General features: G+C 38.8%; 61 protein-coding genes. 17 read left to right on the top strand and 44 right to left on the bottom strand.

All coding sequences use genetic code 11. The features are described 5' to 3' along the window. Nucleotides 1–17: 17 nt before the first annotated feature. The 3 genes from V4T18_RS05500 to V4T18_RS05490 are packed head-to-tail and all read right to left on the bottom strand — an operon-like array spanning nucleotide 18 to nucleotide 2,189. Nucleotides 18–803: an enoyl-CoA hydratase/isomerase family protein gene (locus V4T18_RS05500; RefSeq protein WP_332647381.1), complete on the bottom strand. Its 786-nt coding sequence runs from the start codon at nucleotides 801–803 to the stop codon at nucleotides 18–20. Nucleotides 804–818: 15 nt separating this feature from the next. Then, a complete protein-coding gene (locus V4T18_RS05495; protein WP_332647378.1) occupies nucleotides 819–1,589 on the bottom strand; it encodes a 3-hydroxyacyl-CoA dehydrogenase in 771 nt (256 codons plus the stop codon). A gap of 15 nt (nucleotides 1,590–1,604) precedes the next feature. Further along, on the bottom strand, nucleotides 1,605–2,189 hold the full coding sequence (locus tag V4T18_RS05490; RefSeq protein WP_332647375.1) for a TetR/AcrR family transcriptional regulator: 585 nt from the start codon (nucleotides 2,187–2,189) through the stop codon (nucleotides 1,605–1,607). A gap of 513 nt (nucleotides 2,190–2,702) precedes the next feature. On the opposite strand from V4T18_RS05490, the gene V4T18_RS05485 reads away from it, so the two are divergent. Further along, the gene (locus V4T18_RS05485) at nucleotides 2,703–2,861 is read left to right on the top strand and encodes a hypothetical protein (protein WP_332647373.1); all 159 of its coding nucleotides are present in this window, start codon (nucleotides 2,703–2,705) and stop codon (nucleotides 2,859–2,861) included. Between the two features lie 64 nt (nucleotides 2,862–2,925). On the opposite strand, the gene holA is transcribed toward V4T18_RS05485, so the two are convergent. Beyond that, entirely contained in the window at nucleotides 2,926–3,936 is a 1,011-nt protein-coding gene (gene holA / locus V4T18_RS05480) for a DNA polymerase III subunit delta (protein ID WP_332647371.1), read from the bottom strand. A gap of 174 nt (nucleotides 3,937–4,110) precedes the next feature. On the opposite strand from holA, the gene V4T18_RS05475 reads away from it, so the two are divergent. Then, entirely contained in the window at nucleotides 4,111–4,281 is a 171-nt protein-coding gene (locus V4T18_RS05475; protein ID WP_332647367.1) for a YqzM family protein, read from the top strand. A 312-nt stretch (nucleotides 4,282–4,593) separates the two neighbouring features. Here the strand turns inward: V4T18_RS05475 and V4T18_RS05470 are convergent, their stop codons facing one another. The 3 genes from V4T18_RS05470 to V4T18_RS05460 all read right to left on the bottom strand — a co-directional run bounded on the left by V4T18_RS05470 (nucleotide 4,594) and on the right by V4T18_RS05460 (nucleotide 7,515). Then, nucleotides 4,594–5,127, bottom strand: coding sequence for a hypothetical protein (locus V4T18_RS05470; protein ID WP_442916906.1), 534 nt, complete (start codon nucleotides 5,125–5,127; stop codon nucleotides 4,594–4,596). Nucleotides 5,128–5,470: 343 nt separating this feature from the next. After that, nucleotides 5,471–5,860: a hypothetical protein gene (locus tag V4T18_RS05465; protein ID WP_332647362.1), complete on the bottom strand. Its 390-nt coding sequence runs from the start codon at nucleotides 5,858–5,860 to the stop codon at nucleotides 5,471–5,473. A 746-nt stretch (nucleotides 5,861–6,606) separates the two neighbouring features. Beyond that, nucleotides 6,607–7,515 carry a DNA/RNA non-specific endonuclease gene (locus V4T18_RS05460; protein ID WP_332647360.1) on the bottom strand — a complete coding sequence of 303 codons (909 nt, stop codon included), beginning with the start codon at nucleotides 7,513–7,515 and terminating at the stop codon, nucleotides 6,607–6,609. Nucleotides 7,516–7,867: 352 nt separating this feature from the next. On the opposite strand from V4T18_RS05460, the gene V4T18_RS05455 reads away from it, so the two are divergent. The 7 genes from V4T18_RS05455 to V4T18_RS05425 all read left to right on the top strand — a co-directional run bounded on the left by V4T18_RS05455 (nucleotide 7,868) and on the right by V4T18_RS05425 (nucleotide 12,322). Then, complete coding sequence (locus V4T18_RS05455; RefSeq protein WP_332647357.1) at nucleotides 7,868–8,464, top strand: TetR/AcrR family transcriptional regulator; 597 nt, start codon at nucleotides 7,868–7,870, stop codon at nucleotides 8,462–8,464. Between the two features lie 64 nt (nucleotides 8,465–8,528). After that, on the top strand, nucleotides 8,529–9,671 hold the full coding sequence (locus tag V4T18_RS05450) for an MFS transporter (protein ID WP_332647355.1): 1,143 nt from the start codon (nucleotides 8,529–8,531) through the stop codon (nucleotides 9,669–9,671). A 507-nt stretch (nucleotides 9,672–10,178) separates the two neighbouring features. Further along, a complete protein-coding gene (locus V4T18_RS05445) occupies nucleotides 10,179–10,628 on the top strand; it encodes a LytTR family DNA-binding domain-containing protein (RefSeq protein ID WP_332647353.1) in 450 nt (149 codons plus the stop codon). Between the two features lies 1 nt (nucleotide 10,629). After that, nucleotides 10,630–11,049, top strand: a complete 420-nt coding sequence (locus V4T18_RS05440; protein ID WP_332647351.1) for a DUF3021 domain-containing protein — start codon at nucleotides 10,630–10,632, stop codon at nucleotides 11,047–11,049. A gap of 21 nt (nucleotides 11,050–11,070) precedes the next feature. Next, a complete protein-coding gene (locus tag V4T18_RS05435; protein WP_332647350.1) occupies nucleotides 11,071–11,709 on the top strand; it encodes a DUF2306 domain-containing protein in 639 nt (212 codons plus the stop codon). Nucleotides 11,710–11,769: 60 nt separating this feature from the next. Then, nucleotides 11,770–12,168 carry a hypothetical protein gene (locus V4T18_RS05430; protein WP_332647348.1) on the top strand — a complete coding sequence of 133 codons (399 nt, stop codon included), beginning with the start codon at nucleotides 11,770–11,772 and terminating at the stop codon, nucleotides 12,166–12,168. A 10-nt stretch (nucleotides 12,169–12,178) separates the two neighbouring features. Then, the gene (locus tag V4T18_RS05425) at nucleotides 12,179–12,322 is read left to right on the top strand and encodes a hypothetical protein (RefSeq protein WP_332647346.1); all 144 of its coding nucleotides are present in this window, start codon (nucleotides 12,179–12,181) and stop codon (nucleotides 12,320–12,322) included. A gap of 1,033 nt (nucleotides 12,323–13,355) precedes the next feature. Here the strand turns inward: V4T18_RS05425 and V4T18_RS05420 are convergent. The 12 genes from V4T18_RS05420 to V4T18_RS05365 form a co-directional block, all read right to left on the bottom strand. After that, complete coding sequence (locus V4T18_RS05420; RefSeq protein ID WP_332647344.1) at nucleotides 13,356–15,653, bottom strand: DNA internalization-related competence protein ComEC/Rec2; 2,298 nt, start codon at nucleotides 15,651–15,653, stop codon at nucleotides 13,356–13,358. Continuing rightward, entirely contained in the window at nucleotides 15,622–16,197 is a 576-nt protein-coding gene (locus V4T18_RS05415; protein WP_332647343.1) for a ComE operon protein 2, read from the bottom strand. The genes V4T18_RS05420 and V4T18_RS05415 overlap by 32 nt, the downstream gene beginning before the upstream one ends. Nucleotides 16,198–16,267: 70 nt before the next feature. Continuing rightward, nucleotides 16,268–16,903, bottom strand: coding sequence for a helix-hairpin-helix domain-containing protein (locus V4T18_RS05410; RefSeq protein ID WP_332647341.1), 636 nt, complete (start codon nucleotides 16,901–16,903; stop codon nucleotides 16,268–16,270). 96 nt (nucleotides 16,904–16,999) lie between these two features. Next, a complete protein-coding gene (locus V4T18_RS05405) occupies nucleotides 17,000–17,737 on the bottom strand; it encodes a class I SAM-dependent DNA methyltransferase (RefSeq protein ID WP_332647339.1) in 738 nt (245 codons plus the stop codon). A gap of 1 nt (nucleotide 17,738) precedes the next feature. Next, nucleotides 17,739–18,083, bottom strand: coding sequence for a ribosome silencing factor (gene rsfS / locus V4T18_RS05400; RefSeq protein ID WP_332647336.1), 345 nt, complete (start codon nucleotides 18,081–18,083; stop codon nucleotides 17,739–17,741). Nucleotides 18,084–18,086: 3 nt separating this feature from the next. Next, on the bottom strand, nucleotides 18,087–18,650 hold the full coding sequence (gene yqeK, locus V4T18_RS05395; protein WP_332647334.1) for a bis(5'-nucleosyl)-tetraphosphatase (symmetrical) YqeK: 564 nt from the start codon (nucleotides 18,648–18,650) through the stop codon (nucleotides 18,087–18,089). Next, a complete protein-coding gene (locus tag V4T18_RS05390; RefSeq protein WP_332647332.1) occupies nucleotides 18,619–19,206 on the bottom strand; it encodes a nicotinate-nucleotide adenylyltransferase in 588 nt (195 codons plus the stop codon). The genes yqeK and V4T18_RS05390 overlap by 32 nt, the downstream gene beginning before the upstream one ends. An 11-nt stretch (nucleotides 19,207–19,217) precedes the next feature. Further along, a complete protein-coding gene (yhbY, locus tag V4T18_RS05385) occupies nucleotides 19,218–19,523 on the bottom strand; it encodes a ribosome assembly RNA-binding protein YhbY (RefSeq protein WP_332647330.1) in 306 nt (101 codons plus the stop codon). Between the two features lie 5 nt (nucleotides 19,524–19,528). Then, nucleotides 19,529–20,359 (bottom strand): shikimate dehydrogenase, encoded by an 831-nt coding sequence (gene aroE, locus V4T18_RS05380; protein WP_332647328.1) that lies wholly within the window; start codon nucleotides 20,357–20,359, stop codon nucleotides 19,529–19,531. A 281-nt stretch (nucleotides 20,360–20,640) separates the two neighbouring features. Then, nucleotides 20,641–21,744 carry a ribosome biogenesis GTPase YqeH gene (yqeH, locus tag V4T18_RS05375; protein ID WP_332647327.1) on the bottom strand — a complete coding sequence of 368 codons (1,104 nt, stop codon included), beginning with the start codon at nucleotides 21,742–21,744 and terminating at the stop codon, nucleotides 20,641–20,643. After that, nucleotides 21,744–22,265, bottom strand: coding sequence for a YqeG family HAD IIIA-type phosphatase (locus V4T18_RS05370; protein ID WP_332647410.1), 522 nt, complete (start codon nucleotides 22,263–22,265; stop codon nucleotides 21,744–21,746). Before V4T18_RS05370 ends, yqeH begins: the two co-directional genes overlap by 1 nt. Nucleotides 22,266–22,294: 29 nt before the next feature. Continuing rightward, complete coding sequence (locus V4T18_RS05365; protein WP_332647325.1) at nucleotides 22,295–23,077, bottom strand: phosphatidylserine decarboxylase; 783 nt, start codon at nucleotides 23,075–23,077, stop codon at nucleotides 22,295–22,297. Between the two features lie 155 nt (nucleotides 23,078–23,232). Here V4T18_RS05365 and pssA point away from each other — a divergent pair, with 155 nt between their 5' ends. The 3 genes from pssA to V4T18_RS05350 all read left to right on the top strand — a co-directional run bounded on the left by pssA (nucleotide 23,233) and on the right by V4T18_RS05350 (nucleotide 25,818). Then, a complete protein-coding gene (pssA, locus tag V4T18_RS05360; RefSeq protein WP_332647322.1) occupies nucleotides 23,233–23,772 on the top strand; it encodes a CDP-diacylglycerol--serine O-phosphatidyltransferase in 540 nt (179 codons plus the stop codon). A 114-nt stretch (nucleotides 23,773–23,886) separates the two neighbouring features. After that, nucleotides 23,887–24,576: an RNA polymerase sporulation sigma factor SigK gene (gene sigK, locus V4T18_RS05355; RefSeq protein ID WP_442916904.1), complete on the top strand. Its 690-nt coding sequence runs from the start codon at nucleotides 23,887–23,889 to the stop codon at nucleotides 24,574–24,576. 372 nt (nucleotides 24,577–24,948) lie between these two features. Continuing rightward, complete coding sequence (locus V4T18_RS05350; RefSeq protein ID WP_332647319.1) at nucleotides 24,949–25,818, top strand: hypothetical protein; 870 nt, start codon at nucleotides 24,949–24,951, stop codon at nucleotides 25,816–25,818. Nucleotides 25,819–26,079: 261 nt separating this feature from the next. Here the strand turns inward: V4T18_RS05350 and mtnN are convergent, their stop codons facing one another. The 16 genes from mtnN to V4T18_RS05270 form a co-directional block, all read right to left on the bottom strand. Next, a complete protein-coding gene (mtnN, locus tag V4T18_RS05345; protein ID WP_332647317.1) occupies nucleotides 26,080–26,772 on the bottom strand; it encodes a 5'-methylthioadenosine/S-adenosylhomocysteine nucleosidase in 693 nt (230 codons plus the stop codon). Nucleotides 26,773–26,836: 64 nt separating this feature from the next. Next, nucleotides 26,837–27,526, bottom strand: coding sequence for a YrrS family protein (locus V4T18_RS05340; RefSeq protein WP_332647314.1), 690 nt, complete (start codon nucleotides 27,524–27,526; stop codon nucleotides 26,837–26,839). A gap of 139 nt (nucleotides 27,527–27,665) precedes the next feature. Then, nucleotides 27,666–28,160, bottom strand: coding sequence for a transcription elongation factor GreA (gene greA / locus V4T18_RS05335; RefSeq protein ID WP_332647311.1), 495 nt, complete (start codon nucleotides 28,158–28,160; stop codon nucleotides 27,666–27,668). 262 nt (nucleotides 28,161–28,422) lie between these two features. Further along, nucleotides 28,423–29,058 carry a uridine kinase gene (udk, locus tag V4T18_RS05330; RefSeq protein ID WP_332647310.1) on the bottom strand — a complete coding sequence of 212 codons (636 nt, stop codon included), beginning with the start codon at nucleotides 29,056–29,058 and terminating at the stop codon, nucleotides 28,423–28,425. After that, complete coding sequence (locus V4T18_RS05325; protein WP_332647308.1) at nucleotides 29,059–30,336, bottom strand: peptidase U32 family protein; 1,278 nt, start codon at nucleotides 30,334–30,336, stop codon at nucleotides 29,059–29,061. A gap of 15 nt (nucleotides 30,337–30,351) precedes the next feature. After that, entirely contained in the window at nucleotides 30,352–31,284 is a 933-nt protein-coding gene (locus V4T18_RS05320) for a peptidase U32 family protein (protein WP_332647305.1), read from the bottom strand. Nucleotides 31,285–31,289: 5 nt separating this feature from the next. Then, nucleotides 31,290–31,922: an O-methyltransferase gene (locus V4T18_RS05315; RefSeq protein ID WP_332647302.1), complete on the bottom strand. Its 633-nt coding sequence runs from the start codon at nucleotides 31,920–31,922 to the stop codon at nucleotides 31,290–31,292. 341 nt (nucleotides 31,923–32,263) lie between these two features. After that, entirely contained in the window at nucleotides 32,264–33,382 is a 1,119-nt protein-coding gene (mltG, locus tag V4T18_RS05310) for an endolytic transglycosylase MltG (RefSeq protein WP_442916903.1), read from the bottom strand. 393 nt (nucleotides 33,383–33,775) lie between these two features. Further along, nucleotides 33,776–34,288: a DUF1292 domain-containing protein gene (locus V4T18_RS05305; RefSeq protein WP_332647299.1), complete on the bottom strand. Its 513-nt coding sequence runs from the start codon at nucleotides 34,286–34,288 to the stop codon at nucleotides 33,776–33,778. A 120-nt stretch (nucleotides 34,289–34,408) separates the two neighbouring features. Further along, the gene (locus V4T18_RS05300) at nucleotides 34,409–34,705 is read right to left on the bottom strand and encodes a DUF1292 domain-containing protein (protein ID WP_332647296.1); all 297 of its coding nucleotides are present in this window, start codon (nucleotides 34,703–34,705) and stop codon (nucleotides 34,409–34,411) included. A 141-nt stretch (nucleotides 34,706–34,846) separates the two neighbouring features. After that, complete coding sequence (gene ruvX / locus V4T18_RS05295; protein ID WP_332647293.1) at nucleotides 34,847–35,263, bottom strand: Holliday junction resolvase RuvX; 417 nt, start codon at nucleotides 35,261–35,263, stop codon at nucleotides 34,847–34,849. Then, nucleotides 35,260–35,532, bottom strand: a complete 273-nt coding sequence (locus V4T18_RS05290; RefSeq protein WP_332647291.1) for an IreB family regulatory phosphoprotein — start codon at nucleotides 35,530–35,532, stop codon at nucleotides 35,260–35,262. Before V4T18_RS05290 ends, ruvX begins: the two co-directional genes overlap by 4 nt. Nucleotides 35,533–35,617: 85 nt before the next feature. Next, entirely contained in the window at nucleotides 35,618–38,275 is a 2,658-nt protein-coding gene (alaS, locus tag V4T18_RS05285; protein ID WP_332647288.1) for an alanine--tRNA ligase, read from the bottom strand. A gap of 563 nt (nucleotides 38,276–38,838) precedes the next feature. Continuing rightward, a complete protein-coding gene (locus V4T18_RS05280; RefSeq protein WP_332647285.1) occupies nucleotides 38,839–39,027 on the bottom strand; it encodes a hypothetical protein in 189 nt (62 codons plus the stop codon). After that, nucleotides 39,028–39,561, bottom strand: coding sequence for a hypothetical protein (locus tag V4T18_RS05275; RefSeq protein ID WP_332647284.1), 534 nt, complete (start codon nucleotides 39,559–39,561; stop codon nucleotides 39,028–39,030). 51 nt (nucleotides 39,562–39,612) lie between these two features. Further along, entirely contained in the window at nucleotides 39,613–39,795 is a 183-nt protein-coding gene (locus V4T18_RS05270) for a hypothetical protein (RefSeq protein ID WP_442916902.1), read from the bottom strand. 447 nt (nucleotides 39,796–40,242) lie between these two features. On the opposite strand from V4T18_RS05270, the gene V4T18_RS05265 reads away from it, so the two are divergent. Both V4T18_RS05265 and V4T18_RS05260 read left to right on the top strand, forming a co-directional pair. After that, nucleotides 40,243–41,532 carry a helix-turn-helix transcriptional regulator gene (locus tag V4T18_RS05265; protein ID WP_332647279.1) on the top strand — a complete coding sequence of 430 codons (1,290 nt, stop codon included), beginning with the start codon at nucleotides 40,243–40,245 and terminating at the stop codon, nucleotides 41,530–41,532. Then, nucleotides 41,532–41,678 carry a hypothetical protein gene (locus tag V4T18_RS05260; protein WP_332647278.1) on the top strand — a complete coding sequence of 49 codons (147 nt, stop codon included), beginning with the start codon at nucleotides 41,532–41,534 and terminating at the stop codon, nucleotides 41,676–41,678. Before V4T18_RS05265 ends, V4T18_RS05260 begins: the two co-directional genes overlap by 1 nt. A gap of 199 nt (nucleotides 41,679–41,877) precedes the next feature. On the opposite strand, the gene V4T18_RS05255 is transcribed toward V4T18_RS05260, so the two are convergent. The 3 genes from V4T18_RS05255 to V4T18_RS05245 all read right to left on the bottom strand — a co-directional run bounded on the left by V4T18_RS05255 (nucleotide 41,878) and on the right by V4T18_RS05245 (nucleotide 46,461). Beyond that, complete coding sequence (locus V4T18_RS05255) at nucleotides 41,878–43,896, bottom strand: bifunctional diguanylate cyclase/phosphodiesterase (protein WP_332647276.1); 2,019 nt, start codon at nucleotides 43,894–43,896, stop codon at nucleotides 41,878–41,880. A 706-nt stretch (nucleotides 43,897–44,602) separates the two neighbouring features. Further along, nucleotides 44,603–45,505, bottom strand: a complete 903-nt coding sequence (locus V4T18_RS05250) for a DMT family transporter (protein ID WP_332647275.1) — start codon at nucleotides 45,503–45,505, stop codon at nucleotides 44,603–44,605. Next, nucleotides 45,502–46,461 (bottom strand): proline dehydrogenase family protein, encoded by a 960-nt coding sequence (locus V4T18_RS05245; protein ID WP_332647273.1) that lies wholly within the window; start codon nucleotides 46,459–46,461, stop codon nucleotides 45,502–45,504. The genes V4T18_RS05250 and V4T18_RS05245 overlap by 4 nt, the downstream gene beginning before the upstream one ends. A 115-nt stretch (nucleotides 46,462–46,576) precedes the next feature. On the opposite strand from V4T18_RS05245, the gene pdxR reads away from it, so the two are divergent. Further along, nucleotides 46,577–47,980, top strand: a complete 1,404-nt coding sequence (gene pdxR / locus V4T18_RS05240; protein WP_332647272.1) for a MocR-like pyridoxine biosynthesis transcription factor PdxR — start codon at nucleotides 46,577–46,579, stop codon at nucleotides 47,978–47,980. Between the two features lie 72 nt (nucleotides 47,981–48,052). Here the strand turns inward: pdxR and recD2 are convergent, their stop codons facing one another. Beyond that, the gene (gene recD2 / locus V4T18_RS05235) at nucleotides 48,053–50,548 is read right to left on the bottom strand and encodes an SF1B family DNA helicase RecD2 (RefSeq protein WP_332647270.1); all 2,496 of its coding nucleotides are present in this window, start codon (nucleotides 50,546–50,548) and stop codon (nucleotides 48,053–48,055) included. 166 nt (nucleotides 50,549–50,714) lie between these two features. Between recD2 and hisA the strand changes: the two genes are divergently transcribed. Beyond that, nucleotides 50,715–51,467, top strand: coding sequence for a phosphoribosylformimino-5-aminoimidazole carboxamide ribotide isomerase (gene hisA, locus V4T18_RS05230; RefSeq protein ID WP_332647267.1), 753 nt, complete (start codon nucleotides 50,715–50,717; stop codon nucleotides 51,465–51,467). Between the two features lie 43 nt (nucleotides 51,468–51,510). Here the strand turns inward: hisA and V4T18_RS05225 are convergent, their stop codons facing one another. The 4 genes from V4T18_RS05225 to cymR form a co-directional block, all read right to left on the bottom strand. Next, nucleotides 51,511–52,176, bottom strand: coding sequence for a tetratricopeptide repeat protein (locus V4T18_RS05225; RefSeq protein WP_332647264.1), 666 nt, complete (start codon nucleotides 52,174–52,176; stop codon nucleotides 51,511–51,513). Between the two features lie 39 nt (nucleotides 52,177–52,215). Then, complete coding sequence (gene mnmA / locus V4T18_RS05220; protein WP_332647262.1) at nucleotides 52,216–53,337, bottom strand: tRNA 2-thiouridine(34) synthase MnmA; 1,122 nt, start codon at nucleotides 53,335–53,337, stop codon at nucleotides 52,216–52,218. Between the two features lie 357 nt (nucleotides 53,338–53,694). Beyond that, nucleotides 53,695–54,837 (bottom strand): cysteine desulfurase family protein, encoded by a 1,143-nt coding sequence (locus V4T18_RS05215; protein ID WP_332647259.1) that lies wholly within the window; start codon nucleotides 54,835–54,837, stop codon nucleotides 53,695–53,697. 30 nt (nucleotides 54,838–54,867) lie between these two features. Then, entirely contained in the window at nucleotides 54,868–55,287 is a 420-nt protein-coding gene (gene cymR, locus V4T18_RS05210; protein ID WP_332647257.1) for a cysteine metabolism transcriptional regulator CymR, read from the bottom strand. Nucleotides 55,288–55,416: 129 nt separating this feature from the next. On the opposite strand from cymR, the gene V4T18_RS05205 reads away from it, so the two are divergent. Next, entirely contained in the window at nucleotides 55,417–56,721 is a 1,305-nt protein-coding gene (locus V4T18_RS05205) for a replication-associated recombination protein A (protein ID WP_332647255.1), read from the top strand. A gap of 42 nt (nucleotides 56,722–56,763) precedes the next feature. On the opposite strand, the gene V4T18_RS05200 is transcribed toward V4T18_RS05205, so the two are convergent. Then, nucleotides 56,764–57,642 carry a radical SAM/SPASM domain-containing protein gene (locus tag V4T18_RS05200; protein ID WP_332647253.1) on the bottom strand — a complete coding sequence of 293 codons (879 nt, stop codon included), beginning with the start codon at nucleotides 57,640–57,642 and terminating at the stop codon, nucleotides 56,764–56,766. Between the last annotated feature and the right edge of the window lie 29 nt (nucleotides 57,643–57,671).

Below are 57,671 nucleotides of genomic sequence, written 5' to 3'. Positions count from 1 at the left end.
TGTAATTTTGTGATGTGTTATTTATTCGAAAAACTAGGCTTTCGTTTTTCTAAAAATGCTTGTATGCCTTCTTTCGCATCTTCTGTTGCAAATATGTCGGCAAATAAGTTGGCTTCTAGCTCCAAGCCTTTTGTTAATGGCAAATCTACTCCATCATTCACACTTTGTTTAATACGACTGAGTGCCTCTAATGAATAACTAGCGATTTTTGTTGCTAGTTTCATCGTTGCATTTAGTCCCTCACCGTTTGGTACAACTCCATTCACTAAACCAAGCTTTAATGCCTCCTCCGCTAAAATAGGATCGCCTACAAACATTAGCTCCTTCGCCTTTGCTGGGCCTATTAAGCGTGGTAATCGCTGTGTACCTCCTCCGCCAGGAAACAAGCCTAGTTTGACTTCTGGTAAGCCAATTTGAGTGAGCTCTTCAGCAATACGCATATCACAAGCTAGTGATAACTCGCAGCCGCCGCCAAACGTATAGCCATTTAAAAGGGCGATCGTTGGCTTTGGTATATTGGAAATGTACGTTAAGACTGCGTTTGTTTTTAAATTGGTCGCTATAATTTCCTCCCGTGTCTTAGTAATGAGCTCCGGGAATTCTTTAATATCAGCGCCTGCCATAAATGCTTTTTCTCCAGCCCCTGTTAAAATAATGACATTGACGCTTTCATTATGAGCAAGCTCTGTAAACACCTCTTCAAGTTCCGCTACTACCTGATTACTCAGCACATTCATTGGCGGATTATCAATTGTTACGACTGCCACACTATTTTCATGCGTATAGTGAATGAATTGTGTCATTTTCCTACCTCCCTTTTATTTTGGTTGCATACGAATGGCGCCATCTAAACGAATAGTTTCGCCATTTAAATATGCGTTTTCTACAATACTCGTTACTAAATGTGCATACTCCTCAGGGCGACCAAGACGTGATGGGAACGGTACTTGAGCCTCTAATGCTCTTTTTGCTTCATCTGATAGTGAATCAAATAAAGGAGTTTCTATTAAGCCTGGTGCAATCGTATTTACCCGAATTCCTTGTTTGGCAAATTCTCGTGCAATCGGTAAAGTCATACCTACGACTCCACCTTTTGACGCACTATAGGCTGCTTGCCCAATTTGCCCATCAAATGCGGCTACAGAGGCGGTATTAATAATGACACCTCGCTCACCCTTTTCATTCGGCTCGTTTGTAAACATTTTTTCTGCTGCTAATCGGATGACATTAAATGTGCCGATAAGATTTACTTCAATTGTTTTTACGAAATGTGCAAGATTTTGCGCACCCTCTCGTCCAATAACGCGTTGCGGTTGTCCAATGCCCGCACAATTTACAACAATATCAATCTTGCCAAATTTATCGATTGCCTTATTAATAATATTTTGCACTTCTTCCTCATTCACAACATTTGTTTTGACAAACAACACATTGTCTGCACCAAGCCTGTCAACTACTGCATGACTACGTTCCTCTTGTAAATCTAAAATAACTGCTTTCCCGCCATTTTCTACAATGCGCGTTACGGTCGCTTCACCTAAACCAGAGCCTCCACCTGTTACTAAAGCCACTTTATTACGTAATTCCATTTCATCTCGCTCCTTTTACTTTAAAATTTTTAATAAATCCTTTTGATAATGACTAATAATTTCCTCTTTTGATAAACGTCCATTAGGCTGATACCATTGTTGAATCCAATTTAGTGCCCCCAATATAAGCATCGTGAGTAAATATGAATCCGCCTGTCTAAACTTTTTCTCTTCAATCCCCTTTAATATAAGGTTATTAAATAGGGAAGAATATCGCTTTCTTAATTCGATCACTTCAGCTAGCTGTTCTTGCGAAAAAATATTCTTTGGTTCAAAAATCATATTAAAGGTTTCCTTTTCCTCGATAGCATAATCGATATGCAGCGCTACCATTTGAAAAAACTTCTCTTCTACACTAAGTGGCTGTGCCAACAGTTCTTCGATGTCTGCAATTGCTTGATTTAATACAAGGCTATGACATTGGTACAGTAGATCCTCTTTATTGCGAAAATAATAATAAAGGGAGGCTTTGGTCATTAATAGCTCTGCAGCAATTTCTTCCATCGTCGCACCTTCATATCCACGTCGATTAACAATTTTGACAGCGGATAAAATGATTTGCTTTTTTTTCTCTATACTTCTTTTCTCACTGAGCTTCATATTGCCTCCTCCTCTCACAGAGAGTTACCTAATTGACTGCCGTGACCTAATCAAAAATGGTTATTTTAAACATTCTTTCATCCATTTTTAAAATGTGTAGCTATTCATCAGCAGCAGGTAATTACTCACCGGTAAAAATTTGAACCTTAGGTTAATTATTAAAGGCACTAAATATATTTGTCAATTTATTTTTCTGAATTTTCTAAATAGATAATCCAGAAAATCATCTTTTTACTTTTTTAAGATATAATTTAATTTTACGACAATTTTTAATACACTAAGCAGAATTAATCACCACTTAAAACTCTCTGTAATTTTAGTTATCTATTTACTTTACTAGAATACGAAAAAATTTTTTCATTTCTTTCCGTTGACATTCTTGATTAGAAAAGGGTGGATTCAAATAGTACATAAAGCGAAGAGTTTTATATGTTTGCGGAAGAGACCTTAATAACCAAATATTCCAATAATAAGCACCCGTTTGATATACTATTGCAAAAGGGAGTTGGAAATATGGAAACATTTATTTTTATGGGGATCATTGTCGTTTGTGCAACTGTTTTGTTCTGTGTTGTTCGGGGTTATTTATTAATCGTTGATATTCATAGAGTGCTAGTGAAGGATAAAAAGCAATCGGTTTTAGAGGAGTATTTGCAGCAACGAGATAGCTAACAGGGGTTACGTGAGGGTGCTTGTGAAAAACGCAAAAAACACCGCCAGATGACGGTGTCGTAGTTTAAAGTGCCTTTAATAAAAACATTTCTAAAAAACGTTCTCGGTTGCCGCTGACGGATTTTAATTGTAGGTCCACATCAGCAAGGCTGTATAGGGCCTGTAGCAGGCGCTGCTGGGTCGGCTTGTTCGGCTGCTCAAGCATTAGCTTTACCCGGTAAGGATGGATTTTTAATCGCTTAGCAATTTGATGCTGTGGGTACCCTGTTTGCTGCAAATAGAAAACATTGCTCATCGTTCGAATATTCGATGCTAATAGCCCAACAAGCATGATGGGCTCTTCCTTTTGACGAAGTAAATCATGATAAATTTCGAGCGCCTCTGCCTGATTATGGCTTAAGTATGCATTTAACATTTTAAACGCATCATGCTCGAGCGTTTTTGCTACTAAATCCTCCACGAGCCCAACTGTTATTTCAAGCTCCTCGCCTAAATAGAGGGCAAGCTTTTCCATCTCCATTTGTAGCTGCAGCATATTCTCTCCAACCATTTCAACAAGCTTCCCTGCTGCTTCATCGGAAATGGCCTTTCCTAGCGCTCCTACCTCTGTTTGAACCCACACGAATAAATCGGCGTCCTGCGGGGTTTTCGCCTCTAATACAAGTGCCTTTTCTTTTATAAGCTTCGTCACCTTTTTACGTTCATCTAATTTTTCATATGGCGCAATAAAAACGGTAATCGATAGATCACTCGGGTGATTCAGCCATGCTTCTAAACGCTTTAAATCATGGTCGATTTTTTCCTTACCCTTTTCAGTTGCTTTTAAAAATGATGCGTTTTTCGCGATGATTAATTTTTTCTCAGAAAAAAACGGAATCGTATCTGCTTCATCGATTACAGCATCAACGGGACGCTCCTCTAAATCAAATAGCATCACTTCCGCCTCTTCACCGTCTTCAAGAGCGGATTTTAATTTTTTGATTGTTTCATCTATAAAATAAGATTCCTCTCCGACTAGTAAATAGACCGGAGCGAATCTACCTTTCTTTATATCATTCCAAGCTTTTGTAAACATTGTGGGAATCCCCCTCTTACTTCATTCTATACTAGTATACACGTTTTTTTCTTCGATGCGAATGTGAATAAATTAAGGCGGAAATGCGCACCCTAACCTTTGTAAAATCTTACATTGTATATAGCTTTTTAAAATCGATTCACTTATAATTGATGAAGAGTAGGAGGGATATATATGGCAGGTCATCAAGATCCAAACTATGTAGCAGAAAACCCATTCGAGGGCCGTGGACGAGCTTCACAACGTAATGATGCAATTGATGCGGGTGTAGGCTTTGCAGTATCATTCGGTTTCTTCGCTACAATGTTCATTATTGCAATGATCGTAGAAGTGGCTACTCGCTAATTTTAGAGTGTAAGAAAAAGGCTTTGTCTATAAGTGACAAAGTCTTTTTCTTATGGATTTATTTAGTAATAATCTTAGTGTTCGGTTCATCACCATAAGTCGAGCTTGCTATATAAGCGCCGCGCACTACACTACGAGCGGACGTGCATCCAGGGCATGGATTCCGTCCGTCCTTCGTGTCTTAATTAATTTTCCGTATTCCACCAAATCATCCGTGAGTAGATTGGCAACGATAGGTTTTCAATTTTTATATACGAAAGAACTTTTGCTCTAAAATTTAACTAGAAAATTAATGATATTTATTGTAGTATTCTATTTTACTCGTGGCCAAATGAAATATGAAATAGATATGATAAAATCAATTCCCAGTACTAAAGACCATACTTTTAGTGTTTCAAAAAATATAGAGCTACGATCCGGATCATTTACTAGGTATATCAATATTGATAAAAATCCTGCTCCGATGATATATGCAAATAAATGCTGAAAAGACCCCTTCAAGGAATTACGAGCAAATGCGAAACCAGTCTTTTTTTCAGGCTTTGTTCCCTCTTTTTTTATGTAGTATAAGAACCTCTCATCAGCCCAACGAATGATACTTTTTCCAAAAGCAACCGACACACCTAAATAGATAGCAGCAATTGCGTGAGCCATAGTTGCAGTTCCACCCTTTAATAGATCCGTAGCAGTTATGATTAGCAGAAACAAATCAATCACTGGTGTTAGAAATAGAAAGAACGTTCCCACTTTTTTGTAGTTAAATACATAACGCAAAGTTAGACCGAGTATTATAACAATCCAAAATCCAATTTCTGCTGCAACAATTGACATAGTAATATAATTCAATTAACCACCCCACATTTATACTTATTAAGACTTACGCTTTTATAATGTCTATTACATGCATACGAACGAAACAATTATAAGTTGCAGTTTTATTGAAATTTGGAAATATATATACTTTATCGCCATTCAGAACAAGTGAATCGAACAGTCTTCTTTAAAATTATTTTTAGCAGCGTCTCAAAGTGTTATTTTCTATAAAAAACAGCGATAAACACTGATTTAACAGTATTTGTCGCTATTTGAAATGTTATCATGCTTTTATTTGGGAACGTTACTAAGGTTTATTTATGTATACGTTATAAATCCTTGTTACACTAAATCCCTCCGTTAAATAACTTAGGTTTTATTGTGCTAATTGAAGAAAGTAATCCCTTATATCTTTTGGCAATTCATCAACTGCAAGCACTTCTAACTTTTTTGTACCTGGTGTAGTCATAATAAAAAAAGTTTTTTCATCATATTCAAAAAAAGTGAATTGACCTACACGATTTGGAGACGTATCCAGACTATTTATAAATTCAAAATCCTCTTCCTTAAAATTATCTTCATACCCATCTAACATTAACTTCTTTGCATCTTCAAAGTCATCAGCAAATGAAATCGCTTGATATAGTTCTAACGAATTTTTAGGTGTATAGAAAACAGCATAATACATTGCTCCACCAAGTATTACTAAAACTAATATTAAGAAAGCAATCCGATTTTTTAGTATCTTTTTCTTAGAAATCTCCACAATATTACCCCCTTCTAATCCCAACTGTACAACAAAAGTTAACACTCTTATTTCACTAACCTGCACCGTTAGTTGAAGTATAACCTGCCCAAATCAGTGTTTGGGCACATTATTTTTAAAAAATTCAGGTTATTTTATCATCCAAAATGTAGTAGATAAATCGACAGGAGAATGGCACCAACTAAGGCACTACTCAAAATTGAGCCAAATATTGTCGGCAACTTTATATTTTTATTGTGTTTTAAATTTTCTAGTAGCCATACTAAATTTCTAAACCATAAAAATGAAAGTAGTAAAGGTAAAAAGTAATAAAATATAAATAAATCCAATGTAAAACTCTCCTCTATGAAAAATTATAAGCTTCTATTGAATTTAATTCTTCTTTGACCAAAGATAATCCTTTCACCTGCATAAACTCTTGTAAGGTAACATTAAGTGCCTAACATTGTAAATCTTTTAAATGGTGTAACTAACGTAATATAGATTATCCTCATTTCACTATTCTGCCATATTAGCGAAGTATATTTCTTCTCAATCATTCCAAGGGTCGTAACATAAAAATCCAACAATAAATCATCTCACCTATAAGGGTATAATGCGACAATAAAGTTATTTAATCTCAAAGTCTCCAACAGACATAACCCCGTTCTAAGTAAGACGGGGTTAAAATTTTGTTGTTTAATTTTTGCAGTCAGATGCTCTTTGAGTTGAAAAATATAATAATAGAGTTGTTTAAATCTAGGGGCTTATTCACCTACCATACCGTCGTTATCACGATCTTGCATGTATTTGTACAACCAGTGTTCTCTAGTTATTGGCATACTGAAACCAGCTGCTTTTGCTTCTGCGATTGTCACGATACCATTGCCATTCTTATCAACACTAGAAAGCTCGCCTTCATTTGATGAAGAATTTGCTGATCCGGTCTCGGTCTTATTATTTCCAGTTAACCCAAGAGATTCATTTACTTCATCTGGATTCACGTTTTCAAATGAATCCGTAATGACATTCCCATTTATCGTATACGTATACTGATAACTTGAAGGAATCTGCGTTTCTGTATTCGGATATGTGATAATTGCTTCAAAATTAGTAGCTCCACCCGCTTTACGGATCGCATCTTCCATATACGCTTGATCACCATGTCGGTTGAGTGTACTATTTTGCGGGGTAATATTATAAGCATTCGAAACCCCTCCTAGAGAATCAGCAATGATATGGCCTTCATCTAGAAACTTACTTTCAACGCCAGGAACCTTAGCCTCATCGGCATAATATCTACCAGACGATAATACAGGTTCGTTACGATCATCTTGTAGAATGATTTCGTCAGCAACGACACGGACTAACTGACCGTATTCATTCGTAAATGCCCAATATTCACGATCCCCATAGCCAATGTTAACAACGACGTTCGGTTCACGATATCCAGACAAGTCACCACCATCAACCTCAATCCGTTTATAACCTGCGAAAAGTTCACCATGTGATTGGGTTGGATTTTCCTCTACTACTGGTTCATCAACGACCGTAGCGATAGTTTCTTCTTGTGAATCCTTTTCTCCATCTATTTTGGCTACATCCTCTACATTCGTACAGCCAACCATAAAGATGGTTGTTAAAAATAAGACTAAAAAATACAGATTCTTTTTCATTGGGCAAAGCATTCCTTTCATTAATGTCAAACTAATTAACATTCTGAGTATAGTATTTAATTATTTTACAATCACAATTATTATTCTACAAGAATAATTGAAAACTCCCTCAATAATATGACCCGTTTGTTGATTAAAATAACTAATATTGTAGGTTTATAAAAAAGATTGATCATTTATAATAAAGTTTGATTAAAAATAACACTTGCATTTGATAAGGAAGTATTTTAATCATTCGAAATCTAAAATAATCAAATTTTATTTTAGAGTTGTAATAAAATACCTTTATTGACCGATTGGTACAAAAAGTGTATTCTACTAATGTTATCTTTAAAATGAGAGGAGAATAAGATTGAATAATCGTGGCAGACCCAGAGAGTTTAATTATTCATCAATTATAGATGTTGCAATGAAAACATTCTGGATAAGAGGATATGAGGGGTGTTCTACGCAAGATTTATGCAATGATACAGGACTTGGAAAAGGAAGTTTATACAATACTTTCGGCAGTAAACATGAACTGTTTAAACACGTATTAGAACGGTACCATGAAATTGGGATTAGGGAACAAAAGAAATTGTTAGATACTCCAATTCCGGTTAAAGAACGATTAAGTAATTTTTTTGAATGGGCGTTGAAAGAAGACTTTGAGAATATTGATCAAAAAGGATGTTTATTGATTAATGCCAGTGTAGAACGTGCTAAAAGCGATATAATGGTGCAAGAAATTTTCTCAAAGCATGTTGAGCTTCTTAAACAAGCTATCGAAACAGTGATGGAGGAAGGATTGCAAACAGGTGAAATTTCAAAAAATCAATCTGCTGAAGAATTGGCAAGTCTGCTTTTAAGCAGTTATTATGGATTCCGTGTTCTTAATGTATCGATGCAAAATCGGATGTTAGCTGAACAAGTTATCAAAGGAACATTGGAGTCTATTTTTGGCGCTTAGTGCGCTCTTTTTTAGCACTATTTTTGTACCGAACATTACAGTAATATTTTAGGAGTGGTTTTTTGTGCCATCGATTATTTATTTATTAGCTTTAGCAATCTTTTGTATGACTACATCAGAATTTATGGTTGCAGGTATGATGAACGAACTTGCTCTTGCATTCCAGGTTTCTGTATCATCTATTGGGTATTTAATTACAGCTTATGCAGGAGCAATGGTGGTAGGAGGCCCCATTTTAACTGCAATTCTCTTACGAATGCGCAGCAAACAAGCACTATTGTTTTTAATGTTTATATTTTTAATTGGTCAATCACTAGGTGCTATTGCATGGAACTATGATATTATGATGATTTCACGTATTATAACTGGTATTGCTTCAGCTTCTGCTTTTGGAGTTGCGATTTCCTTTTCTACAACATTGGTTCACTCTGATTCAAGGGGAAAAGCTGCATCAATTGTACTTGCAGGTTTAATGGTTGCAACTGTATTAGGTTTACCTATAACAACCGTTATTTCACAATATTTTGGGTGGCGTATTAGTTTTTGGGCTGTTTCTGTTCTTGTGCTAGTATCAGGGATTATGATTCAATGGTTGCTACCATCATTATCAAACAAAGAGCAACTGAACTGGAAAGACGAACTTATGCATTTTAAAAACAGACATCTTTGGGCAGCATACACAACAAGTATGTTTATTATTGGTGGTACGTTTGCAGCATTTAGTTATTTCACTCCTATCTTTACAAATGTCACAGGCTTTACAAGTGCAAGTATTCCGTATTTACTTGCTCTCTATGGTAGCGCGACGGTAGTTGGGAATATAGTGATTGGCAAGTTTGCTGATAAATATACAATGAAAATACTGATGAGCGGATTGATTATATTAATAGTAGCATTGTCTTTATTTGCTTTAGGTGCAGAGAATAAATACATTGCGGTTATTTCGATGATTTTTATTGGTTTAACTGGTGTAGCATTGAATCCTGCAATGGTTGCGAGAGTAATGAAAACAGCTAGTAATGGAACAATGATAAATACCGTTCATAGTTCTTTTATTACTCTGGGTGTTGTTATTGGTTCATCACTGGGTGGTCTTGGAATTAGTAAAGGATATGGATTTGTATCTCCGTTATGGATTGGATCTTGTTTAGCTATCCTTGGGGCAATTTCGTTATTACCATATTTTTACTACAGAAAGACGAATTAAGTGGTTTAAAGTTTCTTTATACCTTTTCGCAATTTACTTTTTGATTATGCATTGATAATGATAGTTTTTTGCTAGGTATCTAGTCGACAATCCCGTAGCTATATTATTCTTATAAAGAAAGTATCTTTCTTGTTAGCTTATATAACAAAAAAGATGTAGTATTTATAAAAAATTGTAATGAAACTTTGTTATAAAAATGAATTAAATCAACGTTTGTGACACTTTCTTAATCAAACTTTATTTTAAACTAACACATATCATTAAATACCTTTGTTAGTATTCAAACGACTTTATTATCCGTATACAGGAGGTGAGATGATTTTAATCATACTATTTTAGAATGCTACATTAACTCTAAGTCCTGGTGGAAGAACCCTAGTTTTTCAATATTTCTAAATTCATCTAGCTTATTTCACCTCTTATGTCCTCTTTCTAACCACTTAACCCCAAAATGGAAAACTACGGAAAATAATATGATACATTATGAATAGTGGTAAGGAGGCATGTATGAAAATTCAACTAATTATTGATGAAAATATTCAAGAAACCGAAATCCAAATACGTGCAAGTCAGTATAACGAGCAGATTGAACGACTCATGAAAAGGCTACAAGATTTGCAGACAACAGTTGCGATCGATGGCTACTTACAGCAGGAAATTCATATGCTCAAAATTAAAGATATTTATTATATTTATGGGGAAGGTGCAAAGGTTTTCTTGCAGACAGTTAATCAAGAATTTGAATCGAAACGAAAACTTTACGAATTAGAGTTGATGCTATCCCATGATTTTGTCCGAGTGAGTAAATCTACATTAGTTAATATTGATAAAATTTCCTCTATCCAAATGAGCCGTATTGGATCGACAGAAATCATTTTAGACGATGAATCATCGGTCCATGTAAGTAGAAAATATTTTAAAGAATTGAAAATGCGTCTTGGCATAGGGAGGGATTAATATGTTTGAAATTATACGATTTTCTACAATTGGATTACTCATTGGCCTTAGTTCTTCTTATACATTTCAGGCTTTATTCTCTTTAAATGAAACAGTAACAGGGAAGGAGCTGCTCAAGGAATATATCATTGCTGGGGTATTAGGAATCGTGATTGGATGGATTTCACTAATTTTTAGATCGGAGCGTTTAGGTTTTACAGCACAGCTGAGCATTCATTTTGCTTTCGTGACAATTTGTGTAGGAGTTGCAGGGTATATCGGAGAATGGTATGACATTACAAATATCAACACGATGATAGGTGTATTAGTTTGGCTCATTATTATTTACACGGTAAGCTGGGGAATCAGTTTAGTGTTAATTAAAAAAGATATAAAGCAATTGAACCGTACTATTCAAAATAGACGAAAGAGTTTGGAATAGGATTTTTTATTAGGAGGTAGAATGATGAATAAAACGAAGCTTCTGTTACTTATTTCAGCTATTTTAATATCCGGTTATTCGATAGTTCAGTATTTTATTATGGATGCTCGTCAAGCGGGATTTGTCCAAATGAAGCTTTTATTTACTTCTACATTGAATTCTCTTTGGTACATCATGCTTTTTATACATATCATTTTTAGTATCGTAGCGTTAGTTATTGGGCCGTTTACACTCCTTGATAGATTTAGAGAAAAAAATATAAAACGTCATAGAATATTAGGCCGGATTTATATTATCGGAATTGTCTTCGGGGGTATATCAGGACTGTATTTAGCCTTTTATGCAACAGGGGGTTGGATCGCCCAATTCGGGTTTGGATTTTTATCCTTATTTTGGCTACTAACAGCCTATCAAGCAATTGTTAAAGTAAAAATCAATAACATTCTAGAGCATCAAAGGTGGATGATTCGAAATTATTCACTAACCTTTGCCGCTGTTACTTTAAGAATTTGGTTACTGTTGTTCACGTTACTATTTGGTTTTGAGAACTTTAATATAGGCTATGGGATTATTTCATGGTTATGCTGGGTGCCAAATCTAATCTTTGCAGAAATGATTATTCAACGGAAACTTAAAGGGTATCCAAACAATAGTTTGTAACTTTTTAACAATCCCATACGTTTAATTAGTATAAACGATTCCTGATTGGAGATGAACCTTATGAGAAAATCGTTAGTTGTCGTTTTATTAGCATGCATATGTTTGATGTACGCTTGTTCTAACGGGAAAACTCAATCCCTAGAAGAGTTTTATAAGGATGCCGACATAGAAAACATCGATAAAATCACAATACAAGACGGTTCGACTGGTGCTTCAAAAACGTTAACAGGTTCAGAGCAAATCGATGAATTTATTGCCCTCATTAAGGACATAGAGTTCAGCCCTCAAGATAATCAGGAGAAACGGAATGGTTGGAGGTACGGAATTACAATGTTTGATGGCGAAAAAACATTCCAATTCACATTAGGTGAAATTAACGACACTTATTATGACACATCACCAGACATTCAGCCGATTGTAGATAAGTATTACAAGGGACTAGATATCAAGGAGGAGTAGGTTCGTTGATGTGATAAGTTTCCAGCGTCGTGTCACAAAGTACAATCCTGATTTTAGGGATGAAAATGGCTATTATACTTTGATTGAGGAATGGACTCTTCCTTCTGAAATAGGAAGAACAATTAACGGGAATGTATTTACTTTAGATGAATAGCTTCGAGTTGATGCAGCTTATATTAATTCCATAATTAAATTCTTAGAGGCAAGCAGCATTATTTATTCAAGAATTTTACATTCGAAACAATTTCATAATTCAACAGTGCAACAATATGCTAAAACAGTTTTTATACAATAAATAATAAACGTTCGTCCAAGCATAAAAATAAAAAAATTTCCGCATCTTAATTTGGGGGCGTGATAAGTTTTTCTAATGGGGTCCAAGGTTACTAGCCACATTTTTTAAAATACTAGCCAAAATTCCGAAAATACTAGCCACATTTTTCAAAATACTAGCCGAAATTTTAAATTTACTAGCCAATGTGCAAAGGATCAAAAATATTACTAGCCTTTCTAGGTAAATACTTGTCATTTCCTGATTCTATTAGCCATTCTCAATCCCGTCACTATTGCTTATTATGTTTTTTGGCTCTTCACCTAAAAATATACTATACCGCATATTCCATTACGTGCGGGGATACATATGGCGACGTACATTGTTCAACAAACAGTCCATTATTTATAGCCAATTCAATTGGGGATAGACAAAAGTTCAATGAAATAGAATTGGCGATGAAACAAAAGTAATTGTGGGTGAAGAGGACCTTAGAAGCGCTCCACTAAATGAGTTTTTGAAGCATAAGATGAATTTTGATAAATATGAGTATCGTTTTCGGGCGATATTAAAGTCTTTAGAAAAGAGACTGTGACATAAGTAAAGATTTTATAGAAATCGTGGAACACCTATAGTAAGAATTCGCTACTTCATAAATTGATTGTAGAGAAGGGGCGACTCCTAGGGGAACAGCAATTTTTATTGCGACGAAAGCATAGCGACAGTCGCACGACGCCTGAGACTACAGGCTCAGGCCGTGCCCCTGGAAAGCGTCCCCGGAACGGAAATCAATTTTCTCCATACTAAGAAAACACCATTTTTCTCAACGAGAAAAATGGTGTTTTCGGGTTTTGTCCCAGCCTCTTTCGGAAAAATCTTTAGGATTCCCCTTATTCTTTTTTCTAGGAATCCGTATTTACTTTACCGTATGAACGGTCATCCTCCCCTTTGCTACCTTTACTTCGATGGTGCCGACTTCTCCTGTTGTTAAATAAGGGAGTCCCCTCTCGTCAAATCGCTCGACGACTTCCGCGTGTGGATGGCCATAGCGATTATCCTTTCCTGCCATAAAGACGCTGAGTGCTGGTTGAACCGTATCAACAAAAGCTTCCGTGCTTGATGTTTTACTGCCATGATGCCCTGCTTTTAATAGATAGACTTGATGTAATCGTCCCTCTTGGATAAGCCGCTTCTCTCCTTCTGCCTCTAAATCACCTGTAAATAGCGCTTGAAACGATCCAAATTGTAAAAGCAATACAAGTGAATCATTATTGCCCTCGTAGTCGGTTTCCGTCGGCCAAAGATAATGAAAGCTTGCGTCCCCTTGCTGCCAGCCATCACCTGCCATTTGCTCTTTTAGTTGAATTTTTTGCTTTGATGCCTCTGTTAAAATATCCTTCATTACATCCTTTGTAGACGACGCCGGTGTAACATGAATGGTGTCCACACGAATTTCACGTAAGATTTCCTCTGCTCCCTCAACATGATCGGCGTCTGCATGAGTCAAAATCATCATATCCAGCTCGCTTATTCCCTTCCCTTTTAGGAACGGCACAACGACTCGCTTGCCAACCTCATACTGTCCGTCTCGTCTCTTCCATTTTTCCTGCTCGAACCGAAGCAGACCGCCCGAATCGATCATATATACCCCTCTCCGATGCGGGAGCTCAATAACGATGCAATCTCCTTGCCCGACATCAACAAACGTAATGGTCAGTGCTCGCTCCGTATAATGACTCGCCTGAAACAGCAAGGCTGGAATAAGAATAACACATGCGATTTTCCAAATGGCTCGCCGCATATCTAGCCATAGGAACGCGGTAAAAACGCTAACATACAGCGTGATCATCCAAAGGCGTGAAGGCTTCCCTGGTACCCACATTTGATATGGCAGGCCCTGTACGTATAGGATAAAGTCTGTTACCCCAGTTCGTAACGGCTCGTACCCTATAAATAAAAGGTTCGCTAACGGACCGGGTATAAATGTTGCGAGTAGCAGTACAAAATTAACCGGTAAAATGACAAATGAAAATAGTGGTACAAACACAATATTCGCTAGTAACGATGAAAGGCTTAGCTCATAAAAATGAAATAATAGTATCGGATACACGAGTAGCTGACAAACAAACGTGATCATAAAGCCTTGCATCCACCACGTCTTCATACGCGCTAAAATCGGTGCTGAATAAATTAAGCTAAGCGTTGCTAAATACGACAATTGGAAGCCTACTTGATATACGGCACCAGGCTCTAGCAGCACAAACCCTATAAAGCTAATGGCGAGCGCATCCTCGATTGGCAGCCGCCAGTTAAAATATTTGGCAAGGAGCACAAATTCGACAACAGAAACCGCTCGCCAAACGGATGGTGCGCCTCCTGCTAGTAAAGCATAAATCGGTAGTATAAGGATTAAAATGATCGTTGCCAGCTCACGGCGAACGCGCAAACGAAGAAGCCCTTGGAAAAACAATAGAGAAACAAGTGCCACATGTAAGCCAGAAATCGCAAATAAATGAGTAATGCCTAATTTTTGATATGCTCGGTTCAGCTCCTCATCTACATTTTCCTGTACGCCGATTAGTAGTGCCTGCGCCTCCGCAGACAGAGAAGGTGGGAAACTCTCCTCGATATGCTGTTTCAGTTTAAAGCGCTGCTTATAAATGGCTTGCAGCAGCTTTCCTTGCTGTCCAGCCGGCTCCCACGTTGACACGTTGACGATTCCGATAGCCGACTTACTTTTTAAATAATTCTCCATCGAAAAGCTATAAGCATGTGGAGGCCTATCTGGCGGTTCTAACTCGCCTTCTACAGTAAAGGTTATCCCTGCAAGCGGCATAGCTTCATACGCTGTTTTTTCCTCCTCGGACCGAAACGTATATACAATATAATTGTTTCGCCCATCCTGATCTTGCATAAAGCCGCGCAGCGTTTGTCCGTTGATTTTGTAAGTATCTGTAAAAGTTAACGAAGCGGGTAACTGAAGCGGTTTTTCTAGCTTGCTGAGCTGCCAAGAAAAATAGCCGAATGCGATGACACCTGCCCCAATAATTGTAGCGATTTGCCACACTGAAAAACGTTTATAAAAACACCCAAAACCTAGTAGTGCGAGCAAAAATAAAAGCCTTATCGATTCATGTGCTGCAAAGAGAGCAACTAAAATCGATAAGGCGTAAAAAATCCATTTATGCTTTAATAAATCTACCAAATAATTCATTCACCTTCTCTTCAAAGGGCAACAATTCCTCTGAGGAAGCACCTAAGCCTCGAAGCTTTTCTAGCATATTGACGGCAAGGGTTAGTTTTTCATCCTTTAAAAAATCTATTTTCACCCCGTCAAACGGTACATGTACAACATTGACATTTGCCTTTGCAAAAAGCTCTAGGGCATATGGATTATTTTTATAATCCTTTGCATAGAACACATTTTTAATCCCTGCTTGAATGATTGTTTTTGTACATGGCAAGCAGGGGAAATGTGTTACATAAAGATCTGCTCCGTTTGCCTGTGTCCCGTACTTGGCACATTGCAATAGCGCGTTCGTCTCGGCATGAATGGTCCGGACACAATGATTATCGACTACGTAGCAGCCTTTTTCGGTGCAATGCTCATCACCCGAAATAGAGCCGTTATAGCCTCCTGCAATAATACGCTTTTCCCTTACAATTGTGGCGCCAACCGCAAGTCTTGTACAAGTGCTTCGTAATGCTAATAAATGGCTTTGTGCCATGAAAAATTGATCCCAAGTAATACGCTCCATATGACTACCTCCAGTATTGTCCTAGTGCTAGTTTAGTAAAAAATAAAGATTGTGGCAATATTAGAGTAATTCATTTTATATCTATTGAATCTTTTAATTTTTCGAATGTTTTATCGCCGATGCCGGTTACCTCTTTTAAATCCTCAATCGTTTTGAAGCCTCCATTTTCTTGGCGATAGGCGAGTATAGCCTGTGCCTTTGCTGGACCGATGCCAGGTAAGGTAGTTAACTCTGCTTCTTCCGCTTTGTTTAAGTTTACCTTGCCAGATGAAGTCTCTTGTGAGGAAGGAGTTCCCGTGGCAGTAATCATAGTTTCTAACGCCTCGGTGTCCTCACCAACTAGCGGAATATAGATGACCATTTCGTCCTGTAGCTTTTGTGCATGATTAATGGCGTTTGGATTGGCCTTGTCCACATAGCCACCCGCCTGCTCGATGGCATCGACTACACGATGCTCTGTTGTTAGCTCATACACGCCAGGATACTTTACGGCACCCTTTACATCGACAAGCGCTTTCAATGGCTCGGCTGTTACAGGCTCGTCAGGCTTTTTTTCATTCGTTTCAATAATTTGTTGTTCTGGAATTGATGAGACAGGCTCAAAAGTAGTTTGTGCAGGCTCATCCTGCGAAAGAAGAAAAATGATTAGACCGATGACACAAAGAATGCTGGGGAATAGCACCCTTTTTCCATATTTTTGTAACAACTCTCGGATAATAAAAAAACACCCTTTCCGTTGAGAAGGCAAATCATATGGAGTCCTCTCCAATATACATAATTTGCCTCCCTTTGAAAAGGTGTTTTATTTAATTGCTCGAATAAAAATTCGTTCGCTTTCTTCTTGTGGCGATTCGTGCGACCAATCTGCCGTCACAAAAACGCTCTTAAAGCCAATTTCCTCTAGCCAGGCAACGTATTGCTGGGGGGCGAATGTACGCTGGAAATGCTCCTCATCAAAGCGCTCATACAACCCGTTTTCAGTCCCTACGAAAAAGCTCATGCTATGATAAACAGAGTGCTCGTATTCGCCTGGCTCTGTATGCCAAATATACGTCACTCCTCCATCATCATATGTAAAAGGGCTCGATAGGAAAATTTCATCCATTTTAAATAACGAATGAACGTCAAAAAATAACTGCCCGCCCTCACGAAGGCTAGCGTAAATTCGTTGAAGCGTTTCCTTTATTGCCTTCTCTTCTGTCACATAATTGATAGAATCGATTGGAATGATCGCGACATCTAACTCTGAAAAGCCTTCTAGCTCGTCCATAGAACCAGCAAACAACGGAATTTTAGCTCCTTTGCTTGCAATTCTTGAACTAGCGACAGCAAGCATTTCCTCTGATAGGTCGATACCGCTTACGTTATACCCCGCCTCGTCAAGCATTAATGCCATTGTGCCAGTACCACAGCCGATATCTAATAAATTCGGATAGTTTTCGCTCGGTGCATGGAGCATGACCCACTCAACATACTCATCGTACGGAATGTCCGTCATCAGCTCGTCATACACCTCTGCAAATCGTGCGTAGCTTTCCATATTACACTTCTGGCGCGTCTAGCTGAGGAGCATCTCCCCATAGGCGCTCTAGGTTATAAAATGCTCGCTCATCCTTATGGAAGACGTGAGCGACAACATCGCCAAGGTCAACTAGGATCCAGCGTGCTGAATCAAAGCCTTCTAAACGCTTTACTTCGAATCCATTTTCTTCTGCTTTTTCCTTTAGTTCACGTGCAATCGCCTGTACTTGACGGTCAGAATTTCCGTGGCAAATCATAAAATAGTCAGCAAGAAGTGAAATGCCTTGCATATTTAACACAACGATATCCTCTGCATGTTTATCGTCTGCTGCTTTGTAAGCAATTTGTAATAGTGTTTCGTTCATTAATTATAATTCCTCTCTCATATAATCGTTATAGCATTGGATAGATTGTGGATAGATCGGTTGCTTCGTATCGACTAGAAATGCAAGTGAATGACGAATGCAAGCTCGCATCGCCTTCGTTAAATCTACCTCTGCTTTTTTTCGTAGTTTTTCGACTCCATCAAACTTGCGATTTGGCTCAAGCATATCGGCAACAAAGACGATTTTCTCTAATCGACTCATACCCGCTCGACCTGTCGTATGATAACGCATAGCATTTAAGATATCTTCATCTTCAATACCTAGCTCATCCTGTGCACGCCAAGCGGCAATAGGACCATGCAATATTTCTGCTCCCCACGGTATTAAGCGTTCGTCTAAGCCGTTTTCACGAACGATTTGGCGCATTGCCTCCTCATCCTCAAACTTCGACATATCATGCAAAATAGCGGCAATCTCCGCCTTCTTTGCATCCTCTCCGTAAAGGTTTGCTAAATGAATCGCCATCTCCATCACGCCTAGTGTATGAATATATCGCTTTTCCGGCATTCGTGGCTTAATAATCGCCAGTAGCTGCTGTCGCTCCATATATACCTTCCTTTCGAATGTACCGCTCAACCGTTTCAGGTATTAAATATTGTACGGTCTTATTTTGTGCAAAACGTGCCCGAAGTAGACTAGATGATAAATCGATTTGAGGTGCATCCACCATCATCACCGGATAATCTGTACTAGCTTTCGTTCCTGGGCGGCGAATGCCTACAAACGTTACAAGCTCTACTAAATCATCGATGTGGTACCACGTATGAAGAGAATCTATGCTATCGCCACCTATTATAAAGTAAAACGTAGCGTCCTTTTCACGCTTGGTTAATGTATAAATGGTATCGAATGTATAGGACACCCCACCACGCTCAAGCTCAAAAGGCTCGAGCTTAAAATAAGGTATCCCTTCAATGGCAAGCTCCACCATTTTAGCACGTTGTTCATCTGTAGCGCCTAGTGCTTTTTTATGAGGCGGTATCGCATTTGGCATAAAGCGTACCTCGTCAAGCGCAAGTGAGTGCAGCGCCTCATTCGCCATCATAAGATGTCCCATATGTGGTGGATTAAATGTACCACCTAAAATACCGATTTTTTTCATCCTACGTCACCTTACTTTTTAGCCACTTTCGGTAACACAATCTTTTTATTGTTGCGTGACTCTTTATATAAAACAACTGTTAAGCCAATTAATTGAACAAGTTCCGCACGTGTACCTTTTGCAAGTGCTACTGCTACTTCCTGCTTGTCTTCTTCACAGTTATCTAAAATACGTACTTTAATCAATTCACGTGCTTCAAGTACATCGCGTAATTGACGTAGCATTGGATCATTTACGCCGCCTTTCCCAACTTGGAAAATTGGGTCTAAATGATGTGCCTCTGCACGTAAAAAACGTTTTTGTTTACCAGTTAACATAAAAATTATTTTCCTCCTAATTGTGCGGTTAGCCGCGCAATCATTGAATTTGTATTTGGATAGTCTTCTAGCCAAAGCTCGTAGGCAATAGCCCCTTGATGAACGAACATTCCAAGTCCATTCACAATCTTTGCACCTTTTTTCTCAGCCGCAAGTAAAAAAGGCGTCATCAGTGGATTATACACAATATCAGCAGCAATTGCGCCTGTCGGAAACTTGTCTAGTGAAAATGGCAGCTCGAACTCGCCTGTTGACATGCCTGCTGGTGTTGTTTGAATAAAAATTTTAAACTCGTCCAGCGTGCTTTCCGCTTCTGCAAGTGTAATAGCCCGTCCTATACCAAGCTCATTAATTATAGCCTGCGCATTTTTTTCAGTGCGATTAGCAATCGTGATATTCGTATATCCTTCTTGCTGTAGCGCAAAGGAGATTCCACGTGCCGCTCCGCCTGCGCCAATTAATAATAATGGAGCATTTCTATAGTCTGTCCCAATGGCATCTTCTAATGAGCGAACAAAGCCCGCTCCGTCAGTGTTATAGCCTTTTAGTTTGCCGTCCTTTGTTCGGACGACTGTATTAACAGCACCCATTTTTTCCGCTAAGTCATCTAGCTCATCTAAATAAGGGATGATTGCTTGCTTATGCGGGATTGTCACATTCCAGCCGCTTGTGCCTAAAAGCTTAAATGCTGCAACTGCCTCCTCTAAATTTTCAGGCTTCACATGGACTGGGATGTACGCTGCATCTACTTGTCCCTCTTCATACCAAGCATTATGCATTTCGGGAGATTTTGACTGTGCAATCGGATCTCCAATAACAGCAAACCATTTTTTCATCTCAAACTCATCCTTCTCTCTTGTCAGTGAAAGCATACAAAACTGTTGATTTCCGCTACGGGCGGACGCTTTCCGCGGGCACGGCTTCAACTATTTTTTTCGGGAATTTCCCGAAAAAATGGATTTTCAGCTCGTGCGTTCCCGCTGAAGTCCCCGCCCTTCGCTACAATCAACTGATTTTCTAAATCAATATCTTAATTACAAAATAGACTTTAACTGAATCGAACCAGTAATTATGAAAGTTAAAATAGCTTTTTTTAAAAATACATTTAAAATATCTATTATATTAACGATGGTCGGATGAATACTTGGACGCCTTTTGGAGCGTATGCGGCAACTACTACGTTTGGATGCTGCACTGTGATCCAGCCTAGTCCTGAGAATACAACGTCCGTTTTTCCCTCTTTTATCGAAAATTCATGACGAACAAGTTCTGGCAGCTGCTCAATATACTTCGCTGTTGGTGGCGCTAATAGCTCACCTTTATGGTCCCTATACAATTGATCTGCCTTTTCAAGCTTTGTACGGTGAATTGGTAAATCATTCGCCACATGCACTGTAAATGCCGAACGTTCGCCTTTTACGAAATCAAACCGAGCTAGTGCACCGATAAATAGCGTTTGTCCTTCATTTTGCTGGAATACTTTCGGCTTAATTTCCTTTTTCGGCATAATATATTTCAATTCACTACCATCCAAATAATGCGCCATTTGATGATGGTTAATAATTCCCGGTGTGTCATAAAGAGCGGCACCATCATCTAGTGGAATTTCAATCGTATCAAGCGTTGTCCCTGGGAAATGAGAAGTCGTAATAACTTCCCCTTCACCTGTTGCCTGCTTAATAATTCGGTTAATAAAGGTTGATTTCCCAACGTTCGTACAGCCCACGACATAGACATCCTTGCCACGACGGTATTCCTCGATCGCAGCGACAACATCCTGCATCCCCATCCCTTTATGAGCTGATACAAGCATCACATCAATCGGCTGCAGGCCAAGTGCCTTTGCCTCACGCTTTAACCAATTGATCACCTTATTCGCTTTTACAGACTTCGGTAAAAGATCCGCCTTGTTTGCTACAAGTAGCACCGGATTTTTGCCAACAAAGCGATGCAGCCCCGGTAACCAGCTGCCATTAAAGTCAAATATGTCGACGATTTTTACAATTAAGCCCTGCTGCTCGCCAAGACCGTTTAAAATCCGTAGAAAATCATCATCCGTTAAGCTGACAGGTTGAATTTCATTATAGTTTTTTAATCGGAAGCAGCGCTGACAAATAACCGTTTCCTTTTCTAATGATGAAGGAGGTGCGTACCCTAGCTTGTCTTTGTCTTCTGTTTGAATTACTGCTCCACAGCCAATACAATTTGGCATTTCGTTCATTACTGTTCCTCCCAAGTTTTAATACCTTTACGTTTTAAATCGTTAAATACACGGCGCTCGACAAATCGATTGAAGCGCGTAACAAAGCCATCCGATTCCGCTACCGGACGGACTAAAAATGTATACAGCTTTTGACGCTTTGCTCCAAACACATCCGTTAACAGCTGATCACCTAGCATTGCGACCTCATCTCGTTTTAGACGAAGCTGCACTAGCGCTGCATAATATGCCCCACCTAGTGGCTTTTTAGCACGGTGAATAAACGGGATACCTAAAGGCTCAGCAAATTGCTTTACACGTGCTTCATTATTATTTGATGCAATAATAATGCGTATACCTGCCTCATGCATGATAGCAAACCATTGTGCTAGCTCCTCTGTTGCATCTGCACGGTCCCATTCAACTAGCGTATTATCAAGATCCGTAATAATACCTCGAATGCCCAGTGCCTGTAATTTTTCTGGTGTTATTTCGTAAACGCTCGTTACGAATTCATCTGGTAATAAGAAATTATACAAAATAGTGTCCCCTCACGTTCTTAATGTCATTATTATAGCATATTTGCAAAGGCTTCTCCCATACGAATAGCACAACCTTGTACGACATTTTCAGTGAACTCGACTGCATTTTCCTCAAATAACATGACAACCGTCGAGCCAAATGAAAAGTACCCCACCTCTTCGCCCTTCTTCCAGTTCCTCGTTCGATTTGTTAACTCAATGGAATTGACAAACGTTGCACCAACTTTTATAAGGGCAAGCTGGCGTTGTGACGCATATAATACCTCATTAATCATACGATAATTTAAGCTAATCGGTTTCTTTCCATAAGTTAAGCCAAGTTGATTAACAGGATAGGATTTTTGCCCGAGTATATATTGACGTACTACCTCTCCATCAATTGGGCTATGAATTCTGTGATAATCAGCAGGACTTAAATAAAAGACGATAAATTGCCCATTCTGATACTGCTGCGCTCGCTCCTTGCTGCCTAATAAATCAACAAGGGAATACGGTTTATTTTTCACAATAATTTCTGTATCAATTGAAATGTTGCCGAATGCCTCAATTTTTGCATCAACTGGGCTTGCTAACACATGTGCGTGCTGGATAACCGGGCGAGCCTCATCCTTTAATGTTCGTGTAAAAAAATCATGAAGACTCGTAAAACTATTTAAATTTCTTGAAACCTCATCTATGTTAATATCGTATACTTTACTATAACTTCGAATAAACTTTTTACTAATCGGTGAAGTTGTCATTTTTTTCAGCAGCATCGAACTATTTTTGCCGTTTGTTAGTTCAATTAACATCTGATAAATTTTTTCTTTCATCAAATAACCTCCAAGAGATAATAAAAGGTAATTATATAGTGAAATTACGTTGATGAAAAGTAGTTTCCTAATAAAGTATCGAGTATAGGCTTTCATACGCCTCTATTTCGGAGTATAATAAAACAATATTATAAAGTGCAAAGGAGTGTTTTCCAATGTTTCTTCTACATAAAGTCGACTCGACGTTGAAGAAAATCAAATCGCACGCTGCTAACTTAATTACAATTTGTAACTTATCGTTTGGTGGTGCCGCAATAATGGCGACATTAAATGAATCATATAGCTATAGTGTATTATTTATTTTTATTGCCGCGTTTTTAGATCGCTACGACGGAAAAGTAGCCCGCAAGTATAACCAAGAATCCGAGCTAGGAAAGCAGCTCGATTCGATGGGAGATATTATTTCATTTGGTGTTGCACCAGCCTTGTTAATGTACGAATTTGTTTTAACTGATTTCGGGTTTGCCGGCATGTTTATGGCTATTCTATACATTGCATGTGGCGCCCTTCGTTTAGCCCGCTTTAACGTTACTGAATCGACAGGCTATTTCGTAGGTCTACCCATTACTGCTGCAGGGACATTACTAACATTTTCATTTTTCTTCACACATGCAGTTTCACCAGTATTTTATATGTTCCTATTCCCTATTTTAGCCATCCTTATGGTGAGCACATTTACGCTTAAAAAAGTATAATAACAAGCTGTTTAATGAAGGACTTTCCACCTTAATTAAACAGCTTTTTTCATTTCTCAACAAAATTCGACATATACTGAAAAAAAGGAAAGGATGACATCGCTGAGTAGCATCATGACTCTAATCCAGCTTTGGCTCGATTTCCCAGCACTTCTTGGATACCTAAAAGGGCAGGCATTTTCAAAACCATTCTCGCGTGAGGAAGAACATCTTGTACTAGAAAGATTTTTAGGGGGAGATGAACAGGCACGACTGGATTTAATCGAACGTAATATGCGACTCGTTGCCCATGTTGTGAAAAAGTTTCATCCCCCACATGAGCAATTGGATGATTATATTTCAATCGGCACAATCGGCTTAATGAAAGCGGTGGGCAGCTACACACCGAATAAAAAAACAAGGCTAGCAACGTACGCCGCGCGCTGTATTGAAAACGAAATCCTTATGCATTTACGTGCACAAAAAAAGGTACAGAAGGATGTTTCTCTGTTCGAGCCAATCGGAGTCGATAAAGACGGGCAATCCCTACAAATACGCGATTTATTGCAGCTCGATGAAAAGCCCACTGTTGAACAAATTGAGGAACGGGAACGCTTTAAGCAGCTTTATGATTATTTATCCACACTCGATGCACGAGAGCTTGAAATTATCACGCTGCGCTACGGGCTCGCGAATGTGAAGCCTTTAACACAAAAGGAAATCGCAACGCAACTAAACATTTCACGAAGCTATGTATCACGAATTGAAAAAAGAGCCCTTATCAAACTGTATCAGCAATTTAAGCATAATCAGCCTGATGACTAGAAGAATCTCCTTCTTGTTTTACGTAAGAAGCAGTACCTCTTCAATTTGGGGTGCTGTTTTTCTATGAAAAAATTAAGTAAAGGCAGCTATAGAGAAATCGGAAAATTCATTTTGTTTACGAGGTATATCTCGACATTCTAATAGAACTAAATTACGATTGATACAGTGAAAGTCTAATCCTTTTATTGTCATCTCGGTTTATCCACCGAATAAAATACCAAAAAAATCGTTGAATCTAACTTTTATCGGTGTTATCTAAAGAACAAGTCGACCACTGCTCCCATACAGGATTCCAAGACGATTAATAGAATTGTAATATTAATAGTTCATAATGGTTTAAAGGGTATTTGGAATCTGAAAGGAAGAAACAGCATGAAAAAATGTAAAAAATGTGGGGAAACCCGGCAAGACAAATTTTATACGAATTTGAATACGATTTGTTCGGCATGTCAGCGAGCAAAACAACTTGAATTCAACCGCAATAACCCAGAGTACTTAAAAGCGAAGAATCAACGCAGGCGTGCCCGTAAATTAGCGTTGCAGAATGACTTGAGGCCACAGCAATGGAAAGTAATTCTTGAGCGGTTTGGTGAAAAATGTGCATTGACGGACTCGTCAGATGTCGTTCTTGAACATGTAATCCCATTGGAGAATATGCATGGTGGAACAACGGTCGGAAACGTCATTCCAATGGACGCAACTTTGAATCTTGCGAAGCGGGACAAGAATTTTGTTGATTGGGTATCTCAACCAGAAGTTAAAGCAATTGTTAACCAAGACAAACTAAACAACCTCATTGAATATCTTGCGGAAGTAAACGGAATGACCGTCAAACAGTACTTAGATTTCGTGTATTGGTGTGAAAATAATAAACGTACAATCGAAGAAGCTGAAGCTGATTCCCGCCCAAGCGTTGCAATCTTCAAATCGGAAATTGAAAAGAAAAAGGAGTTATTAATAATGAATAAAAAGACAATTGAAAATGGACGCTTCAAAGCTACATATCATAATGAAAAGACTGCTTACTTGGACGGTGTAAAAATATTTCGCCATAGGGACGGTATTGCATTCGAATTTAATGGTCAATTAACGTCGATCAATGACAGGGGCAAAAATTCCGTTCGGGGTGCGAATGACCTTTACAATAAATTAAATGCCATTCTTCTTGAACTAGGCGTTGAAGAAGGGGAATATGAAAAGAAGAAAAAAGAAGCTATCGGTAAGGAAGAAATACACGAATAATTTATAGAGCAAAAAGCAGCACCTCTTCATACAGAGGTGCTGCTTTAAACGCTTACTATTCAAACGTCGTATCACTAATATCTGCTGTGATGATTAAACATAAAACTGCTGTAATCCCAACAGCGCCTGCCATTAAAAATACCATCGGACATTCCTCCTAAAACAAATCCGTATTAGATTAAAAATATCGTACCATCTATGAACAAAAAAGACTGTGATTTTTTTAACACCTTTAGACTATTTTGTGAAGGAATTATGAAATTATAGCTTTGTAATCGCCTTAAGTACGATTTCCGTTGAGTGCTTCGCTGCTACTGGTAAAAACTCATCAAAGCTGATGTTTGATTCTTTCCCTGCAATATCCGATAGCGCTCGGATAACAACAAATGGCGTTCCAAATTGATGACATACTTGTGCTACTGCTGCAGCCTCCATTTCAACTGCCTTCATTTGCGGGAAATGCCCTCTAACATGCTCAACACGTACCGGATCATTCATAAAGGCATCGCCTGAGCAAATTAAGCCGATTCCATATTGATGCTCGCCTACTTCTGTAACAGCCTCTTTAGCAATAGCCATTAATCTTTCATCTGATTTATAGCCCGGTGGTAGCTGAGGTACTTGCCCGATTTCATAACCAAAAATCGTAACGTCTACATCATGGTGACGTACCTCATCTGAAATTACGACTGCCCCAACTTCTAGTTCTTCATCAAAGCCACCAGCTGAACCTGTATTAATAACCACATCCGGCTTAAACTGATGTAGTAAAACTGTTGTCGACATCGCGGCATTAACTTTTCCGATGCCACTTTTTAATAGCACGATTTCTTTGCCGTCGTAAGTTCCTGTCGTATACTCGCTACCTGCGATAGTTGTTGTTGTTGTGTTAGCTAGTGCTGTACGAAGTAACTCTACTTCCTGCTCCATTGCTCCAATTACTGCGATTTTCATTTCTATGTCCTCCAATTCAAAACACTCTACTAAAAGTAAACAATCGAAGTAACTTCTGTCAAGACTAATAGGCACCTTCTAGCGAATTTAATACTTCAACAAGGATTGGCTTCCACCCTTGCCCGTCAACCCATTGGATCGATACTCGGTACTTAGATTGTTTATCCTTTGAAGTTACAACTGCTATAGCACTGCTGGCATTTCCGTTATTTTGAACACGTAACAGAATGCTATCTTCCTTTGCAAGTGGTATAGCACTATAAATAGCCCCTAGCTTCTCCTCATAATCAATATGTCCTTTTTTAAAGGTAGATACATGCGAGCCACTCTGAGCCGTTGTATAAGGCTGCCAGCTTTCATTTTGCCATACCTCTTTTACGATTGGATCGGTAGAAGCATTCACTGTTACCTTACCAGAATCCTCTTGCTCTGTCTCTGTTGTTTCCGTCTCCTCAGACTCAGCTTCATTCGGTTCTGATGCTGGCTCCTGTGCCTCATCTTCTTGCTCTTCTTGCTCGTCATCTTCTGTAGCCTGTCCTACAGGGCTCTCCGTATTTTCCTGCTGTTCCTTTGCGATTTCGTTCGTATCCTTATCATCATTTCCGATAAAAATAACCATTAATGTTATGACGATTAATATTGAAACGATGGCAATTAAATAGTTTAGTGTTTTGTCCATTTTATTTAAGTTGCGACGATGTGTGCGGCTCGTTTGCTGTGAACGTTTAGTAAGTTTATTTTCCTCTTCGGTCATGGCAACAACCCCCTTTTCGTACAACCATTTTATCAATATTTAAAGCTATTGCCTAATAGAAAGACATAGATCACCTTATAAAGTATACTGTGCTCGATCAAATAAAAAGATGGCTAACAATTGTTAGCCACCCGATAGATTATTTAATTTCTAAAATAACAACTTCCATGTCTCCACCTGGTGTTGTAATCCTTACTTGATCACTTACTTTATGACCCATTAATGCTTTTGCCATTGGAGAATCGTTAGAAATACGACCTTCTGCAGGGTCAGCCTCAGCAGAACCTACAATTTTATATGACTCCGGCTCGCCCTCTGGCTCACCATCATCTAACACATCAAATGTTACAGTACGGCCAAGAGAAACTAATAACTCTGAGTTATCATCTTGGTCTTCTGTAATAATTAATGCATTACGTAGCATAGATTCAATCGTTGAGATACGACCTTCCACGAAGCCTTGTTCTTCCTTCGCTGAATCGTACTCAGAGTTTTCAGAAAGGTCACCGAAACTACGCGCGATTTTAATACGTTCTACAACCTCTTTACGTTTCACCGTTTTTAAATTTTCTAATTCTTCTTCGAGCTTTGCTTTTCCCTCTAATGTCATAGGGTATTGCTTTTCGTTAGACAAAGTACTCACTCCTTCAATAATGCTAGAAAACCTACTATACACTTTAATCTTTAAAATGCAATCGTTTTCTTTTTAAAATAAATCATTGTATAGCACAAAACCCGGCTATTAGCCAAGTATATGGAACATTCCTTCATTATAGAAGTACATTCTCCAAAATACTACAACTAGTAGCCGAATTTTAGTAGATGCTATAGAATCATTATTTTGTAATTATACAAATATAATGAAATGAAAATATTGTAAATACCTACCCATCATATTACAAGTTTGAATCAGTTTCAAGAATTGTTTTAATTTTTGTAACCATTAAATCAATAGCGACGTTATTATCGCCACCTTCAGGAATAATGACATCCGCATATCGCTTTGTTGGCTCAATAAACATATTATGCATTGGGCGTACTGCTGATAAATATTGCTCAATCACAGAATCAGCTGTACGTCCACGCTCGTTAATATCGCGCTGGATTCGTCTAATAATACGTAGATCAGAATCTGTATCAACAAACAATTTAATATCCATTAACTCACGAAGGCGCTCATCCTCGAGCACAAGAATACCTTCTAGTATAATAACATCTTTCGGCTCAACATGAATAACTTCCTTCGCACGTGTATGCTGAACATAGTCATATACGGGCTTATTAATGGGCTTTCGATCTAAGAGTGAATGAATATGCTGTATTAATAAATCTGTATCGAACGCTAATGGGTGGTCATAATTCGTCTGCAGCCGTTCCTCAAATGTCATATGACTTTGATCGTTATAATAATAATCTTGTTCTATTACAACTACTGAATGATCTCGGAAAACGTCATAAATAGCACGTGTCACACTCGTCTTACCTGAACATGACCCACCAGCAATCCCAATAACTACAGGACGCTTTTGCATTTATTTATTCTCCTTTCGCATCATATTATATCGAGATAACGGTCGATCAACTTTAAATTTAATAATTTGTAATGGGTGACGGGCAACATCCAGTTCATTACCTTCCTCATCCCATAATTGACCTACTTCCATTTTAAACGTTTCGATATCTGGACCGAAGAATTCAATTGTATCTCCTGGCTTGAAATAATTACGCTGCTCTAGCGTTACCATTCCCGTTTCTCCATCATAATCAAGCACAAGACCAGCAAAATCCCATTTTGGCTTCGATGCATGGGAGCCAAACATTTGCTGCTTATAGCTTGGCTCTGATTCAAAGAACGCTGAAGCTGTAGCACGAATTGCACAACGAGATAATTCTTCTAGCCACTCTTTTTTAATTTGGAAGTTTTCAGGGTCAGCACAGTATGCATCAATCACTTTACGGTACACAGAAATAACTGTTGCTACGTAATGAATCGATTTCATACGCCCTTCTACTTTTAACGAATCAATACCCAGTTCAATCATATGTGGAATCGATTCAATTAATTTTAAATCTTTCGGACTCATGGCAAACGGTGCATCGCCTTCATTGAATAGCGCTACTTCCTCTCCGTCTTTGTTTTCATATAAGTCATAATCCCAACGACAAGATTGACAGCAGCCACCACGATTTGAGTCACGCGCCGTCATATGGTTAGATAACACACAACGACCACTATAAGCAATACACATTGCACCGTGCACGAATGCCTCGATTTCAATGTCTACTTCCTCTTTCATTTTTTGCATTTCCTCGGCACCAACTTCACGCGCGAGTACAACACGGTGTAGACCTTCATCCTTCCAATACTTAACAGCCTTCCAGTTAGAGAGTGATTGCTGTGTAGAAAGATGAATTTCTAATTTTGGTGCAACACGTCGGCAAGTTTCAATAATTAATGGATCGGCTACAATAATACCCGTAACGCCAGCCCCTTGGATTGCTTGTAAGTATTCTTCAAGGCCTTCCATGTTTTCGTTATGTGCAAAAATATTAGTTGTCACGTATACGACTGCACCATATTTTTTCGCAAACTCTACGCCTTCAGCCATCTCTTCAATAGTGAAGTTATCTGCGTTTGAGCGAAGACCAAACTCTTGTCCACCGATAAATACAGCATCGGCACCGTAATGAACGGCTATTTTTAATTTTTCAAGGCTTCCAGCAGGCGCTAAAAGCTCTGGCTTCTTTGTAATCACTGTCTTGCCATCAATCTTTTCACGAATTTTTTCATTTTGAATTAACTGTAACATATTTGCCGCTCCCTTCTAGTACACTGTTTCCTTGAAGATAAAGCCAGTATCAAGCGGGCGTAGAGCTGGTTGAATTTCTTCAATTTGTTGGAATAAGCTATCTTTAATTGCCTCGTATGCCTCTTCACCCTGATCAAAGAATGCATCAATTGCTTGGCGGTAAAGGCTTGTCACTTTCACCACATAGTCAGACGTGTGAAGTACGCCATCAATCTTTAAGGAATCTATGCCTGCTTCAAAAAGATCGGTTAGCTCATCGATGACACACATATCATTCGGTGAGAAAATATGAGTACCGTTTATATCCTCGTAAATCGGGTATTTATTTTTACGCTCTTTATCATGTAGGAACATATTTTTGTTCTCTTTTCGATTTTCGATTTCCATCGCTTGGTCTCGGTATAGGAAGTAGTTTCCAAGTAGAGAGCGCTTTGATTGGAACATACATGTCATCCCATGCACTTGAACCTCGATTTCATGCTCGGTATTTTCTTTAATTTCAAGCACTTCATCTAGTGATAGTTCACGCGCTAATACGGCACGCTTACTGCCTCGCTCGCCCCAATAATTTACTTGGAACCAGTTTGTAGCAATCGTTTCTGGACTCCAATGTAGCGGAATCGTGATTTCTAGCTCACGTACAGCCATTACAACGGCAGGATCACCAAATAACAGTGAGTCTACACCAATTCGTTGCATTTCCTGTAAATACGCCTCTAGCGCCTCAAGACGGTCATTATGAAAGACAGCATTGACTGCCACATAAACTTTTTTCCCAGCCTCATGAATGATCGCTGTTGCCTCTTCAACTTGTGCTACGTTAAATTCTCCAGCTAAACGTAAACCAAATTGCTGCTCACCAAGGACAAATGCATCTGCTCCCGCTTGGAGTAGAGCCTTGACATGTTCAATAGATTGCGGAGTTACTAATAATTCTGGTTTTTTCACAGTTATCACCTCTTCAAACAAATTAACAAACCATCACCGACCGGGAAAAATGCAGATGTATAATCCGGATGCTGCATGATCCAATCTGTGAACGATTTTAAATTTCGAATCATCGTTCTTTTTCTTCGCGGCACTTCTTTTATATCTAAATCCGACAGCCCGTGCATGTACATATTATCGATGTAAAGCACACCACCAGACGGTACAAGTGGCGAATATTTTTCAAAAAACTTTCGATATTGACCTTTTGCCGCATCAATAAAAACAGCTTCATAAGTAGGTTGAATATTTTCAACATCTACCTCTAACGCGTCCCCTTCAATGACAGTAATACGCTCTGCAACGTCAGAGCGCCCGATAAAATCACGTGCTTTAGCAACACGAGCCTCGTCTCGCTCAACTGTCACAATTGTCACATCCGGTAAAGCCTCGGCCATACGCAGGGCTGAATACCCGATGGCAGTCCCAATTTCTAAAATAGACTGAGGTTTTTGAATACGAAGCAGTTGATTTAACGCCTCAATCCCCAATAATTGCATAATCGGAACGTGATGTTCTAAAGCGTACCGCTCCATTTCAAGAAGCAATTCGCTGCGAGGCTGTATAAAGGAATCGATATAAGCATCGGATAATTCCATCATAAAAACTCCTTAATATATACTTATAGGTTTGAGAATCATTAGAAATGAAGGTATAGTAGGGGCTCTTATCCTAAAACATGCAAAATAAAAGGGCCATCGCTGGACCTTTACACGAGTGATGAACGTATAGAGGATTAAACTTCATCAAGGATATTTGCTCCATTGCTTCAAGACAATAGATTACAAATCCTATCCTTGCAAGCATTGGATGCTCGCAAAAAAATACTGCTTACAAGATGTATCATTTTTCTACCTTATAAAAAACACAATTTATGATAGCACGAAAATAGAAGGAAAGCGAATAATCTTTTTTCGCCCCCTTCTATTTTCAGGTTGTATTATTTTAAATATTTCGAGATATTGCTTAAATGTTCCTCATATGTCTTCGCAAAGTGATTAATTCCTTCTTTATCAGCAAGGAAATATAAATAATCTGTTTTCGTTGGATTAATCGTTGCTTCTAAGGATGATTTTCCTGCACCAGCAATCGGTCCAGGTGGTAGACCTTTAATTTTATACGTATTGTATGGATTTTCTACTTCTAAATCAGAGAATAATACACGATCTTTATGCTCTCCAAGTGCATATAGCACTGTTGGATCCGTTTGTAGCGGCATACCGTCTTCTAAGCGATTATAAAATACACTTGCGATCGTTTCTCGGTCTGTTTTCGCTGTTGCTTCTTCCTCTAATAGTGAGGCAAACGTGACAAACTCATGAACGGTCATACCCGATTCCTCAATTGAAGAGCTATATTCCATCACCAACGTATTCATCGATTGGATCATTGTTTCGATGATCGTATCTAGCGTTGGCTTTTCCTCGTAAAATGGATATGTCGCTGGATATAAATAGCCTTCAAGCGAATAGCGGATTTTCTCATTATATATCGCGTCTGTTAGTAAATCAGGGTATTGCGCCTTCATCTCCTCAATAAACGCTTTATCTGTCACCTTAGCCATAAATTCCTCGGCCGTATAATTTGTATTTTTTGCCACAACCGCAGCAATTTGCTCTAGTGTTAATCCTTCAGGAACAGTCATCGTAAATACAGGCGTACGGTATACTTTTCCAGTCTTTAAACTTTCGATAATTTCATCTAATGTCATAGACTTCGTTAGTGCATAATTACCCGCCTGGAACTGCGATTCATTTTTAAACTTTGCATAGTATTTAAAAATACGTGCATCCTTTATTATTCCTTTTTTCTCTAAAATGGTTGAAATATTATTTAATCCTGACCCCATCGGAATATCGACTGAAACTTCTTTATCCGAATTCGGATCCACAGGCTTTAGCGCAGAGCTAATATAGCTATATGCCGAGAAACCACCGATTAAAAAGATTAGTAAAAAAACAAGTGCTACAATCGATACTATTTTACGAACAGTTTTAACTTCTTTTTTACGTTTTTTCATATTTTCAAACATTTCCTGTTTTAATTGTTCCTTATCCACAGGCTGTCCTCCCTTTTATCTCTTCCAATATGATACAAGATAATTAAATATGTGACAAATAAAACCTCGATACTACCGATTAAAGTTAGTATGTAAGGGGCGATTTTCATATGGCTTTAGACGAAAATTGATAACAATGCTGACGAGTAAAGATCGATATGAGCTAGTTCTATTATCCATTCGACGAGTATTGCACAGCGAAATTTTCACATTGGAGAGTAAATTTAAAATTTTGGCGAGTATTTTGAAAAATGTGGCGAGTATTTTTCAAAAGTTGGCTAGTATTCTCGAAATTTTGGCTAGTATTTTAAATTTTCCGGCTAGTAACTAGCTCACCAATCAAATTTCCACAAAAAAATACCCAATGCTTAAATATACATTGGGTAGTGTTCATTATTGTTCTGATAATGAAGCTAATACGTTTTCAACCATTTCCCACTCTTCGTCTGACTCGATTGGGAAGAGTTCTGTTACTTCACCGTTTTCACCCGCTATATAGCCAGATGCAAATACCTCTGAGAAGTTAGGCTCATCTTCTTCAAAAATGGCATAAAATAAATAAGACTTGCCGTTGCTGCTAAAGCGATGTAGGATTTGACAAACAACATCCTCGCCATCTTCGTTTGTAATTGTCATAAAGTTGGATCTATCATCAGAAAATTCATCGACTAACGTGTTTAGTACTTCCTCAACCATTCCCCATTCTTCATCTGACTCTAATGGTGATAGGTCACCGATTTCACCGTTCTCATCTAGCTCATAGCGTAGAGCCGAGATTTCGCCAGTTTCCTCACCCTCGATCGTATATAGCACATATGAATGCTCCTCTGCATCAAATGTGAATACTACACGGCAAAGTACTTCCTCACCATCTTCATTTTGCACTTTAAAGAACTGCTCATCCATTCCATTTCCTCCTTTTAATCTCTTAATAATTTTTCATACCACTAGTAACTTATCGTATGCTTTTCGTTCAGAAAAAAGTAAAACAGAGTCGGCGAAAGCCTCCCCTGTTTTGTTTTTTCATTACTCTTCGTCGTCTCCGAACTCATCTTCTAGTGCGTTTAAAACGTCCTCGATTAGGTCCCACTCTGCCTCTGTTTCGATTGGCTCTAATTCGCCGTCTTCACCGTTTTCAGATGGTGTGAAAGAAGAAGCGAAAATTTCGATTTGACCGTCCTCGTCCTCTTCTGCACCTACTAGAGAGTATAGTACATATGATTTTCCAAACTCCTCTGAATCGAATGTGTGGATTACTTCACATAATTGCTCGTTTCCGCTCTCATCTACGATTGTAATATGACGTTGTTCTTGTTGTTCCATTACCTGTCACCTCTTAAAATTATTTGGTTGTTTCATTTACTAATGTGTGCGTCGCTCTACTTTTAGCACAGAAAATATTTTTGCCCCTGTCGCTTTGATTTCGGGGCAGAAAATTAAATTGATTAGGCTAGCCTAATCAATTTAATTTTTACTATCTAAATAGCCCTGTAAAATCATCACAGCAGCCATTTTATCAATAACCTGCTTGCGTTTTTTTCGACTGACATCGGCTTCAATCAGCATACGCTCTGCAGCCATTGTTGTTAAGCGCTCATCCCAAAGCTTTACCGGTAATCCAAAGGTTTCTTCTAAAAGCTTTTTATAGTTTTCAGAAGCTTCACCACGCGGACCAACTGTGTTATTCATATTTTTCGGATAGCCGACAACAAATTCTGTTACAGCATACTCCGACACAAGCTCTTTAATACGTTGGATACCAAATTCGCCTGCTTCTTCATCAATTTTCACAGTTTCAATACCTTGAGCTGTCCAGCCAAGCGCATCACTAATTGCAACGCCGACAGTTTTCGTGCCAACGTCTAATCCCATAATTCTCATTTATTCGCCTCGGTGTTCTTTCTAATATAAAATTTGACAAGCTCCTCTAGAATTTCATCGCGCTCGAGCTTGCGAATTAAGTTACGTGCATCTTGGTGGCGAGGGATGTATGCCGGATCACCAGAAAGTAAGTAGCCTACAATTTGGTTTGTCGGATTGTAGCCCTTTTCTTCTAATGCCGTGTACACCTTAAGCATTACTTGCTTTACTTCTTCTTCCATTGATTCTTCAGGAAAATTAAACTTCATCGTTTGATCAAAAGAACTCAAGACCAGCACCTCGCTTTCAGAAATAAGGAGATGGAGGACAAACCCCATCTCCATTTCTTATATTATAACCGAATTACTCTATAGATTAAATGGATTTAACGTAATCATACACAGAATTTAGTGCTTCTTCAAGTTTTGAACCATCCTTTGCACCGGCCATAGCCATATCTGGACGACCGCCGCCTTTACCGCCGCACGCTTCTGCAACAGTTTTCACGATATTACCTGCATGATATGCACCGCCAACGATGTCTTTCGTTACGCCAGCACATAACATTACTTTGTCACCATCAACCGCTCCTAAAACGATAACAGCCTGATTCATTTTTTCTTTTAAATCATCCATCATTTGACGAAGCTGGTTATTGTCTTTTGCCTCTACTTTTGTTGCAAGTACAGTTACATCACCAATTTTTCGAGCTGCATCAAGCACCGCGCCCGCTTGTGCATTTGCAATTTTTTGCGATAGTGACTCGTTTTCACGTTGTAATTCTTTATAATCCGCCTGTAAGCTTGCTACACGTGTCGCCACGTCCTTTGGATTTGCTTTTAACAACGCCGCCGCTTCAGCTAGAACGGCTTCCTCTTCCTTCACTGCGAAGTAAGCAGCTTTACCTGTGACTGCTTCGACACGGCGAGTACCTGCACCAATACCACCTTCAGATAAGATTTTAAAGAACCCAATTTCAGAAGAACGTTGAACGTGTAAACCACCGCAAAGCTCAACCGAATAGTCGGAAAGGGCTACAACACGAACAACATCGCCATATTTCTCACCGAATAACGCCATTGCGCCCATCGCTTTTGCTTCGTCGATTGGCATTTCACGAATAACAACCTCGATATCTTCCCAAATCTTTTCGTTTACCGCACGCTCTACTCTTGCTAGCTCTTCTTTAGTTGCTGGACCGAAGTGAGAGAAGTCAAAGCGTAAACGGTCTGGGCCAACATAAGAACCCGCCTGTGCTACATGGTCACCTAATACATCTTTTAATGCACGGTGCATAAGGTGAGTTGCTGTATGGTTTTTCAAGATTAACGTACGTTTTTCACGGTCAACCGTTGCCGTCATCTCATCACCAACGTGCATTTCACCAGACTCTACTACAACTGTGTGAAGAGGCTGTCCATTTGGTGCTTTTTGTACATCTTTAACGATTGCTTTAAAGCCATCCGCTTCGATGACACCAGTATCTGCAATTTGACCACCCATTTCAGCATAGAATGGAGTGTTCGATAAAATCACTAATGCTTCGTCACCTTCAGATGCTGTGTTCGTTTCTTGACCAGCTACAACGATTGCCGCGATTGTACCGCGTGCTTCCATTGCATCATAAATGTAAGTTGATTCTTGCTTTAAGTTCGACAGTACTTCGCTTTGAACTTGCATTGAATCTACATCCCCACGTGCATTACGAGCACGTTCACGCTGTGCTTCCATCGCCACTTCAAAGCCTTCATGGTCGACAGTCATGCCTACTTCTTCTGCGTACTCTTCTGTTAACTCGATTGGGAAACCGTACGTATCATATAAACGGAATGCATCCGCACCTGGAATAACCTTCTCACCTTTTGCTTTTTGACTTTCTACTACTGCGTTGAAAATAGCTAAGCCACCATCAAGCGTTTCGTGGAAGCGAACCTCTTCATTTTTAATCACACGTTGAATAAACGCACACTTTTCCGTTACTTCTGGGTAGAAGTCTTGCATGATTTCACCAACAGTTGGCACTAGCTCAAACATAAATGGTTTTTCGATGCCGATTTGTTTTGCATAGCGCACTGCACGACGAAGCAATCGACGTAAAACGTAGCCGCGCCCTTCATTTGATGGCAGAGCACCGTCACCGATTGCAAATGCCACTGTACGAATATGGTCTGCAATGACTTTAAATGGCGTATTAATATCTTCAGCTGAACCGAAAATTTCGCTAAGCGCTACTTCGCCTTGACGTTTGTAAGGACGGTTTGCAAATTCCTCTGTTTTTTCGATAATTGGCATGAAAAGGTCTGTATCAAAGTTTGTTGGTACGTTTTGTACAACAGAAACGATACGCTCTAAGCCCATACCTGTATCGATGTTTTGCTTTGGTAGTGGCGTGTATGTGCCATCCGGGTTGTGGTTAAATTGTGAGAATACTAAATTCCAAATTTCAAGGTAACGCTCGTTCTCACCACCTGGGTACATTTCCTCTTCTGGTGTACCGAAGCCATACTCTTCTCCACGATCATAGAAAATTTCAGAGTTTGGACCAGATGGACCTTCTCCGATATCCCAGAAGTTCCCTTCTAAACGAATTAAACGCTCCTCAGGAATACCAATTTCGTTATGCCATACATCATACGCTTCCTGGTCTTCCGGGTGGATTGTAATAGAAAGTAGCTCAGGATCAAAGCCCATCCATTTTTTATCCGTTAAAAACTCCCACGCATAATGGATCGATTCTTTTTTGAAATAATCACCAATAGAGAAGTTCCCTAGCATTTCAAAGAAAGTATGGTGACGAGCTGTTTTCCCTACGTTTTCAATATCATTCGTACGAATTGATTTTTGTGCATTCGTAATACGTGGGTTATCTGGAATAATACGACCATCAAAGTACGGCTTTAAAGTCGCAACCCCTGAGTTAATCCATAGAAGAGATGGATCATTAATTGGTACAAGTGGCGCTGATGGCTCATGATGATGATTTTTTTCTTTAAAGAACTCTAAGTAAAGACGGCGAATTTCTACTGCTTTCATCGTTATTTTCCTCCTAAAATGCCTTTTATATTTTGAAATACGGATGATGTGTAAAGTATTTTTCTACGTTGAACTTAACATTTTCATTATTTTAAGTGACGATACTAATTAAAAACAAAAAAAGCCCCCATCCCAATAAAGGGACGAAGACTATATCGTTGTTTTCGCGGTACCACCCTAGTTATAAATCGGCACATGGACCAACTTATCTCTCAAGCACTTGTAACGTAAGCAAACGGCAGTGATTAGCTGCACTCTGGAGTAGCTTTCGGTTTTACGCTCTTGTAAGATTCTTTCAGCCAGAGGAATCTCTTTCTTTACACGCAATAAAACGTACTTTTTCCATCATCGATTTTCTGTATTCTACTTAGCATTATAAAAAAAACGGTAATCTGTGTCAATCAATTCTATAATCGGAGAAGAACGATGGGGGCTGTCCCATTCACTTTCCTTTCTTTTTCAAAATAATACAATTCGAAGCTCATTTATATTTTCTTATAAGACTATCCCTTATTTTATAAAACTTTAATAATCGATTGGAGGAGTCAAACAGCCCTTGAACATCATGTTTCTTTCACTAATTCAAAAAAAGACGGAGCCTCTGAAAAATGGCCTTTATCCATCTTGGTTAGCATTAATAATATCAGCTCTTGCTCTAAATCACCTTGATTTTGACGTGATGTTTGTCTTAAAACGCTTTTAATTTTTGGTGTTAATAATTGTATTACTTCAACTTCAAAGTTACTCTCCATCTATTTTTCACCCCTCTCCTGCTTATATTTCACTCTAATCTTCTTTAAGATGCTTTTCTTTTTTTTATTAATTGCTTGCTGTGAGACTCCCCAACAATTAGCGACTTCAGCTTCGTTCATTTCCTTTACATACAGCAAATATAATAATTCCTTATTTTTACTATTCAAATTTGAAATAATGTTAAACAAATGTTTATCTTCAAATAGAATCTGTAATTGCTCTGCATTTTCCAATGAACTATCAAATGAATCATTGTCGTTTTGTGATGCTATAATCTCGAGAAAAATGGAATCATCACCGTCTAATATTAAGGGGTTTTTATTAGAAACATACCTAATTTTCCGGTCAAAGCGTTGCGCTTCAAAAAATAACACTTTAGAAAAATAACTGAGTATCTTCATCTTTTTCACATGTTCTTTAAAGTGCTGTTCAATACATATTTTTTTATCGTTAGTCGGATTTATTAAATACTCTTGATATAGCTCATCCATTTTTGGATCTTGTAAAAATGATTGGATTAATCGATTATTCATCACAGCACCCCTTAATTTAGAGCGTACGTTCTATTTTATTTCAAAAAAAACCTACTTTTTAGTGATTTCATTTAATCCCATTCCTTCTTTTTGTAATAATAGTTGAACAGCTTGTGTATTACTGTTCACAGCTACGATTAAGATTCCTAAAGACTTATCAAACTTCCAAAAAATTAATAGGAATGCGATAATTGGAAATCCCACTGTTGATATTGCTTGAACTATTTGCTCCAACATAATCCCCTCCTTTCTTTTCGTTATGTCTTTAAATATTAAAGGGATTTTCCACAAAAAATTACAACTATATTTGTCAATAAAATGCCACATTTTCAGATTTAGTAAAATAGCTAAAGGCGTAATTTGTACGTTGTTCGCTATTGTCTACTATGAATATTTTATTGATTAGAAATATATATAATAGTAGATGCGGGTTTAAACTATAGCGATTACATCAAATTAGGAAGTACACGCCTGCTGCACTACTATCTTCGTCGAAACCATTGGACAAGAGGCTATTATAAGTTAATGTTAACATCTGAAAAAGGATAAATTAATAGAAAGAAGTTGTGTAATTAGATGTATAATTATCTAAAAAACATAATTTTTATTACAAATTTGAACATCTTTTTTTAATTCTATTTAATCCAAGCCCATAATATATTATAGAAAGTAGGATAGAGCATGAAAGTGGGACATATTATAAAAAACGAAAGAATGAGACAAGGCATGAAACAGGTCGTATTAGCTAAAGGCATTTGTACCTCTTCCTACTTATCCAGGATAGAACAGGAAATTATTATTCCGAGTGAGGAGATCGTTTTATTATTATTAAAGAAATTGAATTTAGATATAAGCAAGATTAGAAAGAGCACTTTCGAGGAAGACGCTTCTTTTTCTGAATATTTAAACAGTATATACAAGGATGTTATTATAAATAAAAATAAATTAACAACACAACAAAGATTAGAGGAATTACAAAATATAAACTACTTATTTGAAAGCCAAGCATTGTATTATACGTATTTACTTGTTTTATTAAGACTCCGTTTAATAATCGGTGAAGATTTCACAGAGATAAAACTAGAATTACAATACTTAAATGGTTTAAGCAGCAACTTCAATCCACAACAAATTTACTTACTCTCTATAAACAACGCAATCTACTCTTACTTAATTTCAAATTACAAAGAAGCGATTCATTATTTCGAGCAGGCCCAATCTATAGATCTTAAACTAGAGGATTGGGAACAAGCAGAATTGAACTATATGATTGCCCTAACCTATATTACCAATGATCAAACTACAATATCCGTCCATTATTTAAATAAAGCTTTAGATTATTTTAAGGACCACTTTTGCATGGATAGGGTGATAGACTGCCACTTATTAATAGGTATCACTTATAAAAAAAACGGTCATTTCAATGAAGCATTGAACCACTATTTAAAAGCAAAGGAAATTAGTGAAAAGTTCAACTTAGGTGATGACCATTTTGGCATTATTCATCACAACCTCGGCTCATTATCTATTTCAATGGGTAACAGAGAGGAGGGAATCCGCCATTTTTATAAGAGTTTAGAATATAAAAATGGAAAGAGTAAACTCATCACCATCTTAGGCTTGGTTATTGAATATTCCAAAATGAAAAATACGAAGTTAATTATTAAATGGTGTAATGAAGGACTACAATTGTTAAACGATTTAGTCGATGAAAGCCTCATTTCGTATGAGCATCACTTCACTTTTTATAAATCACTTTACCAGGCTGATGACTCATCGATATTCGCCGCTGAAAATGCGATTAAATACTTCTTCGAAACGCAAAATTATTATTATGCTAATAAATATAGCATTGCGTTAGCAGAGTGGTATTTTAGCCAAAAAAAATATAAACTTTCTGCTCAATATTATTCGGAAGCAAATCAGTATATTTTTAAAGATAAAAGTATAATCAGCTGGGAGGATCTTTAATGAAAAAATTTATTTTCACTATGTTTATCGTTGGCAGTGTTGTTTTCTTTGGAGATTATTTAATGAGTAATTTATCCACTGTTGAACTTTCTAATGTCGATGAAATACCTTCAATAACGAAGGACCCTTCTGAAAAGACATTATGAGATTAGAATCGTAGCATTATTATTCGACCATCGGAGGAGCAATATTTTCTAGTTGAAGGGAGTGCTCTGAAAGGTTTTACTTTCCAGTCACATCCTGCTCAATTATTAATCCCCCCTTTTTAATAAATGAAGGGGGGAATTTTTTATAGTGTTGAATTATGCGACTAACCCTCGAGGTGTAGTTATGCCTTATTCATAGCTACCTAACCTTCTCCAATGAATAGTGTTGCTCTAATTCAGCTACTCTCATCGGCTTTGCAAAGTAATAGCCTTGTATAATCGGATGCTCGCATAGTTGATTAATTAAATTCACCTGTTCAACCGTTTCAACACCCTCTACGACGATTCTTAAATGCAAGGATTGTCCTAACGAAATTATAGCTCGCAAAATCGCCTCGTCTTTTTCAGAATGCACAACCTCATCGATAAATGCTTTATCAATTTTCAGCGTATTAATTGACATTTGACGCAAGTAAGAAAGCGAGGATAGGCCTGTTCCAAAATCATCTAGGGCTACAGAATATCCCTTTTCGCGAAACTCCCCTACCGCTCTCATCGCCTGCTCTAAATTTTTCACAAAGCTCGTTTCTGTAATTTCAAGCTCAAGCTGCTTAGGACAGATGCTGTATTTCTCAACTAAACTATTTAGCATAAAAAGTAGCTGTGGTGAGGTTACATAGCTTCCCGGTATATTTACTGATACTTGATGAAAAGCAAATCTAGTATCCTTCCACTTGGCAATCTGCTTACACACCTGTTCAATAATCCAATCGGTAACAGGCCCCATCAATCCGTTTCTCTCTAAAATAGGTATGAAAATAGCAGGACTCAAAAAACCATGCTTAGGATGCTCCCATCGCAAAAGTGCCTCTACACCCACTAATCGATTTTCTCTACTTGAAATCTTTGGCTGATACACTAGAAACAGCTCATTGTCTTCCATTGCCCGTTGAATATCTACTAATAATTCCTCTTCAATGCTCGTGCTATGCTCACTCGGATTATAAATGATTATTTTTCGATCATAGTCAATGGATGACGAACGCAAAATGGCCTTTGCCCTTTTAAATAATTCCTTTCCATCCTTCGTTTCGCTTGCTTTTGCTAATGCACAGACAGCCGCTGGAACATGCCACTCGTTTTTCATTTCAATCGGCCGTTCTAAGCTAGTAGCAATCGATTTCATTCTTAGTTCAAAAAGACTTCCGAGCTGGCTCGACAAAAAAACAAACCGATTATTATCGATTCGATACAGTTCATCTCTAGCCTGCCCATTCTTTAAAATAGTACTAATTTGTTGTATGTAATGATCTCCAATATGATAGCCATAGGTTCTATTAATTTTTGATAGATCCTCAATATGCCATATCGCTATTTGAGAATAATCTTTTTTCTTTATGTTATCCTCAAATTGAACGGAGTTTGGTAATTTCGTTAATGTATCTAGACTCCTTGATTTCGTCTCTATATAACGATCTATAATAGACCAGCACATTAAAAAGAAAACAATAAGGAGTAACACCGTTGTTAAACTAATCGCCCATACATAGCGATTTTCCAAAGGTATTGTATAATCATTTATCCTAGTTGAAAATGGTACATAAAACGTGACAGATAGCATGGCTATATAGTGAGTAGCCGATACAGAAAGCCCTATTACTAACGCTAACGCGAATCGGGTATATATTTTATGTAAGTATTTATGAAAACTGGATAATATAAAAAACCCAACGGATGAAGAAAGTATGGACAATAATAGACCAGCATGATTATGTACATAAAGAGCGTCCAGTCTCATAGAAGCCATACCGATCATATGCATGCCAAATACGCCTAATCCCGTTAATACACTCATCAAAGCTGCTGACTTTAATGTCAACCTTACCGAATTAATAATATAAAAAGCGATGAAGGACGCGAGCATTGCTGGAAAAATAGATAAAATTGTCAATATTAAATTATAATGAATTTCAACTGGCAGCGAATATGAAAACATCCCCATATAGTGCATAGACCAAATACCAAAGCCCATTGCTACTGAGGAGAGTGAAAACCAAAAATATCGACTCAAAAAGCTATTGTTTTTTGATCGTTCATTAAGTGCTAGAGCCGTATATGAAGCAATACATGCAAAGGCGATGGATAAAATGACCAGATTTATATCATAATCTCCGAGGAGCTGCTGAAATTCATCAGGAACAATACCATTAAAGTGCAAATTTTCAACCCCTATTACATTTTTACCAAAATAATACCATGTTTAGAACAGTATTTGTCATTTTATTTATTATATTATGATAAAATAATATAACAATGTAATATTTTGAACTTTTATCCATAAATAGATGTTGATTTCAACAGATGTTTTGCGCAGATAAATTGTCACACGACGTGGCGATTCTAGCCTTCGTTCTTCTCTAGACGCTAATCTCCAAGGAAAATAATCTGTTCCCCAGTGAAAGGAACCGATTATTTCTGCATCGAAAGGCGTAGCCGACAGATGCACTCACGCTGGCTCCACTCTAATCAACAAAGGGACCGTCTGAAAAGGCATTTTGAGACGGTTCCTTTGCGACGAGGATGGTGACATGATGATGCGACCACCGCAGGAGCAATATTTCTTAATGGATAATTAATGAGGATTAACATTTAGCAAAATGGTTTATTCAAAATTATTTTATGCAATTTTAGCACGTGTAACGTAGAGTTTAGTGTACGGTGTATTTATAGCAACTCCGACTTATGGTGATGAACTATAATTTGGTTCATTAAAGAAAATACCTCTAAAAATAAGAAAAAGATTGCAGCGGTTTTTTGACAGCTGGAATCTTCTCTTTATTCTTCAATATTCAGTTTGAATTAGCATGCGGAAATAATTAAATTTTATACGCACGAATTGAAACTTTTTTATACTTGAACTGGAGCTAATAGCCTGCTCTTCGTTCTGGTCTTTTCGCCATTATAAAAATAGCCACTAACACTAATATTGTGCCTATAATATGGTAAAACGAAAGGACTTCACCTAAGATAACTACAGATAGAATAATGCTGCTAATTGGTAAAACACCTGTCAAAACCCCTACTTTACTTGCTGGTACTTTTGAAACTCCCTGATACATCATAATAAAGGCAATAACTGTGACCACTATACCGGAATACAATATAAGTCCCCATTCTCCAAATGTTACTTCATCAAATTTAAAATGATAGCCTTCGTAAAGAGAAAAAGGTAAAAATAAGATCGCACCTAAAACACTAACAAATGTAGAAAGTGCAAGTGGACTAACTCGTTGTGACACAAATTTCCCTAATATAATAAATAACGCCTCACAAATTACAGCACCTAAAATAAGGAGATTCCCTACCATTGAGTAGGAATCATGAGTAATGATGGAAAAATCTCCACTACCATTTATCACCATTACCCCTACTACAGCTAAAAAAATGCCGATTCCTACCCTTTTCGTTAATTTTTCTTTTAGAAAAAGGAGAGCAAGAGCCCCTATCACAGCTGGAAGAATACTTGTTATTATTCCAGCGTCAATAGCTGTTGTGAGTTCCAGACCATACAGCATAAAAATACTAAACAAAAATAGGCCACAAATTGCTTGTAAAATCAAAATACACAAATCCTTCATGCTAACAGACGGAAAGCCTTCCAGCTTTAAGAGTAATGGCACCAAAATCACTGCTGCGACAAGAAATCTTAGTTCTGAAGCTAAAAACACAGGGAAACTTTGAACAATCAATTTTCCCACTACAACAGAACTACCTACAATAATCATGGCCAAAACGATTTTAAAGCTCGCTACTAATTGTTCATTCAATAGGACCTACTACTTTCTATGAAAGACGGGTTGATTATATCTGTTATTGCAAGGAAAAGATTTTCAGGATATTCAGCAATTCGGTGACATAAATACAAGTACCACTCTGTTCCATACGTCAAATACACTTTACTGTTATAGCCTTTCCTTTTTAAATCTTTTATTAAATCCTGGCGTATGCCGTAGAGCATTTCTATTTCCACTTGAGGTTGCTTCAAATATTGACGATGCTCCAATTCTTGTAGGATCGATTCATCATGAGTCGCAATGGAAATAGGATGATTCGCATCTATTAAGTATTCTACAAATTGGAGGTAACGATTATTTAAATCTTTTGATCTTGCTATCGCAATAGTAGATGGTTCCTCATATGCCCCTTTGACCAGTCGTATTTTCCCTGGATAATGAATGAGCTCCTGAATATCATTAGAGGATCGATTAGAATGGGCCTGTATAGTTATTCCAACGTTAGGATACTGCTCTGTAGCTTTTTTATAAATCGACAGAATATCGTTGGTTTTCGCCGATTCCTCCATACTGATCATGACAGTGATACCATAATTCTGTGCTTTCTTGGCTATTTCCAGTAAATGAAGATACGCTGTTTCCCGATTCAAGGATAGTCCAATATGAGAAAGATCGAGCGAAACGGTTTGCCTCATAGACATCGAGCCCATTTCTTCAATAAGCTTCAAAAATTCCTCTTTCGCTTTTTGGCATTCCTCTAAACTTGTCGTATTTTCCCCTATATATTCTAGTGAAACAGAATAGCCACTTGAAACCAGTTCATTTGCAAGGATAACCCCATCGTTTCGTTCTTCTCCAGCGACATATCTCTTTGCCGCTTTTAATAATACGGGATAGAGTTCTGGCGATTGTTCTATGTGATGTTTGATGCTTTCATTTCTTGCAACAGATTTCAATGCTTGAGTGAATTGAGTTTCTGGATTTTTCATTTCTATACATCTCCTTTTCTATTTAGGTTCACTTTAACATGATAAAATGGTATACATTAGTGCCATTTATTCCATTTTTTTGTGGTACCAATTTTAGAGGAGGAGAGATGTACATATGCTATGGCTACCTATTGATCGCTCTTTAGAAATACCGCTAATTAAGCAAATTTACGGACAAATACGTGAACGCATTTTAAATGGAGAATTTCAATCTGGAGAAAAATTACCGTCGACACGAGAACTATCTTCCCAGCTAAAAGTGTCCAGAAATGTCATTTTAGAAGCTTATGACCAACTGCTCGCTGAAGGCTTTTTAACTTCACGAACGGGCTCAGGTACATTTATTGCAGAAGGAGCTGTTTTAAAGCAATCAAAAAAAAGAGCATTATTTCATACGAATCCTGCTGACGAAGAGAACATCAAAGAGGAACAGCTTATTAACTTTCGATCAGGGATTCCAGCTCTAGATTTATTTCCTCGCAAAACTTGGGCAAAATTGGCTCATTCAGTATGGAACGATACGTCCAATACGATGTTCGGATATGATATTCCTGAAGGGCGTCCAGAATTACGAACGGTTCTATCACGTTACTTATTGAAAACAAGAGGAGTGAATTGCCATCCAGACCAAATCGTCATCACTTCTGGTGCCACTCAAGCTTTAACACTCGTTTCTAAATTACTACTATCCAAGGGTGATATGGTAGCAATGGAAGATCCCATTACGAATGATATTCAAACGATTTTTAGAGCTACTGGTTCTTCCATTTTGCCTATTCCTGTTGATGAATTTGGGATGAAGACATCTTTGTTACCAGAAAACAAAGATCCGAAGTTTATTTTCATTACGCCCTCTCATCAGTTCCCTATAGGAGGTACGTTACCGATTCAAAGACGGATTCAATTGATTGATTATTCAAGAAAATCAAACTGTTATCTTGTCGAGGATGATTATGACAGTGAGTTTCGCTATGAAGGTTCACCCGTTAGTTCACTGCAGGGGTTAGAACCAGAGCGTGTGCTGTACATTGGTTCATTTAGCAAAATTTTATCCCCTGCTCTGAGAATAGGGTATGTCATTCTTCCTCCAGCTCTTATTGAAAAATGTAGAAGGCTGAAATGGTTTTCAGATCTACACACCCCTTCTTTAGATCAGCTTATTCTTGCTCGATTTATTGAAGAGGGTCTTTTAGAAAGACATATTACAAAGATGAAAAAAGTATATAAAAAACGAAGAGATTTTCTAATTCAATGTATTAGCACAACATTTTCGAACAAGGCAAATATCATCGGTTATTCAACAGGCTTACATCTTATTCTTGAATTGCCAGACTTCCCATTTACAAATCAAGCACTCAGGCAAATTGAGCAGGCTGGTGTTAAAGTTTACCCTGTAGAGGATCATACAATAGAAAAGGGAAAACATTCGAATCGAATTATTTTAGGCTATGGGCATCTAAATAACGAGGAAATACAAGAAGGAATCCATCGACTGTATAACATAATCTGTACATTATAAATTTAAAAAAGCTGATAAATCCCTTAAGCTTCGGAATTTATCAGCTTTTTGTATAGAAGAGTCCCTCTAAATTTAAGACGACTCTTCTAGAAAATTATATGGTGTAACCCCCTCCATACCGATTAATGGATGAATGTATGGCGCTGTTTCTGTAGTTAAAACAGGTGGTCGTTCGTTTGCTACGTTTTCTAGCTGTAGCTGCTCTTGTTGTGATGAAGCAGGTTTGCTCGGTGCAACCTCATGGAGCTTCTCCTCTTTAGGAGTGGATACCTCCACAACAGGCTCCTCCACTACAGCTATCGGATTTAACCTTGTCTGTAAGCTTGTTAGTCGAGTTAAGTCATCCGTTTTGGCTAATCCGTAGGCTAGTACATCTGGTTCTCCACAAAGGATGAGGAAATTTTTAGCCCGAGTAATCCCGGTATAAAGTAAATTTCTTCGTAGCATTTTTGAATAGCTCCGCACAACCGGCATAATAACTGTTTGAAACTCTGAGCCCTGTGATTTATGAATGGAGCAGCAATAAGCAAGCGTAATTTGATTTAAATCCGGTCGCTGATACGTCACCTCTAGCCCTTCATACGATACAACGAGAAGATCCTGCTTTTCGATTGTTTCCTTTGCCTTAATAATCGAAATAACCTCACCCATATCCCCGTTAAACACATTACTTTCAGGCTGATTCACGAGCTGCAGCACTTTATCGCCAATTCGGTAAACCGTATCGCCAAATACAAGCTCCTTCCGCGTACCATCATTCGGATTGACAAGCTCCTGAATTTGCTTATTTAACGCATCAATGCCGGCTGGACCTTTATACATTGGGGCTAGTACTTGAATATCTTTAATAGCATGACCTTTTGCCACAGCAGACTTCACAACCTGTGTTACCACATTTGTTACTTGGTCAGCACTTGCCTTAATAAAGGAACGATCCGCTGTTTTTGTCGTTAATGTATCGGGTACAATCCCCTTTTTAATACTATGGGCAATTTCAATAATTGTTGACCCTTCCGCTTGTCGGTAAACATCCGTAAGCTCCACCGTCTGAATTTGTTTTGAGGCGAGTAAATCCTTTAACACTTGCCCGGGTCCTACTGGTGGTAGCTGATCTTGGTCACCAACAAAAACAACTTGAACATCCTCAGGTAAGCTTTTCATTAATTGGTGCGCTAGCCATGTATCCACCATGGACATTTCATCAATAATAACAAGTCGTCCCGTAATGTCTCGTCCTATTTCCTCGTCCCCGTCCTTTTCTTGTCCAGTGAATCCTAAAAGGCGATGAATCGTCATTGCTGGTAGCTCTGTAGATTCTGCTAACCGCTTTGCTGCACGGCCTGTTGGTGCGGCCAACACAATCGGAAACGGCTCCTCTTTTTGCGCGTAGACTTTCGGATCTAGCGAAAGCCCGTGTAGCTCAGCATACACCTCGACAAGTCCTTTAATAACTGTCGTTTTTCCGGTACCGGGACCGCCCGTTAGTATCATCAGGGCTGAATTAAGGGCTGTTTCAATTGCCTGCGCCTGTGTTGGAGCATAAGTGACCTCATAGCGCTCCTCTACTTCCCCGATTGCTTTTCGAATTTCATCCTTTGAGAAATGGGTATGTTTTTTATTTTGCTCGACTAACTCAAGAATTTTTGAGGCAATGCCGATTTCACTAAAATAAAGAGAAGGAAGATACAGTCTTGTTTCCTCGCCGCAAATTTTACTTTCCTCACGCATTTCAATACACGCCTGCGAGATCGCCTCATATGGAATTTCCACTCGCTGACTTTGCTCTAACATGTCCTTTACATTTGGCAGGACATGCTCAGCATTTAAATATACATGCCCATCTGATAAGGCAGCTGTTGTGAGCACATGGAAAATTGCCGCCTTTATTCGGTCCGGATGATTTCCCGTAATGCCTAGTCTCGCCCCTAGCTCATCTGCACGTTGGAAGCCGACCCCTTCCACATCCTCAATTAATCGAAACGGATTTTCGGTCAGTAGTGGAATCGTTTCCTCACGATACGTTTGGTATATTTTCATCCCGAGCTGTGGTCCAAAGCCCCAATCATTCAACTGAATCATCACTCGCTGTAAGCCTAAATTTTGCTCAACAGCCGACCGTATTTGCAGCTTTTTCTCGCCTGAAAGCCTCGGAATTGCATCTAGCGCCTCGGGATCTTCCATAATTCTTTGAAGTGCATCCACACCTAGCTTTTCAACAATCGTTTCAGCTGTCTTGCGCCCAATCCCCGGAAATAAATCACTTGATAAATAATGGACAATACCCGTTTCTGTTGCAGGCATTTCTTTTTCGAAGGTGTCCACCTGAAACTGCATGCCGTATTTTGGATGCGTTTTTATAACACCCGTAAATCGATACATTTCATCCTCTGTAAGCTGTGGAAAATAGCCAACAACAATGATTTCTTTCTCTTGATATTGTAGGTTTGTCTCTTGAATTTTTACACGAACAATCGAATACATATTAGTTGCATTATGAAAAATAGATACGATTGGACGGCCTAATATAAATAGCTTATTGGATTCAAACAAATCGAGATTTTCTGCCACCCTTCTCGCTCCTTACCGATAAATAATACGCATATTTTAACATATTTATCTCTATGCTGTCCTTGAAATATGAAGCTTTGTCGTCTTTCACAAGATTCTTTATATTTCAGAGAGATAAAAATGATATGATAATTAAATATTCTACTTAAGAAAGGTTTGTTAAACGTTGCAATTTAGACCTTGTATTGATTTACACGATGGAAAAGTAAAACAGATTGTAGGAAGCACTCTCGGACATGAAGATAAGCAAGTGATTGAGAACTTTATTTCAGAGCATGATTCTACGTACTTTGCGAGTATGTTTCAGCGGGACAGACTCACAGGTGGACATGTCATTATGCTTGGCTCTGGTAACGAGGACGCCGCACTAGCAGCATTAAAGGCGTATCGGGGTGGTCTGCAGGTTGGCGGCGGTATTACAGCCTCTAATGCCCAAAAATATATTGACGCGGGTGCCTCACATGTGATTGTGACCTCGTATATTTTCCATGATGGATTACTTGATATGGAACGTCTTGAGGGGTTAGTAGCTGCTGTAGGGAAAGAAAAGCTTGTCATTGACTTAAGCTGCCGCAATCGGGACGGGAAATGGTATGTGGTCACGGATAAGTGGACTAAATTTAGTGATTTCGAAGTGAACGCTAGCTCTATCGGAATGATTGAAGGCTATTGTGATGAGCTGCTAATTCATGCAGTTGATGTTGAGGGTAAACGAAGCGGTATGCAGGAGGAGCTTGTGGCGGATTTAGCACAATGGACATCCGTTCCGACTACGTATGCAGGTGGGGTACGTTCACTTGAAGATTTAAGAAAATTCGAGCAACTTAGCGAAGGCCGGTTACATGTGACAATCGGAAGCGCCCTCGACATTTTCGGTGGTGATTTACCGTACCAGCAGGTTGTAACCTATTGTAAATAAAACGTATGTAAGAAAGGCTACCCAATCGAGTAGCCTTTCTATGTTAGTTTTGGCGCTGGCAAATCATATCATAAATATAACGCGCCTGATCAAATTCAGGCTGTAGCGTGAACGCCTGCTTTAAATGATATTTTGCATCCTCTGTTTTGGATGTCGATACTGCATATAATACGCCTAAATTGTAATGTGCATCTGCATTATTCCAATCCTTGTCAATGACAAACTGGAGCTCTGGCCCTGCATGCTCGAACATTTCAAGTGTGCACAGTAAAATACCATACGATAAACGAATTTGTAAATCGTTTGGCGATAGCTCTGCTGCACGTTGCATAAACGGCAAGGCTAGCTTGTAGTTTTCCTCTCGCTCGAAGCTTTTCGCAAGCATATAATAAGCATCTGCTCCCTCGATACCATGATCGATTGACTTTTGATAAAGCTTCGCTGCCTCGATAAATCGCTCCGCATTATAGTATAAATTAGCAAGACCATAATAAGCCGTAGCTGCCCCTTCATCTACTACAATGGCCTTTTGAAAGAAGCGCTCTGCACGCTCGGTATCATTTAGTGTCGCCAATAAGTTGCCAAAGTTCACATAGCCGATTGCCTCATCTGGATTTTGCTCAATAGCATCATTAAATGCCTGTGCTGCATCCTCGTAGCGCTTTTCCTGAAACGCTTTAATCCCGATTTCATTATAATCTACTTTCATTCTGTCACCTCAAAAAGATAGACGACCGAGGTCGCCTATTTATCCTACATATGTTAGTTTTTCGTTGTTCTTCAATACTTCATCAATTGTACCGCCACCTAGGCATACTTCACCATCATATAAGACAACAGCCTGTCCTGGCGTAATCGCACGGACTGGCTCTGCAAAAGTAATGAGCGCTGTTCCATCCTCACGCATTTCAACCTGGACTGGAGAATCTTCCTGACGGTAACGGAATTTCGCCGTACAGTTAAATTTCGCTTGAACCGGCTTGTCTGATGTAAAGTTCATCTTCACCGCAGTTAATGCCTCTGAATAAAGCTTTTCATGATGGAAGCCTTGCCCAACATATAGCACATTGCGCTCTAAATCTTTTCCTAGAACGAACCAAGGCTCACCGTCACCACCAATACCAAGACCGTGACGCTGCCCTAATGTGTAGTACATTAAACCGTCATGCTCTCCCATTACTTTACCATCAAATGTTTCCATGTTACCCGGCTGCGCTGGTAAGTACTGACTAAGGAATTCCTTAAAGTTACGCTCTCCGATAAAGCAAATGCCTGTAGAATCCTTTTTCTTTGCTGTAGCAAGACCTGCCTCCTCAGCAATTTTACGAACTTCAGGCTTTGGTAAATGTCCAATCGGGAACATTACATGCTTGAGCTGATCCTGTGATAATTGATTTAGGAAGTACGTTTGATCCTTGTTATTATCAACACCTCGTAGCATCACTACTTCATCTTCACGCTGTTCTACGCGTGCGTAATGCCCTGTAGCTAAATAATCCGCGCCTAAGTTCATCGCATGCTCAAGGAATGCTTTAAATTTAATTTCTTTATTACACATCACATCAGGGTTCGGTGTACGCCCTGCTTTATATTCTTCTAGGAAGTACGAGAATACTTTATCCCAGTATTGTTTTTCAAAGTTTACTGCATAATACGGAATGCCGATTTGGTTGCACACAGCAATAACATCTTCATAATCCTCCGTAGCTGTACATACACCGTTTTCGTCCGTATCATCCCAGTTTTTCATAAAAATACCGATAACATCATAGCCTTGCTGTTTTAGCAAATATGCAGCAACTGATGAATCGACACCGCCAGACATGCCAACAACTACACGAATTTGTGACGGATCTCTCTTTTCTACCATTTTTTCTTCACCTTTTCTTAGACAAAATCGCGTAAAAGGCGCGCAGTCTTTATTTTGTTACCTGAAACGTTGATTTCCGTTCTAGGCGAATGTTTTCCGGGGGGCGTCCGATGAGCCGCTTCGGGGCAACAGGATGTTGGTCACCAAGACATTGTCACAGGAAGTGACGCCTTTAGCCTTCGTTCCCCTAGTGCTCGGTCCAGGTTCTCATCTCGGACGCTAATCCCGCTGGAAGCTTTGCTCTGTAGCGAAAGGCGCATGCCAACAGCTACACTCGCCGCCTTTCACTACAATCAACGAAAATTCTATGTTACTAATGTTCAATTAATAATCAATACACCTGAATTTATTATAATACTATTTCACAAGGCGTTTGACGATTGCTGCTGTTCGCTTTCCTGCTTCGATAATTTGTTCGTCGGTTAAGCCTAGACCGAAGCTAAAGCGGATTGAGCTTCGTAGTTCCTCGACATCCTTGCCGAACATCGCAACGAGCACGTGTGAAGGGTCAATTGAACCGGCTGTACATGCAGAGCCACTTGAAACAAATACGCCAGCCATATCTAAGTTGATTAGGAATGACTCCACATCAGTGCCGGGAAATGTCACATTCAGTACATGCGGTAATGCCTGTTCCTGATGACCATTTATTTTATATGAAATATTAGCTTCATCGAATTGCTGTGCTAATAATGCTTTAAATCGCTTATATTTTCCCCTTGCTTCCTCACGTCGGATCCCTGCGAATTTTGAAGCTGCTGCAAAGCCAATCGCCGCCGGAATATTTTCGGTTCCCGCGCGACGCTTTTTCTCTTGAGAGCCACCGTGCATTAGAGAAACAAGCTTAACACCAGTCCTTGCATACAGAAAGCCCATTCCTTTTGGTCCATTAATTTTATGTGAGGACACGCTAAGCAAGTCAACCTTTAGCTCATTAACATTCAGTGCCTCGATTCCGAACGCTTGAACAGCATCAGTATGGAACGTTGCGGTATGCTCTGCTAGCACAGCACCAATTTCAGCAATTGGCTGAATCGTACCAACTTCATTATTGCCATACATAATTGTTACTAAGATTGTATCCTCACGAAGAGCAGCCTTGACATCCTCTACTCGTACTAGTCCCGTATTATCAACCGGTAAGTACGTTACATCAAAGCCTTCTCGCTCTAGCTTTTCACAGGCATGTAGGACAGCATGGTGTTCAATTGCTGTTGTAATAATATGTTTACCTTCATTTTCACGCGCATATGCTGTACCGAATATCGCCAAATTATCAGACTCTGTGCCACCACTAGTCAGAACAATTTCACTCTGCCTCGCTTGAATTTCATGTGCTAAAAGACTCCGTGCCTCATCTAAATATTTTCGTGCTTCACGACCAGCACCATGAATACTAGAAGCATTCCCGAATACAGTTTCCATCGCCGCAGTCATTTCCACGATAGCTTCCTTCGCCATTGGTGTTGTCGCCGCATGATCAAGATAGATTGTTTCCATGTTAAGTATAAAACTCCTTCAAACTAACGATTAAATATAGAACATATAGCCGTCATGTACATTATTATCAGTATACTTCGCTAAATCCTCTAGCGATGTTGTATCTAACACATTTTTCACCGCATCACGAATACGTAGCCAAAGCTCTCTCTGTGGCGCTTCTTCATTTTCAATACCCTCTACCGGCTGAATAGGTCCTTCTAGTACACGAATTACATCGGCAGCTGTAATTTCAGCTGGGGTCTTTGAAAGCATGTAACCACCGTATGCACCACGTACACTTTTAACAAGTCCTGCATTACGTAGTGGAGATACTAATTGCTCTAAGTATGCCTCAGATAATTCTTTTTCAGCAGCAATTTTACGAAGGGGAATTGGTCCTTCTCCATAATGCTTTGCAAGCTCAATCATAATTGTTAAACCGTAACGGCCCTTAGTCGATATTTTCATTTTAACACCTCTATTGTTCTAATCCTTCTATATAGATAAGTATAGCATATTTCCTTTATATCCTATCAGAAATACTCTATTATATGTTCTATAAACACTTTATCTTCAAGAAAAAAAGGAAGTGACCTCATGCAAAATGAGCCGTTAGCATACAAAATGCGTCCTCGAAATATAGACGAAATCGTCGGACAGGAGCATATTATTGGTCCCAATACCCCTCTTTATTCGATGATTAGGAAGGGGCATGTGCCGTCCATTTTATTATACGGACCACCGGGTGTTGGAAAGACATCTATTGCCAATGCAATTGCAGGTAGTAGCAAGCTTCCCTTCTTTGCTTTGAATGCGACACATGCAGGAAAAAAGGATATTGAACAAATTGTGATTGAAGCGCGAATGGCAGGCAAAGTGCTGCTGTTCCTAGATGAAATACATCGCTTCAACAAATTACAGCAGGATACGCTACTACCACATGTTGAAAATGGCTCGATTGTGTTAATAGGCGCTACGACTGAAAATCCATTCCATGATGTCAATCCAGCGATTCGTTCTCGGTGTGGCGAAATTCTTCAGCTTGAGCGATTAACTTTGCTCGATGTGATAAAGCTTGTAAAGATGGCTCTAGCGGATACTGACCGTGGTTTAGGAAGTGTAGCGATCGAAGCAACGGCAACACAGCTAGAACAAATTGCAGCTGCTGCCAATGGCGATGCTAGAAAAGCACTTACCCTTCTCGAATCAGTGTATTACGCATCGGATGAACAGGATGGTGTCACGATTTTTAATGACCGTGCAATTGAATCACTTGCAAAAAGAATTGGCGTTTACGGTGATAAGGGGGGCTCGCATTTTTACAATCTCCTCTCCGCCCTGCAAAAATCGGTGCGAGGCAGTGATGTCAATGCCGCCCTTTATTATTTGGCTCATCTATTAGAATCAGGTGATTTAGTCGCAGTTTGCCGTCGTTTACTCGTTATGGCTTATGAGGATATCGGACTGGCAAATCCTGCAGTAGGAGCTCATGTGAATGCCGCAACGGATGCAGCTCAAAAGCTCGGTATGCCAGAAGCCCGAATCCCACTTGCAACAGCCGTTGTAGAAATGTGCTTAAGCGATAAATCAAACTCGGCATACAAGGCGCTTGATGCAGCAATCTCCTCCATTAACGAGGGAAAAGTTGGCGACATCCCAAATCACTTAAAGGATACACATTATGCTGGGGCTGCGGCGCTTGGACACGGGGGTTATCTTTATCCACATAATACACCTATTGGGACGTTTGGTGGCTGGGTTGATCAGCTCTACTTGCCCGAAAACCTTGTAGGAACCGAATATTATACACCTGTCATTGCTGGCGAGGAAAAGCGAATGGCCTCCATTTACGACAAATTAAAATCGTTTAAAACAAAAGAGGATGGCTTAAAAGGTCGTTAGCCTAACGACGCTTTTAAGCCACCCTTGTGCGTTAAGGCTAAATCATCCAAACTTTTGTCTGTAACCACATTTTCGGCAAAGTTCCTCTACTGCTTCTCTACGAGAGAAGCCATCGATTAAGTTATTTGCTCGGTCACCTTCAATAATTTCTGAAAATGACTGCTCATGAACATTTCCTAGATTTATTACCCCTTCACCATCTAAACAGCAAGGAACAACCGTACCATCTACTAAAATCGCAGAATGACTTCGTAGTGCATGGCAGAAGCCCTTTCCAGAATCCTCAGGCTCTAATAAACTTGGCCACTTAAATTCATGATCCTGATTTAAATAAATATTCTGTGCAATTTTCACACCACTACCAGGCTCCACACGCTCCTCTATTTTAAATGGCAGAGAGTATTCTTTCTCCAAAACATCTAAAGTCTCCGCATTTTTACGACGGTCGACTTCTGTTTGATCTTTACGCTGGAGATTCCATAAACGATAGGAGAAGATAATATTTTGTCCATTTTCTCGTACTTCCCGAACAAAATCTAAAATATCGCCTAAATATTTCTCACGATTTTCGGAACCTTCATGCCCATCAAAGCTATGCAGCGAAAAATTCATTTGACGAAGAGCAGGCTTTCCAAGCAGCTTTTCACGTTGTTTTTTGATTAACGTTCCATTCGTTGTAATATTCACCTTAAAGCCACGCTCATGGGCAGCATCTAATAGCTGATCTATTCGCGGGTGAAGCAACGGCTCTCCCTTTACATGGAGATAAATATATTTTGTATGTGGGCGAATTTCATCTAGAATTTTCTCAAATTGCTCCACCTTAATTAGTCCTTTTGCTCGTTGTGTGGGCGGACAAAAACTACAAGCTAAATTACAAACACTTGTTATTTCAATATAAACTTTTTTAAATGTTTTCAAATCTATTCACCTTATCTTTTTCTACTATC

The organism is Lysinibacillus sp. 54212 (genome assembly GCF_036662795.1).
Taxonomy (GTDB): domain Bacteria; phylum Bacillota; class Bacilli; order Bacillales_A; family Planococcaceae; genus Lysinibacillus_B.
The sequence above is the reverse complement of the archived record's forward strand: the minus strand, read 5'-3'. Positions and strand labels throughout refer to the sequence as shown.

Excerpts from the sequence above, each read along its gene's own strand:
- V4T18_RS05245 (WP_332647273.1), bottom strand. The coding sequence starts at position 46,461 with ATGAAAAATCCAGAAACTCAATTCACTCAAGCATTGAAATCTGTTGCA.
- V4T18_RS05305 (WP_332647299.1), bottom strand. The coding sequence starts at position 34,288 with ATGGATGAGCAGTTCTTTAAAGTGCAAAATGAAGATGGTGAGGAAGTA.
- mtnN (WP_332647317.1), bottom strand. The coding sequence starts at position 26,772 with ATGAAAATCGCAGTAATTGGAGCAATGGAGCAGGAAGTAGAGTTACTT.
- V4T18_RS05475 (WP_332647367.1), top strand. The coding sequence starts at position 4,111 with ATGGCAGGTCATCAAGATCCAAACTATGTAGCAGAAAACCCATTCGAG.
- rsfS (WP_332647336.1), bottom strand. The coding sequence starts at position 18,083 with ATGAACGAAACACTATTACAAATTGCTTACAAAGCAGCAGACGATAAA.
- V4T18_RS05275 (WP_332647284.1), bottom strand. The coding sequence starts at position 39,561 with ATGAATAATCGATTAATCCAATCATTTTTACAAGATCCAAAAATGGAT.
- sigK (WP_442916904.1), top strand. The coding sequence starts at position 23,887 with ATGACTCTAATCCAGCTTTGGCTCGATTTCCCAGCACTTCTTGGATAC.
- V4T18_RS05500 (WP_332647381.1), bottom strand. The coding sequence starts at position 803 with ATGACACAATTCATTCACTATACGCATGAAAATAGTGTGGCAGTCGTA.
- V4T18_RS05415 (WP_332647343.1), bottom strand. The coding sequence starts at position 16,197 with ATGGAGCGTATTACTTGGGATCAATTTTTCATGGCACAAAGCCATTTA.
- V4T18_RS05365 (WP_332647325.1), bottom strand. The coding sequence starts at position 23,077 with ATGAAAGAAAAAATTTATCAGATGTTAATTGAACTAACAAACGGCAAA.
- pssA (WP_332647322.1), top strand. The coding sequence starts at position 23,233 with ATGTTTCTTCTACATAAAGTCGACTCGACGTTGAAGAAAATCAAATCG.
- V4T18_RS05460 (WP_332647360.1), bottom strand. The coding sequence starts at position 7,515 with ATGAAAAAGAATCTGTATTTTTTAGTCTTATTTTTAACAACCATCTTT.
- yhbY (WP_332647330.1), bottom strand. The coding sequence starts at position 19,523 with ATGTTAACTGGTAAACAAAAACGTTTTTTACGTGCAGAGGCACATCAT.
- V4T18_RS05495 (WP_332647378.1), bottom strand. The coding sequence starts at position 1,589 with ATGGAATTACGTAATAAAGTGGCTTTAGTAACAGGTGGAGGCTCTGGT.
- V4T18_RS05300 (WP_332647296.1), bottom strand. The coding sequence starts at position 34,705 with ATGGAACAACAAGAACAACGTCATATTACAATCGTAGATGAGAGCGGA.
- V4T18_RS05315 (WP_332647302.1), bottom strand. The coding sequence starts at position 31,922 with ATGGAATTATCCGATGCTTATATCGATTCCTTTATACAGCCTCGCAGC.
- V4T18_RS05390 (WP_332647332.1), bottom strand. The coding sequence starts at position 19,206 with ATGAAAAAAATCGGTATTTTAGGTGGTACATTTAATCCACCACATATG.
- alaS (WP_332647288.1), bottom strand. The coding sequence starts at position 38,275 with ATGAAAGCAGTAGAAATTCGCCGTCTTTACTTAGAGTTCTTTAAAGAA.
- mnmA (WP_332647262.1), bottom strand. The coding sequence starts at position 53,337 with ATGGTAGAAAAGAGAGATCCGTCACAAATTCGTGTAGTTGTTGGCATG.
- pdxR (WP_332647272.1), top strand. The coding sequence starts at position 46,577 with ATGCTATGGCTACCTATTGATCGCTCTTTAGAAATACCGCTAATTAAG.
- V4T18_RS05430 (WP_332647348.1), top strand. The coding sequence starts at position 11,770 with ATGAGAAAATCGTTAGTTGTCGTTTTATTAGCATGCATATGTTTGATG.
- V4T18_RS05405 (WP_332647339.1), bottom strand. The coding sequence starts at position 17,737 with ATGGAAAGCTACGCACGATTTGCAGAGGTGTATGACGAGCTGATGACG.
- V4T18_RS05280 (WP_332647285.1), bottom strand. The coding sequence starts at position 39,027 with ATGGAGAGTAACTTTGAAGTTGAAGTAATACAATTATTAACACCAAAA.
- udk (WP_332647310.1), bottom strand. The coding sequence starts at position 29,058 with ATGCAAAAGCGTCCTGTAGTTATTGGGATTGCTGGTGGGTCATGTTCA.
- ruvX (WP_332647293.1), bottom strand. The coding sequence starts at position 35,263 with ATGAGAATTATGGGATTAGACGTTGGCACGAAAACTGTCGGCGTTGCA.
- V4T18_RS05440 (WP_332647351.1), top strand. The coding sequence starts at position 10,630 with ATGTTTGAAATTATACGATTTTCTACAATTGGATTACTCATTGGCCTT.
- V4T18_RS05340 (WP_332647314.1), bottom strand. The coding sequence starts at position 27,526 with ATGACCGAAGAGGAAAATAAACTTACTAAACGTTCACAGCAAACGAGC.
- V4T18_RS05260 (WP_332647278.1), top strand. The coding sequence starts at position 41,532 with ATGAAAAAATTTATTTTCACTATGTTTATCGTTGGCAGTGTTGTTTTC.
- cymR (WP_332647257.1), bottom strand. The coding sequence starts at position 55,287 with ATGAAAATATCGACTAAGGGCCGTTACGGTTTAACAATTATGATTGAG.
- yqeK (WP_332647334.1), bottom strand. The coding sequence starts at position 18,650 with ATGGAGCGACAGCAGCTACTGGCGATTATTAAGCCACGAATGCCGGAA.
- V4T18_RS05435 (WP_332647350.1), top strand. The coding sequence starts at position 11,071 with ATGATGAATAAAACGAAGCTTCTGTTACTTATTTCAGCTATTTTAATA.
- V4T18_RS05265 (WP_332647279.1), top strand. The coding sequence starts at position 40,243 with ATGAAAGTGGGACATATTATAAAAAACGAAAGAATGAGACAAGGCATG.
- V4T18_RS05485 (WP_332647373.1), top strand. The coding sequence starts at position 2,703 with ATGGAAACATTTATTTTTATGGGGATCATTGTCGTTTGTGCAACTGTT.
- V4T18_RS05215 (WP_332647259.1), bottom strand. The coding sequence starts at position 54,837 with ATGGAAACAATCTATCTTGATCATGCGGCGACAACACCAATGGCGAAG.
- V4T18_RS05205 (WP_332647255.1), top strand. The coding sequence starts at position 55,417 with ATGCAAAATGAGCCGTTAGCATACAAAATGCGTCCTCGAAATATAGAC.
- V4T18_RS05350 (WP_332647319.1), top strand. The coding sequence starts at position 24,949 with ATGAAAAAATGTAAAAAATGTGGGGAAACCCGGCAAGACAAATTTTAT.
- V4T18_RS05490 (WP_332647375.1), bottom strand. The coding sequence starts at position 2,189 with ATGAAGCTCAGTGAGAAAAGAAGTATAGAGAAAAAAAAGCAAATCATT.
- yqeH (WP_332647327.1), bottom strand. The coding sequence starts at position 21,744 with ATGAACGAAATGCCAAATTGTATTGGCTGTGGAGCAGTAATTCAAACA.
- V4T18_RS05325 (WP_332647308.1), bottom strand. The coding sequence starts at position 30,336 with ATGTTACAGTTAATTCAAAATGAAAAAATTCGTGAAAAGATTGATGGC.
- V4T18_RS05420 (WP_332647344.1), bottom strand. The coding sequence starts at position 15,653 with ATGAATTATTTGGTAGATTTATTAAAGCATAAATGGATTTTTTACGCC.
- aroE (WP_332647328.1), bottom strand. The coding sequence starts at position 20,359 with ATGAAAAAATGGTTTGCTGTTATTGGAGATCCGATTGCACAGTCAAAA.
- holA (WP_332647371.1), bottom strand. The coding sequence starts at position 3,936 with ATGTTTACAAAAGCTTGGAATGATATAAAGAAAGGTAGATTCGCTCCG.
- V4T18_RS05225 (WP_332647264.1), bottom strand. The coding sequence starts at position 52,176 with ATGAAAGTAGATTATAATGAAATCGGGATTAAAGCGTTTCAGGAAAAG.
- V4T18_RS05445 (WP_332647353.1), top strand. The coding sequence starts at position 10,179 with ATGAAAATTCAACTAATTATTGATGAAAATATTCAAGAAACCGAAATC.